The following is a 43,985-nucleotide window of genomic DNA, read 5'->3' on the forward strand; positions in this document are numbered from 1 at the left end:
GCCTGGGTCTGTTCCTGGCTCTGGTCGCAGGGCTCATCGGATCCGCTCCCGCTACGGCGGTCGCAGCAGCGGGAACCACACGGAGCGAGAGTCCGGACCACATTCCGCCGACGGATCGCGGCCGGGTGCTGGAGTTGTGGAAGGCCGGCGGGCCCGGCGTCAAGGCGGCCGCCGAGGTCGCCCTGCTGGGGTCCGACGCGGACGTCCGCGACTTCCTCGACAAAGAGCACGCCATCGCCCAGCTCAGCGACGACCGGGTGGCCACGGTCCAGGTCTTCTCGGCGGGCGGGCCCGCGGTGCGCGCAGCCGCGGAGCGGGCCCTGGCGGGGACGCCCGACCAGCTCGACGCCTTCTTGAAGGACGGTTGGAAGGAACCGCTCGAGCAGGACCAGCGGGTGTGGGCCACGCAGATCATCTCCGCCGGTGGGCCGGGGGTGAAATCCGCCGGCACGAAGGCCATGAACGGCACCATCGAGGACGTACGTGCGTTCATCGCCGAGGGACAGTACGCCGCCCGCGAGTCCGACGACCGGGTACTGACCGTTCAGATCCTGAGCACCGGCGGACCCGCCGTGCGCGAGGCCGCCAGGGTCGCGATGAACGGCTCCATCCACGACGTCCGCGAATTCCTGGAGGTGGGCCAGCACATCGCACGCGCCCGCGATCAGGAGCTGGCCACGGTGGCCGAACTCGCCACACTCGCCGAGGAGGCCGGGCGTCAGGCCAAGGTCGAGACCGACGCCGCCAAGGAGGCGTCGGCGCGCGCGATCGCCGCCACCAAGCTCGCCAAGCAGGCCGCCGAGAAGGCCGCGGCCGAGACCGAGGCGGCCAAGGACGACGCGAAGAGGGCGTCCAACGCCGCCGGCCGCGCGGCCGACGCCGCCAGTGGTGCGGCCAAGGCGGCACAGCAGGCGATCAGCTCCGCCCGCGCCGCCAACACCTCGGCCCGCATTGCCGCCAACGCCGCCTCCCAGGCCGCGTCCGCAGCCGCGGCGGCCGCCCAGGCAGCATCGCGGGCCCGCAACGCCGCCGCCGACGCGGCGACCGACGCCACCAAGGCGTCCGCCGCCCGCAAGGCCGCCGAGGACGCGAACAGGGCTGCCGAGGGGGCCAAGAAGGCTGCCCGGGCGGCCGAGTTCGCGGGCACGGCGGCCACCGAGGCCGGCAATGCCGCCAAGGCCGCCGCAAGCGCCGGCGCCAACGCGAACGCCGCCGCCTCCGCCGCGGAAGCGGCCAGCGGCCACGCGAACGTCTCCAGCGCCCAGGCCCAGCGGGCCAGGGCGGCAGCCGCCGACGCACGTCGGCACGCCGCCGCCGCGACGTCCGCCGCCGACCGGGCGCAGGCCCTGGCCGCCAAGTCCGCCAAGGCCGCGTTCGAGGCCCGGGACGCCGCCAACGCGGCCGCGGACCACGCCAAGAAGGCAGCCGACGCGGCGGAGGCCGCCGCGGAGCACGCCGGGAACGCGGCCACCGCCGCCGCGGAATCCAGGAAGCACGCCGAGGCGGCCAAGACCGCGGCCGACGCCGCGACGGACGCGGTCACCAAGGCCCGCGCCACCTTCGACCTGGCGCGTGAGGTCGAGGCCGCGGAGCTGGCGGACCGGACCACCACCGCGCTCGAGGAGGCCAAGGCAGCGAAGATCGCCGTCGACGAGCGCAAGGCCGCCGCGCAGCAGGCCGCCGAGCAGGCGAAGCAGCTCGACGCGGAGGCCGAGCGCCTCGCGGCCGAGGTCGCGCAGCCGGACATCGACGTCACAGCGGTGGCGCCCAAGGCCCGCAAGGTCGCGCTGCACATCGCCAGGACCCGGGGGCCGTGGAGCACCACGGCGGCCGAGGTCGCCCTGTCCGGCTCCGACGGCCAGGTCGTGGAGTACGTCCGTACCGGCCTCGAACTGGCCCGCGGCCAGGACGAGACCGACCGTGTCGCACGTCTGGCCTGGGACTCGGAGTACCCGGCCGTACGGTCGGCCGCTGAGACCGCGCTCGGCGGCGACGCCGCCACGATCAGCGCGTTCCTGAAGACGGGACAGCACCAGGCAGCCGCCAACGACTACCGCGTCAGGGTCGTCCAGCTGATGAACGGCGCCGGCCCCGGCGTCAGGAAGGACGGCCAGGCGGCCCTCGAGGCCGGTACGACCGAGGCCCTGCGCGACTTCGTCGCCGCCGGTTACTACACGGCCCGCACCAGCGACGAGCGGGTCCGTGCGGTGCAGCTGATGAGCCAGGGCACGCCCGAGGTGAAGGCCGCGGCCCGGGTCGCCCTGGAGGGGCCGCCGGAGATGCTGCACGACTTCATCGAGGTCGGTCAGTACGCAGCGCAGCGCAAGGACCTGCTGACCGCCACGCACGTGTCCCGGGTCCAGCGGCTGATCGCCGGAGCGGCGAGCGTGGCCGCGACCGCCCAGCAGAACGCGGCCCTGGCCGCCAAGGTCGCGGCCGAGGCCCGCAAGGCGGCGGCCGAGGCCGCGCAGTACGCCAAGCAGGCCGAGGCGTCCGCCGAGCAGGCCGGCAAGTACGCCGATCAGGCCCGCCAGTCGGCCAAGGACGCCGAGGCGTCCGCCGCCGACGCGGCGAACTCCGCCAGGACCGCCCGCGCGGCCGAGGCCGACGCCCACAACGCCGCCCGGCGCGCGACCAACTCCGCGGCACAGGCGGAGGCCTCCGCCGCATCCGCGCAGGCGTCCGCGAGTGACGCCTGGGCCTCGGCCAACGCCGCCCGCGCCTCCGCCGAGGCGGCGGGCAAGGACTCCGCAGCCGCCGAGAAGGCGGCCAAGGAAGCCCTGGTCACCGCCGTGGAGAAGAAGCAGGCCGAGGAACTGGCCAAGCTCAGGAGCGAGGAGGCCAAGCAGTTCAGGGAGGAGATCAAGGAGTTCAACAACTGGCTGCGGGAGAGCGAGGACATCGACTGGGGCGCGGTGCTCTCCGAGGGCGGCCACTTCGCGCTCGACGTCCTCGGCCTGGTCCCCGGCTTCGGTGAGGTCGCCGACGGCGCCAACTGCGCCTGGTACGGCGGTGAGACGGCGTCCGGGAAGTCGGACGCCATGGGTGACGCGGCCCTTTCCTGCGCTGCCGCCGTGCCCGGTCTCGGTTACGGGGCCAGCGCCGTCAAGTTCGGCAAGTGGGGCGACAAGGCGACCGGCTTCTTCAAGTCGCTGTTCAGCAAGGGCAGCAAGGTCTTCCGGAAGTGCAACAGCTTCACACCGCAGACCCCCGTCCTGCTGGCCGACGGCCGGACCAAGCCCATCAAGGACGTCCGGGTCGGCGACAGGGTCCTCGCCACCGATCCGGTGACGGACGAGACGGCACCGCGCCCGGTCGACCAGCTGTTCAGCAGTACGGGGCAGAAGCACCTGGTGAGCATCACGGTCGACGAGGACGGCGCGGCCGGCGACGCCACGGGCACCTTCACCGCCACCGCCGCCCACCCCGTCTGGCTGGCCGACCGCGAGGCCTGGGTGACCGCGGAGAACGTCGTTCCCGGTGACCGGGTCCGCACCCCGGAGGGCACCACGGCCGCGGTGGTGGCGACGCAGGACCGGAACCGCGTCCAGCAGGTGTTCAACCTGTCGGTGCGGAACACCCACACCTACTACGTGCTCGCGGGCCGGACCCCGGTCCTCGTGCACAACGCGACCTGCCCGGTCACCTTCGCCGACATGGGCGGCGACCACTTCGTGTCGCCGGGAGGTCTCGTCTACGGACCGGACAGGAGGCACGGTCACAAGATCGACCACCTGCTCGCCCACACGGTCCCGAACCCGAACAGGGCCACGCACACCGTCTTCGTCGAGAAGGACCCGAACAAGCTCTTCGACCTGGTCGACGAGGCGTGGGCCAAGCAGTCGGAAGCGATCAGGGTCCCCGGGGACGACGCGGTGTACATCTTCCCCATGGGGAGGGCGATCGGAACCAACGGCGAGGACCACATGCGCGTCGCCGTCGATCCCAACACCGGCCTGTTCCTGAGCGCCTATCCGGTGCCGAGACCCTAATGACGCCGTAGCTAGACTTGGCCGGCACCGCCCGGTGCCGGCCAAGCCGTCGGTGCCGCGCCAGTCGAAACGAGGTTCGTGCGTGATGAGCGAGGACAGCGCCCCGACGGCCCCGGGCCGTGCCACGGCCGCGAGCCTCTCCACCGCCGACGCCGCGGACCTGGCGCTCATCGGAGCGGCGGTCGACGAGCAGGTCTCCGCCGGCCGGTTCACCTGGGTCGGCGGACTCGGGGAGGAGATCGCCGCCGGGGCCGCCGCCGGGAAGGGCGTCCCGCGACAGCACGAGGTGATCCTGGACCGCATCCTGCGCGCGCTGTCGGCCCGCGCGGGGCGGGACAGCCTGCGGACGCTGCTGCGCCTGCCGGCCTCCCTGCCGGCCGCGGGCTCCGATCCGCTGCGGGCCGAACGGCGGCTGGCGGCCCTCGTCGCCCACGGCCACCGGATCGAGGACATCGAAGAGGTGGTGTTCGATGAGGCGTCCGACTCGGTCCATTCCCCCGAACTCAGGGCGTGTCTCCTTCACGAGCTCGTCCTCACGTCGGCCCCGGTCGAGGAGTACCCGGCACTGCGCTCCTTCAGGGACCGGCTCGTCGCCGAGGGCCACCCCCTCGCGGCGCTGCCGCTGAGCCTGCTGCCGGCGGAGCGCGGCCTGCGCCGGCCCCCGCGGGCGGACGACACCTGGACGTGGGTGGTACCGGTGACCCCCTCCGTCACCTTCGAGGGGCCCCAACTCCACGCCTCACCGTCGACGCGGCGGCGCACGGCGGGCATCGACATGACGGAGATCTCCGGCGACGCCAAGGCCGAGGTCATGGCCGCCGCGGTACAGCACTGGTGCTCCGACTCCAACGGGACGGTCGCCGCACAGGAGTTCTGGTCGCCGGACGCGGTGGCACCCGACGACTTCGCGGCCGTCTTCGAACGTCTGCCGCTGGCCCCCTGGCCGGAGGGGGCGTCCACGGCCCGGCTGTACGCGTCGGCCCCGGACGCGGTGCTACGGGTCCTGCTCTCCGCGGCGGTGCGTGCCCCGGCCTACGGGTCCGGCCTGTACGGCGCGTACGGAAGGCTCGCCGCGTGGCGCTCTCTCGGCGGTCTGACCGACGCCCCGGCGGACGCGCCCCTCACCCGCGTGGCGGAGCTGGTCGAGCAGACTCAGTGGTTCCGCATCGCCACCACGTCCGACTGGTTCCACCAGGTGGCGTGGGACCTCGCTGTCGCGGCCCTGCGCCCCGGCGGCCAGGAGATCGCGGTACTGGCGGCCACCGACACCGACTGACACCGGGCCGGTCGGCCCGGCCCGGGCCCGTCAGCCCGTCCGGCCTGCCCCTGCCGTCCACCTCGCCGGCCCCGTCTCGGTGTTTCGCGCTTCGCCGGCCGCCGGACACGTCCCCACGCTCACGCTCGTGCGCCCACGAACCGCGGAAACCGGGCCCGAGGCGTACCGGCGGGTGATCGGCGTGCCGTTGGACACCGGCGGAGGACAGCACCCCGGGACGGGGAGGGGACCTCCCCCGGCCGTCCCTCCGCCCCCGGAGCGGCCGCCCGGCGCCCCGCAGCGAAGACCCGGCGCGCCGACCGTGCGACACGCCCTGCCCCACGCACCAGAAAGCCCCCGGCCAGCGAGTACCTGACCTGGGGCTTGGTGGAGCCGCCTTCGGGATTCGAACCCGAGACCTACGCATTACGAGTGCGTTGCTCTGGCCATCTGAGCTAAGGCGGCGCGTGCCCGCACCCATGGTGCGATCGGCAACGTCGGTAAGTCTACACAGTTTCCGAGGGTGCTTCGCACCTGCCCCGGAGGCGGACCCTCCGTCCCGCCTCCGGGGTGGGGGCACCGGCTAGGAGCAGCGCTTTCCGTCCGCGGGCGGGGTGCCGCGGAGCAGGTAGGCGTTGATCGCGGAGTCGACGCAGTCACTGCCCCGGCCGTAGGCGGTGTGGCCGTCGCCCTCGTGGGTGAGGAGGCGGGCCGAGGACAGCTGGCCGGCCAGGGCCTCGGCCCAGCGGTACGGGGTCGCCGGGTCGCGGGTGGTGCCGACGACGACGATCGGGGCCGCGCCCTTCGCCTCGATGCGCTGCGGTTCGCCCGTGGCCCGCACCGGCCAGTACGCGCAGTTCAGCGCCATCCAGGCGAAGCCCTCGCCGAAGACCGGGGAGGCCTTCTCGAAGTCGGGGAGCGCCGCCCGCACCTCGTCCGGGGTGCCGAAGGCCGCGGGGAGGTCCAGGCAGTTCACGGCTGCGTTGGCGAACATCAGGTTGGCGTACTCGCCGTCGGCGTCGCGTTCGTAGTAGCTGTCGGCGAGGGCGAGGAGTCCGGCGCCGTCGTTCTCCTCCGTCGCCGCCGTCAGCGCCTCGCGCAGCCGCTCCCAGGCGTTCTCGTCGTACATCGCCGCGATCACGCCGATGGTCGCCAGGGACTCGGTGAGCCTGCGGCCGTCGGCGTCACCGGTGGGGATCGGCCGGGCGTCGAGGTCGTCGAAGATCTTCTTGAGGTTCTTCCCGGCCTGCCCGGGGCCGGTGCCCGGGCCGCCGAGCGGGCAGTCGCCGCGCCGGACGCAGTCCTGCGCGAAGGCGGTGAACGCCGTGTCGAAGCCCGCCGTCTGCTCCAGGTTCACCTGCCGCGCGGGCAGCGAGGGGTCCATCGCGCCGTCCAGGACCAGCCGGCCCGTCCGGGACGGGAAGAGCCCGGCGTACGTGGCCCCGAGGAAGGTGCCGTAGGAGGCGCCGACGTAGTTCAGCCGCTCGTCGCCCAGCACGGCCCGCACGATGTCCATGTCCCGGGCCGCCTCGACGGTCGACACGTGGCGCAGCAGCTTCGGCGCGTTCGCCCCGCAGCCCTCGGCGAACTTCCGGTACGCCGCGACCAGCGCGTCCGCCTCCCGCGCGTCGTCCGGCGTCACGTCGGTCCGCGTGTACGCGTCCATCCCGGGCCCGTCCAGGCACTCGACGGGTTCGCTGCGGGCCACGCCCCTCGGGTCGAAGGCCACCATGTCGTAGCGGGCGCGCACCTCGGCCGGGTAGCCGGTCCCGGCGTGCGCCCGGAGGTAGCCGACCGCCGAGCCGCCGGGGCCGCCGGGGTTCACCAGCAGCGAGCCCAGCCGCTCCCCCGGGCCGGTGGCCTTCTTGCGGGCCAGGGCGAGGCGGACGTCGCCGGCGGACGGGTCGGCGTAGTCGATCGGGGCCTTCACGGTGGCGCACTGGAAGCCGGGGGCTCCGCAGTCGCGCCAGGACGGCCGCTGCTCGTAGTACGGCGTGAGCGCCGCCGGCGTGGAGGGGGGCAGCGCGGTCAGGGACGGCGCCTTCTCCTTCGCCGCCGTGCTGGCGGCGTTCGGCGTGCTCCCGGAGGAGCAGCCGGACGCCAGCAGTACGGCGGCGAGCAGGCAGGCTGCGGTGCGGATCCTACGGGTGGTGCGCCTTGTGTGCATGCTGCGAGCGTAACTCCGGGCGACGGGATGGGCGCTCTGCGTACACGCCGTGCCGCGGACGAGTTCCCGGCGGGGCGCCGGGACGGAGTACCGGGGCGCGGCGACGGGTCCGCCGGGCGGGTGGTCGCCCGGGCCGGTCAGCCCGCTCTGAGCGCCATCGTCATCGCCTCCACCGCGAGGAGCGGGGCCACGTTGCGGTCGAGGGCCCGGCGGCAGGCGGCGATCGCCTCGATGCGGCGGAGCGTGGACTCCGGCGAGCTGCCGCGGGCCAGGCGTTCGAGCGCGTCCTCGGCGTCCGTGTTGGCGAGGGCGACGCGGGAGCCGAGCTGGAGGGCGAGGACGTCGCGGTAGAAGCCGGTCAGGTCGGTCAGGGCGACGTCGAGGCTGTCGCGCTGGGTCCGGGTCCTGCGGCGCTTCTGCATGTCCTCCAGGTCCTTGACCACGCCGGCCGTGCCGCGCGGCAGCCGGCCGCCCTGGGCCGCGCCGAGCGCCGCCTTCAGCTCCTCGGTCTCCTTGGTGTCCGTCTCCTCGGCGAGCTGCCTGGCGTCCTCGGCCGCGGCGTCGACGAGTTCCTGGGCGGCCCTGAGCGCCCCGCCGATGTCCTCGACCCGCAGGGGCAGCTTCAGCACGGCGGCGCGGCGCTCCCGGGCCGCCGGGTCGGTGGCCAGGCGGCGCGCGCGGTCGACGTGGCCCTGGGTGGCGCGGGCCACCGCCGCGGCGACGTCCGGCTCGATGCCCTCGCGCCGCACGAGCATGTCGGCGACGGCGTCCACCGAGGGCGTGCTCAGGTTGAGGTGGCGGCAGCGGGAGCGGATCGTCGGCAGCACGTCCTCGAGGGAGGGGGCGCACAGCAGCCAGACGGTGCGGGGGGCGGGCTCCTCGACGGCCTTGAGGACGGCGTTGGCGGACTTCTCGTTCAGCCGCTCGGCGTCCTCGACGAGGATGACCTGCCAGCGGCCGTTCGCCGGGGCGGTGAACGACTTGCGCACGGTGTCGCGCATGTCCTTGACGAGGATCTCCGAGCCGACGGCGGCGACCGTGGTGACGTCGGCGTGGGTGCCGACCAGCGCGGTGTGGCAGCCGTCGCAGAACCCGCAGCCGGGGGCCCCGCCGAGCGCGCGGTCGGGGCTGACGCACTGCAGCGCGGCGGCGAAGGCCCGCGCCGCCCGGTCGCGCCCCGCGCCGGGCGGGCCCGTGAACAGCCAGGCGTGCGTCATCCGGGACGCCTCGGGCGGCGGCGCGTCGGCCGCCGCGGCGGTGACGAACGCGTCGGCGTCCCGGGCGGCCGCGGTGAGCTGCTCGCTCACCCGTTCCTGTCCGACGAGGTCGTCCCACACGGTCACGGGTCACGCCGCCCTTCCGTCACGTTCGGCTTGCGGGATCCATTGTGGGGGTGGGCACCGACAGCGCCGGACCGGGTCAGCGCCGGCGGCCCCGGCCCCGGCCGCCGCCCTCGTCCCCGTACCGGTCGTCCTCGTGCGGGCCGAGCAGTTCGTCCGCCAGCGTCGGCAGGTCGTCCAGCGGGGTCTCCTCGGCCCAGTCGGGGCGCTGCCGGCGCCGGTCGGGCGCGTCCTCGGAGCCGATCCGGGGCAGCTCGCGCGTGCGGTCCTCCGGCTCCTCCCCCCGCACCGGGGGCAGCACCGCCGTCTCGTCCGCGGCGCCCGGCGGCACGGGCGGCGGCACCGCGGTGCCGCCGGCCGCGTCCGGCACCACCGGCAGCTCCGTCGTCGCCTCGGCGTCGGGTCCCCGGGACCCCCCGGAGTCACGGCCGGCGTCCTCGCCCCCCACCCGGGGCAGCACCGCCGTCTCGTCCACCGGCCCGCCCGACGCGTTCGTCGGCGTCACCACCGGCGTCGGCACGGTCACCGTGTCCTCGGCCCCCGGCCGGGGGGACCGGGACGCGGGGGCGTCCGCGGCCGGCGGGACGCCCGTCGTCCTCGGTCCCGCCTCCGCGGCGGCCGCCGCCCGTTCCGCGAGCCGCCGGGCCTCCTCCGCCCGCAGCAGGGCCTCCTCGGCCTTGCGCTGTTTCTCCAGGCGCAGCGCCTCAGCCTCGGCGCGCAGCCGCGCCTCCTCCTCGGCCTGCTTGCGGCGGCGCTCCTCCTCGGCCTTGCGGCGGGCCTCCTCCTCGGCGCGCGCCTTCTCCTCCGCGAGGAGCCGGCGGCGCTCCTCCTCGGCCCGACGGCGGGCCTCCTCGGCGCGCTGCCGGGCCTCCTCCGCCTGCCGTTCCGCCTCGCGCCGCTGCGCCTCCTCCAGCTCGCGCCGCTTGCGCTCCTCCTCCTCGGCGCGCAGCCGCGCCAGCTGCTCCTGGCGCTCGCGCTCCAGGCGCTCCTCCTCCGCCTTGCGGGCCGCTTCCTCCTCGGCCTTGCGGCGGGCCTCCTCCTCGGCCTTGCGGCGCGCCTCCTCACGGGCCCGGATCTCGGCCTCGGACAGCGGCAGCACCTGGTCCAGCCGGTGCCGGATCACCGTGGTGACGGCCTCCGGCTCCTGGCCGGCGTCGACCACCAGGTACCGGCCCGGGTCGGCCGCGGCCAGGGTGAGGAAGCCGGCCCGCACCCGCGCGTGGAACTCCGCGGGCTCCGACTCCAGCCGGTCCGGCGCCTCGGTGAACCGTTCCCGCGCGGTCTCCGGCGCCACGTCCAGCAGCACCGTCAGGTGCGGGACCAGTCCGTCGGTCGCCCAGCGGTTGATGCGGGCGATCTCGGTCGGCGACAGGTCGCGCCCGGCGCCCTGGTAGGCCACGGAGGAGTCGATGTACCGGTCGGAGATGACGACCGCGCCGCGCTCCAGGGCGGGCCGCACGACGGTGTCGATGTGCTCGGCCCGGTCCGCGGCGTACAGCAGCGCCTCCGCGCGGTGCGACAGGCCGGCGCTGGAGACGTCCAGCAGGATGGAGCGCAGCCGCTTGCCGACCGGCGTCGCCCCGGGTTCGTGGGTGAGCACGACCTCGTGGCCCTTGCCCCGGATCCACTCGGCGAGCGCCTCGGCCTGGGTGGACTTACCGGCCCCGTCGCCGCCCTCCAGGGCGATGAAGAAGCCGGAGGCGGCGGGCGTCTGCTCGGGATCGCCGCCGAGCAGCGCGTCGCGCAGGTCCTGCCGCAGCGGCACCCCGGACCGGTCGTCGACCTTGGCCAGCACCAGCGCGGCCACCGGCAGCAGCAGCGCGCCCACCAGCATCAGCGTGAAGGCGGCGCCGCCGTGCGCGAACACGAACCGGCCGCTCTCCAGCCGGTGCGGTCCGATGCCCGCGGCCACCAGCGGGGCGATCAGCGCGCCGAGCGCCACGAAGACCCGGACGACCGCGTGCAGGTGCTCGGTGGTGCGGACCCGGCGCTGGTCCTCGGTCTCCTGGTCGAGCAGCGCGTGCCCGGTGTGGGCGGCGATGCCCGCGCCGACGCCGGCCAGCACCATGATCAGCAGCACGCTGGTGACGTCCGGCACCAGTCCCGCGGCCAGCAGCGCGACGCCGGTCAGGGCGAGCGCCATCGCGAGCAGCCGGCGCCGGGACAGCGACGGCAGCAGGGAGGGCGCCGTGCGGATGCCGACGACGACCCCGCCGGTCAGCACGCCCGCCATCAGGCCGTAGAGCACGGGGCCGCCGCCGAGGTCCTTGGCGTGCAGCACCGACACGGCGACCGCGGACGCCACCGCGGCGGCGACGGACGCGGACGCGAACACCAGCAGCGGCAGCGCGCCGGTGCGGCCCTTGTCGGCGCCGGCGGCGCTCCTCGGGCGGCGCAGCCCCTCCAGCGGCGACCGCGCGCGGGGGGTGCGCGTGCCGGGCAGTTCCAGGAAGGCCAGCACGGACAGCGACGCGGCGAACAGGCCGGCCGCGACGTACGACGCGAGGGCCGCCTGGTGCGCGGCGAACCAGTCGATCGCCGTGCCCAGCAGGTTGTTGAACAGGCTCGCGACGACGAGCGTGAGGGCCGCGAGCGGTATCGCCACGAAGCCGGTGCGCAGCGACAGGCGGCGCAGCGCGTCCATGGGGGCGGGCAGCGGCCGCACCGTCGCGCCCTCCGGGGGCGGCGCGGGCAGCAGCGCGGGTGCCGCGCTCTCCCGGCACACGGTCCAGAAGCGTTCGGCGACCGAGGCCACGAAGGCGGTGACGAGGAGGGCCGCCAGGGCGTTGCCGGGCGTCCAGTCGATCCACAGCGGCGCCACGATGAGCAGCGCGGCCCGCAGCCCGTCCGCGCCGACCATGGTCCAGCGGCGGTCCAGCGGGCCGTCCGGCGAGGTGAGCGCGGTGAGCGGGCCGAGGAGGACGGCGCCGAACAGCACGGTCGCCAGGACGCGCACCCCGAAAACGGTCGCCACTGCGAACGCCGCGCCCCGGTGGCCGCCGCCGAAGGAACCGGCGGCGATCGCCGCCTGGAGGGCGAGGAGGACCAGCACGAGGAGGGCGAGGACGTCACCGACCCCGCCCACGAGCTGCGCGCTCCACAGTCGTTTCAGCTGCGGTCGGCGCAGCAGGGCGCGGACGGCGCGCTCACGGGAGTCCGCGATCAGGGCGTCGTCTGGGTCCGGCCGGGGGGCCGTAGGCTGCTCGGCTCGCGTCATGCGTTCAGCCTATCGGCCCATACCGGCGGCACGGGGACGACGCGCCTGACATGCACACGCCCCGGCAGCGATGTGCTGCCGGGGCGTTCGCATTGCGAACCCCGGGCGAAGAACCCCGCCGGGTGGCGGACGGATCCCGGGGGCTCAGTCCTCCGCGCCGTTCGAGGCGGTCGCCTTCCCGGCGGCCGTCTTCTTCGCCGCGGTCGCCTTCGCCGCGGTCGTCTTCTTCACGGCCGTCGTCTTCTTCGCCGCGGTCTTCTTGGCGGTCGCCGTCTTCTTCGCCGGGGCCTTCTTGGCCGCCGTCTTCTTGGCGGGGGCCTTCTTCGCGGCCTTCTTGGCGGGGCCCTTGGCGCGCTTCTCGGCGAGCAGCTCGAACCCGCGCTCCGGCGTGATCGTCTCGACGCTGTCGCCGGAGCGCAGGGTCGCGTTGGTCTCGCCGTCGGTGACGTACGGGCCGAAGCGGCCGTCCTTCACCACGACCGGCTTCCCGCTGACCGGGTCGGTGCCCAGCTCCTTCAGCGGCGGCTTGGCGGCCGCCCGGCCCCGCTGCTTGGGCTGGGCGTAGATCGCCAGCGCCTCCTCCAGCGTGATCGTGAAGAGCTGCTCCTCGGACTGCAGCGACCGCGAGTCGGTGCCCTTCTTCAGGTACGGCCCGTAGCGGCCGTTCTGAGCGGTGATCTCCTGGCCCTCGGCGTCGGTGCCGACCACGCGCGGCAGCGACATCAGCCTCAGCGCGTCGTCGAGGGTCACCGTGTCCAGGGACATCGACTTGAAGAGGGAGGCCGTGCGGGGCTTGACCGCGTTCTTGCCGGTCTTCGGGGTGCCCTCGGGGAGGATCTCCGTGACGTACGGGCCGTAGCGGCCCTTCTTGGCGACGATGTCGTGACCGGTGTCCGGGTCGGTGCCCAGGACGCGGTCGCCGCTCGGCTCGGCGAGCAGCTTCTCGGCCAGGTCGAGGGTCAGCTCGTCGGGCGCCAGGTCGGCCGGGATGTCGGCGCGCTGGTGCTGCTCGGTGTCCTTCTCGCCGCGCTCGATGTACGGGCCGTAGCGCCCGACCCGCAGCACGATGCCGTTGCCCACCGGGAACGACGACACCTCGCGCGCGTCGATCGCGCCCAGGTCGGTCACCAGCTCCTTGAGGCCGCCGAGGTGGTCCCCGTCGCCGTTGCCCGCCTCGGCCGCGCCGCCGTTGTGCGAGCCCTCGCCGAAGTAGAACCGCCTCAGCCACGGCACGGCCTGCGCCTCGCCGCGCGCGATGCGGTCGAGGTCGTCCTCCATCTTGGCGGTGAAGTCGTAGTCGACGAGCCGGCCGAAGTGCTTCTCCAGCAGGTTGACCACGGCGAAGGAGAGGAAGGACGGCACCAGGGCCGTGCCCTTCTTGAACACGTAGCCGCGGTCGAGGATCGTGCCGATGATCGACGCGTACGTCGACGGGCGGCCGATCTCGCGCTCCTCCAGCTCCTTGACCAGCGACGCCTCGGTGTAGCGGGCCGGGGGCTTGGTCGCGTGACCGTCGGCCGTGATCTCCTCTGCGGTGAGCGGGTCGCCCTCCGCGACCTGCGGCAGCCGGCGCTCACGGTCGTCGAGCTCGGCGTTCGGGTCGTCGGCGCCCTCGACGTAGGCCTTCAGGAAGCCGTGGAAGGTGATCGTCTTGCCGGACGCGCTGAACTCGACGTCCCGTCCGTCGGCCGCCGTGCCGCCGATCCTCACGGTGACGGAGTTGCCGGTCGCGTCCTTCATCTGCGAGGCGACGGTCCGCTTCCAGATCAGCTCGTACAGCCTGAACTGGTCGCCGGTCAGACCGGTCTCGGCGGGCGTGCGGAAACGGTCGCCCGAGGGGCGGATCGCCTCGTGCGCCTCCTGCGCGTTCTTCACCTTGCCCGCGTAGGTGCGCGGCTGCGGGGGCAGGTAGTCGGCCCCGTACAGCTGCGCGACCTGGGTGCGCGCGGCGGAGATCGCCGTCCCGCTCAGCGTCGTCGAGTCCGTGCGCATGTAGGTGATGTAGCCGTTCTCGTACAGCTTCTGCGCGATCTGCATGGTGGCCTTCGCGCCGAAGCCGAGCTTGCGGCTCGCCTCCTGCTGCAGCGTCGTCGTACGGAACGGGGCGTACGGCGAGCGGCGGTACGGCTTGGACTCGACGGAACGCACGGCGAACCGCGTGTCCTCCAGGGCGGCGGCCAGCGCGCGGGCGTTCGCCTCGTCGAGGTGGAGGGTGTTCGCGCTCTTCAGCCGTCCCAGGGAGTCGAAGTCGCGGCCCTGCGCGACCCGGCGCCCGTCGACGGTCTGGAGGCGGGCGACCAGGGAGGACGGGTCGGACGCGTCCCCGGCGCGGCCGGACGGGGGTCCCCCCGCCGCAGCGAAGCCGGAGGTGGGGGAGAAGGTGCCCGTCAGGTCCCAGTACTCGGCGGAGCGGAACGCGATGCGCTCGCGCTCCCGCTCGACCACGAGCCGCGTGGCGACGGACTGGACCCGGCCGGCGGACAGCCGGGGCATGACCTTCTTCCACAGGACCGGCGAGACCTCGTAGCCGTAGAGGCGGTCGAGGATGCGGCGGGTCTCCTGGGCGTCGACCAGCTTCTGGTTGAGCTGGCGCGGGTTGGCCACGGCCTCGCGGATCGCGTCCTTGGTGATCTCGTGGAACACCATCCGCTTGACCGGGATCTTGGGCTTGAGCACTTCCTGGAGGTGCCAGGCGATGGCCTCGCCCTCGCGGTCCTCATCGGTGGCGAGGAAGAGCTCGTCGGACTCCTTCAGCAGGTCCTTGAGCTTCTTGACCTGGGCCCGCTTGTCCGCGTTGACCACGTAGATCGGCTGGAAGTCGTGGTCGACGTCCACACCGAGGCGGCGCACCTCACCGGTGTACTTCTCCGGCACCTCCGCGGCACCGTTGGGAAGATCGCGAATGTGCCCGACGCTCGCCTCGACGGTGTAGCCAGGGCCGAGATAGCCCTTGATCGTCTTCGCCTTGGCAGGCGACTCGACGATGACGAGTCGGCGGCCGCCCTTCGCGGTCTCGCTGGTCGGGGACAACTTCGCTCTTCTCTCCGGTCGACACTGGGGCCTCCCCAGGCGTTCCTCCCGGGGGTCGGGTCATGGTGACGCTGCGGAGTGTGACGGTACATCCCGCCCCCGTGTCAAACGGGAAAAGCCCGCAACGGCCACTCGAACGGTAACCCGACTCCCCCCGTTCCTGCCGCCCGGAGTGTCCAGTCCTGCCCGTGCTTATGCGGAGCGCTATCTACCGGTTACCCGGGGTCGAAGGGGTCATCCGCTCCTCACAGCCGGGTGAAGCACCATGCGCCGGCGATCAGGAAGGCCACCGCGGCGAGCCCGGCGACGGCGGCCGATGCGACCGGACTCACACCGTGGGCGACGGGGCGCTGCTGCCGCACCCGGGCCGCGGTCCAGGCCAGCAGCCCGCCCCCGAACAGGCAGAACACCAATCCCGCGAAGATCGCCGGTCCGCTCTCCATGGTCCCGCGAGCCCCTCTTCCCCGTCCGCTGGTACCGGTCCGGGGTGACGCTGCCACGCCCGGACGGCGCGCGGGCGAACCGGAGGTGAACGCGGGGGCGGCGGGCCGGTGGCGGGCCGGGGCCGGCCCGGGCCGCCGGTCTCGCCGGCGGAATTCCGGGCCTCCGTGGACCGGCGCGAAACGGACGGCAGCGGAGCGGGGCCGGCCGCCTCGCGCCCCCCGGCCGGCCGTCCCGCGCCCCTCAGCCGGCCGGCTCCAGGAATCCCTGCTCCACCAGCGTCCGGATCTGTGCGGGCGTGCGGTCCCGGAGCAGCACGGGGTCCTCGCCGAGGAGCTGGGCGATGGCGTCCAGGATGCGGCCCGCGCTCATCGTGCCGTCGCACACCCCCGCGAAGCCCGCGCCGACCGTGTCCACCTCGGTGGCCCGGCGCATCCCGCGGTTCTGACGCAGCACGATGTGCTCCGGGTCCTCGGCTCCGGGCAGCCCGACCTGTTCCTGGACGACCTCCGCGGCCAGCCTGAAGCGCGTCTCGAGCAACGCCGCGTCGTCGTGGGACCGCAGGTGGCCGATCCGGTCGAAGTGCGCCCGGACCGTCTCGCCGAGCGGCTGCTCCACCGGGTGCGGCCATTCCTCGACCGTGACCGACGGCACCGCGGCGCCGGACCTGCGCAGGGTGATCCAGCCGAAGCCGACCGCCCTCACCTTGCGCGCCTCGAACTCCTCCAGCCACGCGTCGTACCGCGCCCGGTACTCGGCCGCGTCCCCGCGGTGGTCGCCCGCGTCCCGCAGCCACAGCTCGGCGTACTGGGTGACGTCCTGCACCTCGCGCTGCACGATCCAGGCGTCGCACCCGCGGGGCACCCACGCCCTGACCCTGTCCTGCCAGTCCTCCCCCTCGACGTGCTGCCAGTTGGCGAGGAACTGCGCGAATCCGCCCTCGTTGAGCCGTTCCCCCGCCTCCTGGACGAGCGTGCGGCACAGGTCGTCCCCGCCCATCCCGCCGTCGCGGTAGGTGAGCCGCGCGCCCGGCGAGATCACGAAGGGCGGGTTGGACACGATCAGGTCGTACGTCTCGTCGTCCCGCAGCGGCGCGAACAGCGAACCCTCGCGCAGATCCGCGGCCGGGACCCCGGAGAGGGCCAGGGTGAGCGCGGCGATGCGCAGCGCGCGCGGGTTGACGTCGGTGGCCGTCACGCGCGTGGCGTGCCGGGTGGCGTGCAGCGCCTGGATGCCGGAGCCGGTGCCGAGGTCGAGCGCGGAGGACACGGGCGTGCGGACGGTGATGCCGGCCAGGGTCGTGGACGCCCCGCCGACGCCGAGGACGACCCCCTCGGCGCGGCCGCCGATGCCGCCGGCGCCGCCCACCGCGCACCCCGGGTCGGAGACGACGAACCAGTCCTCACCGGCCGGCCCGCCGTACGGCCGCACGTCCACGGTCGCGGCGAGCCCGTCCGCGCCGGCCGGCGTCAGCCACCCGTGCTCCAGGCAGGCGTCCACGGGCAGCACGCCGGCCACCCGTGCGCGCGGCACGGACCGCTGCAGCAGGAACAGCCGTACGAGCGCCTCCAGCGGCGTGTCCCCGCGGGTGGCCCGGAGGGCGGGCACGGTCTCGCCGCGGGCCAGCGCCGCGTACGCGGGGGCACCGAGCAGGTCGAGCAGCCCGTCGGCGGTGAAGGAGGCTCCGAGCAGCGCGTCCCGCAACCGGGCGGCGGTGTCGGGACGGTCGGACGAGGGCAGGGGAGGCAGGCCGGCGTTACTCACGCCCCCATTGTGGCCGCCGTCCCCGGTCCGCGCGTGCCGCGGTCGCGCCGGCCGCCGCGGGGGTCAGCTCTCCGCGGCCGGCGCCGAAGCGGTGACCGTCCTGCAGCTGGCCTGCCGCGACATCGCCGCGCCGACCTCGCCCTCCTCCAGTTCGTTGAGGGCGTCGTTGCCGCTCTTGCTCAGCTTGTCCAGCTCGGTGGCGATGTCCTTCAGACCGTCGGCGAACTTCGCCTGGTCCTCGGTGTCGAGGCCGTCGACCTGCTTCTTCAGGGAGGCGTACGACGCGGAGATGCCGTTGAGCTCCTTCACCGCGTTCGTCAGTTTCTGCTCGCCGTTCTCGACGTCCGGCGCCCCGGCCCCGTTCACGGCCGTGCCGATCGCCTTGTAGGCGTCGGACATGTCCTGGAACGCCTTCGAGTCGGCCTTCTGGACCTGCTCCGGCGTGCTGTTGTCCGAGGTCTCCTTCTGGATCGCGGCGTTGGCCGCCTCGATCTTCCTGGCCTGCGGCTGCACCGCGTCGCAGACCTCCTTCGCCCAGGCGTCCAGCTTCTCGTCGCCGTCGCCGCCGCCGCATCCCGTCAGCGCCAGTACCAGTACCGCACCGCCGGACAGTGCGGCCGCGAGCTTCTTGTTCACCGGTTTGGTCCCTTCCGTGGCTCTCGGCCCCGGAACATACACGCCGGAGGAACTCCGGACGGACGTCACCCACCCGCCGTAAGCCCGTCAAGCCCCTTTTGAATCCATTTGCACCAAGCGAGAGAAGACTCACGCACGAGGTGCCGCGAAGGGCGGGCGGACACCGCGCCAAGACGCGGCGCCCGCCCGGGCGTTGACCCGTCCTTCACCGGCGGTTCCTAGGAGACCACCGCCGCGTCGGGCGACTTGGGCTCCGGTTCGGAGTCGTCCTCGTCCCCCACGGCGATACCGCGCCGCTTGGACACGTACACCGCGCCGACGATCACCACCAGCGCGAGGACCGCGATCAGCACCCGCATCCCGACGCTCCGGTCGGCGCCGTAGGAGAACTTGATGACCGCGGGCGCGATGAGCAGCGCCACCAGGTTCATCACCTTCAGCAGGGGGTTGATCGCGGGGCCGGCGGTGTCCTTGAAGGGGTCGCCGACGGTGTCGCCGATCACGGTGGCCGCATGGGCCTCGCTGCCCTTGCCGCCGTGGTGCCCGTCCTCGACGAGTTTCTTCGCATTGTCCCAGGCGCCACCGGAGTTGGCGAGGAACACCGCCATCAGCGTGCCCGCGCCGATCGCGCCCGCGAGGAACGCGCCCAGGGCCCCGACGCCGAGCGTGAACCCGACGAAGATCGGCGCCATCACGGCGAGCAGACCCGGTGTGGCGAGTTCGCGCAGGGCGTCCCTGGTGCAGATGTCGACGACCTTGCCGTACTCCGGCTTCTCGCTGTAGTCCATGATCCCGGGCTTCTCGCGGAACTGCCGCCGCACCTCGAAGACCACCGAACCGGCCGACCGCGACACCGCGTTGATCGCCAGGCCGGAGAACAGGAAGACGACCGCCGCGCCCGCGATCAGCCCGACGAGGTTGTTGGGCTGCGAGATGTCCATCATCAGACTCAGCGGTGCGCCCTCGCCGCTGAGCCGCTCGCCCACCTCCCTCGCGCCACTGGTGATGGCGTCCCGGTAGGAGCCGAACAGCGCCGCCGCGGCCAGCACCGCCGTGGCGATGGCGATGCCCTTGGTGATGGCCTTGGTGGTGTTGCCGACCGCGTCCAGGTCGGTGAGCACCTGGGCGCCCGCGCCCTCGACGTCGCCGGACATCTCGGCGATGCCCTGCGCGTTGTCGGAGACCGGCCCGAAGGTGTCCATCGCGACGATCACACCGACCGTGGTGAGCAGGCCGGTGCCGGCCAGTGCCACCGCGAACAGCGCCAGCATGATCGACGTACCGCCGAGCAGGAACGCCCCGTAGACGCCGAGACCGATCAGCAGGGCGGTGTAGACGGCGGACTCGAGACCGATGGAGATACCGGCGAGGACGACGGTGGCCGGACCGGTGAGGGAGGTCCTGCCGATGTCCTTCACCGGGCGCCGGGTCGTCTCGGTGAAGTAGCCGGTGAGCTGCTGGATGAGGGCGGCGAGCACGATGCCGATGGCCACCGCGACGAGCGCGAGGATCCGCGGATCGCCCTCCTTGCCCCGGATCGCCGCGTCGGTGACGCCGTCGAGGGCCGCGTAGGACGACGGCAGGTAGGTGAACACCGCGAGCGCGACCAGCGCCAGCGAGACCACCGCGGAGATGAAGAACCCGCGGTTGATCGCGCTCATGCCGCTGCGGTCGGCGCGCCTCGGCGCCACCGCGAAGATGCCGATCATCGCGGTGAGGACGCCGATCGCCGGCACCAGCAGCGGGAAGGCGAGCCCCGCGTCGCCGAACGCCGCCGAACCCAGGATCAGCGCGGCCACCAGGGTCACGGCGTACGACTCGAAGAGGTCGGCCGCCATGCCCGCGCAGTCGCCGACGTTGTCGCCCACGTTGTCGGCGATGGTCGCGGCATTGCGCGGATCGTCCTCCGGGATGCCCTGTTCGACCTTGCCGACCAGGTCGGCGCCGACGTCGGCGGCCTTGGTGAAGATGCCGCCGCCGACCCTCATGAACATCGCGATCAGCGCGGCCCCGAGCCCGAACCCCTCGAGCACCTTCGGCGCGTCGGCCGCGTACACCAGCACCACGCAGGAGGCGCCCAGCAGACCGAGGCCGACGGTGAACATGCCGACGACGCCGCCCGTGCGAAAAGCGATCTTCATCGCTCTGTGCGATACCGCGGTGAGATCCTTTTCCGGCTCGCCCGCGGCCGGAGTGGCCTCGCGCGCCGCCGCGGCGACCCGCACATTACTGCGCACCGCGAGCCACATGCCGATATAGCCGGTGGCCGCCGAGAACGCCGCTCCGATCAAGAAGAACACCGACCGTCCGGCACGCTGACCCCAGTCGTCCGCGGGCAGCAGCATGAGCAGGAAGAACACGACGACGGCGAAGACGCCGAGCGTGCGCAATTGACGGGCCAGATAGGCGTTCGCGCCCTCCTGGACCGCCGCCGCGATCTTCTTCATGCCGTCGGTGCCCTCGCCGGCCGCGAGCACCTGGCGCACCAGGACCCCCGCGACCACCAGGGCCGCCAGTGCCACGACGCCGATGACCACCACGAGCAGGCGGTTGTCGTCGGTCAGCACGGCGGCTGCGAGGGATGTGGGTTGACCCGACTCATAGGAGATGGAAAGCCCCGCCATTCGTCCTCCTTGACGCTTGGGCTGAGCTCAAGATGTGGACGGGATTGTAGGTACCGGAACCTGATCAAAACAGAGCGCGTGAAATGTAAATGTCTTGCACTCACCTTTCACCCGGAGATCTCCGGGCGTCCGGGAGTCCGAATCGGTAATGCCTCTGACGCATTCACGTGATCGCACTTCCGCGGCGCGGTTGATCGTGAATGAATTCACTGGATCATGCGCACGAGACCACTGTAAGCGCGGGCCCCGGCGGCCGCACACGACGAAGGGCCCCACGGGTGGGGCCCTTCGTGAGGAAAAGCGCTGTTCGGGTGAGCCGGATCAGCCCGAGAGAGCGGCCGGCGGCGTGAGGGGCCACTTCATGCGGATCGATCCGCCGCCCTCCCCGGCACTCACCTCCACGTCGTCGACGAGGCCGCTGATGACCGCGAGGCCCATCTCGTCCTCCTCGATCTCGACGTCCGCGTCGCCGGGTCCGTCACCGGGCCCGCCGGGGACCGCGTGGGGCGCCTCGTCGCCGACCTCGATGGAGAACTGCTTCTCCTCCTCGGTCAGCAGCACCCTCACGGGCGCCGAGATCCCGACGTTGCGGTGCAGTCCCACGGCCCGTGTGCACGCCTCACCGACGGCGAGCCTGACCTCGTCGAGGACGGCCTCGTCCACTCCGGCCCTGCGCGCCACCGCCGCCGCCACGAGCCGGGCGGTCCTGACGTGTTCGGGCAGCGCGCTGAAGCGGAGCTCGACGGTGGCCATGCATCCCCCTCGCAGGTACGGGCGTGCTGTGGAGGGGCCGGGCCGCCGAAGAGCCCGGCCCCCCTGGTGCTTCACTTCTGCCGCCCGGGCGCGCCGGCCCGGGACCGGTGATCAGTCGGTGGCCGCCACCGCTTCCTCGACCGAGGTGTGGATCGGGAACACCTTGGTGAGGCCGGTGATACGGAAGATCTTGAGAATGCGCTCCTGGTTGCAGACCAGGCGCAGCGAGCCCTCATGGGCACGGACGCGCTTCAGGCCGCCGACCAGCACGCCGAGACCGGTGGAGTCGAGGAAGTCCACACCCTCCATGTCGACGACAAGGTGGAAACTGCCGTCGTTCACCAGCTCGACCAGCTGCTCGCGCAGCTTGGGCGCGGTATATACGTCGATTTCGCCACCGACCCTGACGATCGTGCGATCGCCCATGGTCTCGGTCGACAGGGACAGGTCCACGGATCCTCCAGCACCTAGCTATCGAGCGGTCGCCCTTGGGGCATTTCGGCTCAGCCCCCGGGACGGTTCGCCAGCCGCGATGGCATTCAATCACTTACCGGCAGGCGTGCACGACGCCTTGGCCCCATTGTCCGTCACGCCGGTGACACACTCGGTGCCGATGGCCAAGAATCACCGATCCGATCGATCCCCGGCGGACACCGTGTCCGGCCCCGCGCCGGGCGCTGTCCTGGACCGGCTCGCGTCCGGACCGAGCCGGGCTTCGCGCATCACTCATACGGAGCACTTGCCCCCGCGTGCGGGTCGCCATGCCGTCTGGCCGGACCGGATCCGCGCGGAGGTCGTCGCCGCCGTGCGGGCCGCGGGGATCGGCCGCCCCTGGGCCCACCAGGCACGCGCCGCCGAGCACGCCCTGGACGGCGAGTCGGTCGTGGTCGCCACCGGCACGGCCTCCGGCAAGTCCCTGGCGTACCTCGCACCGGTCCTGTCGACGCTCCTGGACGGCGCCGAGGCCCCGAACGGGCGGGGCACGACCGCCCTCTACCTCGCCCCCACCAAGGCGCTCGCGGCGGACCAGTGCCGGTCCGTGAAGGAACTTTCACATCCGCTGGGCCATTCGGTGCGTGCGGCGGTCTACGACGGCGACACTCCGTTCGAGGAACGCGAGTGGATCCGCCAGTACGCCAACTACGTGCTGACCAACCCGGACATGCTGCACCGGGGCGTCCTGCCGTCCCACCCCCGCTGGTCCTCCTTCCTCAAGTCGCTGCGGTACGTCGTCGTCGACGAGTGCCACACCTACCGGGGCGTCTTCGGCTCGCACGTCGCCCAGGTGCTGCGCCGGCTGCGCCGGCTCTGTGCCCGCTACGGGTCCTCGCCGGTGTTCCTGCTGGCCTCCGCGACCGCCGCCGAACCCGCGGTCGCCGCCCGCCGGCTCACCGGCCTGCCGGTGGTCGAGGTGGCCGACGACGCCTCACCCCGCGGTGAACTGGTGTTCGCCCTCTGGGAGCCGCCCCTGACCGAGCTGCACGGCGAACGGGGCGCGCCCGTCCGCCGCACCGCCACCGCCGAGGCCGCCGACCTGCTGACCGACCTCACCGTGCAGGGCGTCCGCTCGGTGGCCTTCGTCCGCTCCCGGCGCGGCGCCGAGCTGATCTCCGTGATCGCCCAGGAACGCCTCGCCGAGGTCGACCGCTCCCTGGTCCGGCGGGTCGCGGCGTACCGCGGCGGCTACCTCCCCGAGGAGCGCCGCGCCCTGGAACGGGCCCTGCACTCCGGCGAGCTCCTCGGCCTGGCCGCGACCAACGCGCTGGAGCTCGGCGTGGACGTCTCCGGCCTGGACGCCGTGGTGATCGCCGGGTACCCGGGCACCCGGGCCTCCCTGTGGCAGCAGGCGGGCCGCGCGGGGCGGTCCGGACAGGGCGCCCTCGCCGTCCTGGTCGCCCGCGACGATCCACTGGACACCTTCCTCGTCCACCACCCCGAGGCCCTGTTCGACCAGCCCGTGGAGTCCACCGTCCTCGACCCCGACAACCCCTACGTGCTCGCCCCCCACCTGTGCGCGGCGGCCGAGGAGCTGCCGCTGACGGACGAGGACCTCGACCTGTTCGGTCCGGCCGCCGGGGAACTCCTCCCGCAGCTGGAGGCCGCGAAGCTGCTCCGCCGCCGGACCAGGGCCTGGCACTGGACCCGCCGGGAGCGGGCCGCCGACCTCACCGACATCCGCGGCCAGGGCGGCCGGCCGGTCCAGGTCGTCGAGGCCGGCACCGGCCGGCTGCTCGGCACGGTCGACGCGGGCGCCGCCCACACGAGCGTCCACGAGGGCGCGGTCCACCTGCACCAGGGCCGCACCTACCTCGTCCGGTCCCTCGACCTGGAGGACTCCGTCGCCCTGGTCGAGCGGGCGAGCCCGACGTACACGACGGTCGCCCGCGACACGACGTCGATCTCCGTGCTGGAGACGGACACCGAGGTCCCGTGGGGCGACGGCCGCCTGTGCTACGGCTCCGTCGAGGTCACCAACCAGGTGGTCTCCTTCCTGCGCCGGCGTGCCGTCACCGGTGAGGTCCTGGGCGAGACGAAGCTCGACCTCCCTCCCCGTACGCTGCGCACCCGCGCGGTGTGGTGGACGGTCACCGAGGACCAGCTGGACCGGGCCCGGATCGGCCCGGAGATCCTCGGTGGTGCCCTGCACGCCGCCGAGCACGCGTCGATCGGCATGCTGCCGCTCTTCGCGACCTGCGACCGCTGGGACATCGGCGGCGTCTCGGTCCCCCTCCACCCCGACACGCTGCTGCCCACCGTCTTCGTCTACGACGGTCACCCGGGGGGCGCGGGCTTCGCGGAGCGCGCCTTCCGCACCGCCCGCGCCTGGCTCACCGCCACCCGCCAGGCCATCGCCTCCTGCGAGTGCGAGGCCGGCTGCCCGTCCTGCATCCAGTCCCCCAAGTGCGGCAACGGCAACGACCCCCTGCACAAACGGGGCGCGGTGCGGCTGCTCACGGTGCTGCTGGAGGGGGCGCCGGCCGGGGCGGGGCCCGCGGCGGCGCCGGAACCGGGACCGACGGGGCGACCGGAACCGGGGCGAACTCCGGGCCCCGGACCGGAGCCGGTCCCGGATCCGGAGCCGGGACCGGACGCGGAGGTTCCGCCGGCCCCGGAGGGCCCGCCCGCGCCCTGACCTCCGCCGTGAACGGGCCCCGGCCCGACGCCACCGACACGTCCGAGACCTCGCCGGCGACCGCGCACCGCACGAGCCGCGTGCCCTGTGCCCGGGCCACCCGGTCCGCCCGGGCACAGGCGGCCGTGCCGCCCCGCATCCAGTGCTCCGCCGCCGCGAGCGCCGCGAGGTCCGCGCCCCCGGCCGCGCGGTGCCGGACCACCACCGCGTGCCCGAGGGCCAGGACGACGCCGAAGACGACACCCAGCACGGCGATCGCCCCGACGCTCCAGACGGTCGCGGACCCCCGGTCTGCGGAGTCCCGCCCGGACCGGTGACCGGGGCCCGCGCCGGGCCGCCGCGCGGTCCGGCCGCACCGGGTGCCCCGGCCGGGGCACCGGCCGTCCCCGGGCCGCCGCACCCGGTGCGCGGGGCTCATGTCCCCGCCCCCGCCGTCTCCTCCACCGCCGCCACGGCCTCCTCCCGCACGTCGAAGGGCAGCCCGCCCAGCAGCGGGGGCCTGGCCACGACGACCACCCGGACGTGCCCGGCGCCCCTGCTCACCGTGACCTCCGCGCCGGACGGCGCCGCCTCGCGGGCCAGCCGGGCGACCGCGTCGGGCGGGTCCTGCCGGGCCGCCGCGCGAGCGCCCGTGCGGGCCGCGTCCACGCACCAACACGGACTTCCAACCTTCCGAGTCAGACAGGAAGGCAGACAGACCGTGGAACTCACCTGGCACAAGAACGCGGCCGGTAGCTACTTCGCCACCAACGCCAACGGGCAGCGCATCGCCACGGCGCGCAAGGATGGCAGCGCGTGGACCGGGACCGTCGTCGGTCTCGGCTTCACCTTCGGCGGCCGTCGCCTGGCCGACGTGAAGGAGCTGGCCGCCCGGCACGTCGAGCGGATCTACGGCACCGGAGAGTGGACCCTCTTCCGCGCCGAAGAGCTCACGCCGGGCATGGTCGTGACGACCGACACCATGCGCGAAGAGCGGGAGATCGTCTCCGTGTCCGTCGACACGGACTCGCAGACGGTTGACGTCGAGCTCACGTCGGAGAGTGCGCAGCGACTCGGCTTCACCCTTGACGGCACGTACGCCGTGGGCGAGTACGTTCGCGTAAGGGCCGTGGCGACGGAGAGCGTCCGGACTGATGAGCTGGCCGAGGGAGACGTTCTCCACTTCGCCGACGGTCAGGCCACCGTGACGCGCTTGGAGCGGGTGGCGTCCAGCCTTCCGCAGTACCGGGTGTGCTACGCCTTCCGAGCCCTGAACGGCTCGGCTGCACAGTGCGCCGTGACGGTCTACCCCGGCACTCGCTTCGAGCGCACGGCCAAGCCTGCCGTGGAGGTTCCCGAGCCGAAGGCTTCCCCTGCCGTGTCCGGCGCAGACGCCTTCGAAGCCACGTTTACCGAGCCGATCCGTGCCGAGAACGTGTCGGCCGGTGACCTGCTGATGTCGAAGAACGGCGTGGTCGAGGAGGTGACCGAGGGTGCCGTGATCCTGCGGGACGGCTGGCAGGCGGGGGGCGTGCGCTACGGCTTCCGCACCCTGTCCGAGTCTCCGTGCAGGGGTGGCCGGGTGACCCTGCCTGTCGGCACGGTTCTGCACCGGATCGTGGAGCAGCCCGAGCCGCTGGCCGAGGGCGAGACTCGGGCGAAGGACGTGCGCCCCGGTGACGTACTGGTGGTCGACGCTGGCACGCTCACGGTTGCCGACGTGCAGCCGCTCGACGCGAAGAGCGTCCGTATCCGCTTCACCAACGGCCACAGCATGGGTCGCGGACGTACCGAGGGTGTGCGCATCCTGCCTGCCGAGCAGGCCGAGACCGTGCCGGTCGAAGCGTTCTACGTGTCGGCCGGTGACCGGCTGGCCGTCGCGGACGGCGCGACCCTGACGGTTGCCGCCGTGGGCAGGGGTGACCGTGCGGGCCGTCTGCGGCTCGACCTGACCAACGGCACGTCTCGCCACTTCTGGAGTGACGAAGAGGTGCGGGTGATCCCGGCCGAGCAGGACGGCACCCCGGCCGACACGGACGCCGAGCCCTCTCCCCTGGTCGGCTTCCAGCGGATCAACGTGCAGCCGTTCCGGGCGTACGTCGACAGGAACACCGGTACCGGCCTGCTGCTCTCCCCTTCGCCTGCCGATGACCTGACCCTGACCGAGGGCGGGGCGACCCTTCACGAGTCCCTGTTCCCCGGTGCAGTCGACCGCCTGTCCGCCCTCGGGGTGGAGCTGATGGAGGAGGACGACGGCACACCCCTCGAAGAGGGGGCGACGGTCGACGGCCGGAAGGTCTTCAACCTGTTCATCCCTACGCCGGTCCACTCCGACCCTGCCTCGGAGGAAGTCGCCGCCTCCCTGTCCATCCTTCGGGCCGCCGCTGGCCTGTGACGTTCGGCGTCACACCGGGGCGGCCTCCCATGGCCGCCCCTCCCTCGGTCACCATCGATACGCAAGACAGGAGAAACGGGCACATGGCAAGGGTTCTGGTCGTCACGCGACTGAGCAGGGACAGCGAAGCGTCAACGGCCATCGAGCGGCAGACGGATCACGTCACGGACTGGGCAACCCGTGAGGGTCACGATGTAGTGGCCATCGTGGAGGACTCCGAGGTCTCCGGCATGACGGCCCCGTGGGACCGCCCCGAGCTGGGCAAGTGGCTCCCCGACCTGCACGAGCAGGGAAACAAGCGCTACGCCAAGCCGCACCGCGCCGACGACTTCGACATCATCGCCGGGTACCGGCTCGACCGGATCTCGCGCCGCGTGACCCACACGGCAACCCTGGTCGAGTGGGCGAAGGAGGCTGGCAAGGTCATCGCCTCCACGTCCGAGGGCATCACGTCGGACAACACCGCCGGTCAGCTCATGTTCTCGATCATCGCCACGATGGCTCAGGCCGAGTGGGAGGCGATCGCCGAGCGAATCCGCGGAAGCCGCGCCCACCTTGCGCGCGTCGGCCGCTGGCCGGGCGGCATCCCGCCCTTCGGGTACATGCCGGCCGACGCCCCGGACGGCAAGGGGCGCATCCTCGTTCCGGACGAAGAGGGAGAGCAGGCGACGGCTCCCGCCGTGCGTGAGATGTGCCGCCGCATCCTTGCCGGTGAGTCGGCAACGACGGTCGCGCGCTGGCTGCACGAGCAGGGCATCCCTACGCCTCGGGACGCTCACCGGCTGCGGGAAGGCAAGCCGACGAAGGGCGGCAAGTGGAGTAACAAGCGAGTCATCGAGTTGCTGCGCTCGGAAGTGATCCTTGGCCACTCGTACGCGCTGGAGGAGTGGACGACTCCCGAGGGAGAGAAGTGCAGCCGGTACAAGGTCGTCCGCGATCAGGACGGCATGCCGATCCAGCGGGCCGAGCCCTTGATCACTCAGGAGCTGTTCGGGCGCGTTCAGGAACAGCTCGACGCGAACGGCTTCCAGCGGGAGCGCGTTCGGCATGACCGGGCACTCCTGCTGCACGTCGCCTACTGCCACTGCGGAGCGAAGCTGTACCGGAACCCCGTCCGGAAGAAGGTCAAGGCGTACTACCGGTGCTCGACCCTGCCTGCCGCCGGTCACTCCTGCGGCTCCAAGCCGATCTCCGGGGAAGTCCTGGAGAGTGTCGTCAGTGACTGGCTGCTGACCACGATCGGGCGCGTCGAGATCGTTCGGCGGGAGTTCGTCCCCGGCTTCAACAACGATGCCGAGATCGCTTCCATCGATCGGGCGATGGCCGACCTGATGGACGACCGAGAGGCGGGCATGTTCTCGACCGAGCGAGGCAAGGCCGACTTCCGGGAGCGCTACGCGCGGCTCGAAGCGAAGCGGGAACAGCTCGCCAGCATGCCGAGCGTCCCGGACTCCTGGCGGGAAGTGCCGACCGGCGAGACCTACGCCGAGATGTGGTCGCGACTGGAAACGTCGGCCGAGAAGAACCGAGAGCTTGTCGCCGCTGGCATACGGGTCATCGTCCACCCCGAAGACCTTCCGCCCCGCCTACCGCTTGTGGAGTTCGGGCAGACCGATGGCGACGTGACGAAGCACGTCGGCAGGGTGGCGCTGACTCGGCCGATCCTGCTCGGCGAGTGGGCGAAGGGCCGAGCCGCGTAGCGGAGAGTCGCAGCCGGCATATCTGACAGTGATCAACGACAGGGCACCCCTTCGGGGGTGCCTTAGTCGTTTCCGTCCTCCGCCTGCCCGAGCACGAAGGTGCCCTTCGCAGGGAGCGTGCCGACAAGGCCCCGGTCCCGTAGCTCTCGCACGACACGCCGAGCCGTGCCGAGGGCGATCCCGTGTGTCTCGGCCAGCTCCCGCTCACCGGGCAGGCGCGCGCCGACCGGTAGGCGTCCAGAGCGGATCTCCGCTTCCACGGCATCCGCGACTTCGACGTACCGGTACTTCGGCATGCCCTGGGCTTCGCTCATGTCGCCGACGCTAGATCGGCATGCATAGGTTTGCCGCCCCAGAGAACGGCGTAACCCTGCATGCAGCGGTATAGAGCAGTTAGAGTGCCGAACGACAGACCCCCGCGACACGGGCAAGGTGTCCGGGGGCGTGGCCAACGCTTACAAGGAGCGTCGACATGCGCAGACTACTCGCCCGCCTGTTCTCCAGCCGAGGCAGGCACAGGAAGGCGACAGAGCCGGTAGAGGCGGCTGTGAGCCGCCCGGCGACCAGGAAGGCCGCGCCTCCCCTTCCGCCCCTCCAGAGAGCCGCACAGGACCGCTACGCCTTCGATCCCGGCGAATCCTTCGAAGACATGTACGTCCGCCGGTACGTCCTGCACTGGGAGGCCGAGCGGAAGGCGCAGATGCAGAGGGCGCGTCGTCGAGCGGCTGTGCTGGCAGGTGCCCCGTTCCATCAGGACTACGTTTCGGCAGGAGTGAGCGCATGAGCGAGCAGGTGCAAAACCTTCGACGCCTCCCCTGGCTCGACCCCCTGTCGGGTAAGCCTGCCTACTGCCAGGAAGGCGGCTCGCTCGCCGAGCTGGGCGAGGAAACCGAAGCCGCGATGATCGCGGCGGCATCGGATACCCGTATCCGTGCGGCGAACGTGGCCATGGACTGGGAGTCGACGCGAGGGGATCTCCGCACGGTGATCCGTGCTCTCTGCCTGGCCGTGCTCGACCTGACGACGGTTGCCGAGTGCCGAGCAGAACGGCTCGGGATGTCCGATCAGCCGTTCGTCATGACGCGAACATCAGGCGAGGCGGAAGGCGGCTAGGAGCAGCCTTAGCGGCCCGCCTCGCAACCCGTAGGCCCTGACCGGGGATAGCTTGCCCGGCCGGGGCCTACGCCGTTCCTAGAGGGTGCACAGCGATTCGCCGACATGGTGAGCAGGGTCACGCCCTATCGTCTTTCCCAAACGGCCTACCCGCCGCGTACTACATAGTGAACGGCTCGACTGAAAGAGTGACCGAGGTCACGGCCCGTCGAGCGCACAATTCTTCATGATCGACCGGTAATAACAGGTAGAGGGTCTAGCCGATACCGCCCCTTCGGGGCGTGATAGAGGTCACCTAGAGACTCTTCGGTATTTCGGCCTGCTCGCCGCGTACTACATAGTGAACGGCTCGACTGAAAGAGTGACCGAGGTCACGGCCCGTCGAGCGCACAATTCTTCATGATCGCCGGGTACTACATAGTGAAGGGTTAACCGATTCCGGGGCCGAAGGCCCCGATAGCGGCCCACCCTCAGACAGTCCACTCCCAACAGGTTGACTCCGGCCTACCTCCTACCGTCGAGTCCCTGCGCCTGCCTCTCCACTCCTAGGCAGGCTGACCCTGCATCGCTCTCCGGTCCCTCACTGCCGGTGTGTGGTGCAGGGTCGCAAGCTTCCGGCGATTCACTACCGCCGGGAGGCGTCAAGTCCAGTCGACGCCCCTACCGCTGGTCACGGTCGAGGGAAGAACCCTCAGCGCTTGCCTTGTCCCATCCGGGCGCGCTGAGGGTTCTTCTTTCGGTCCTCTCCAGTGACAACAACATCCCTCTACCGAAAGGAATCCGCCCGAGTGATCCAGTACAACGGCCGAACCGTGCTCTCCCTCCGGGAGACAGCAAAGGCTCTCGGTCTCGCACCCAACACGGTTCGCAACCGTCGCGCCGAAGGGCGCTTCCCTGATATCCCGAGCGTCACCATCGGCTCGGCCCTCTTCTTCTACGAAGAGGACGTGAAGCGCATGGTTGCCGAGCAGGAGGCGAGCAAGTGACCCGCTCTCCCGAATTCCTCTCCGATGACCAGTGGGTGAGCGTGAACCGTTTCGCCTCTGCCTACTGCGACATGCACCCGAACGACTTCCGAAAGTGGATGGCCGAGGCGGACGTTAGTCACGTCTTCGAGCCCTACCAGCGACGCGAGCACGGAAGCCGCGGACGCTTCGTCTGGAACGCCGATGCGCTCATGCGTGACTGGGACCGTCTCTTCCCCGAACAAGTCGAGTAAGCCGAACCGAAGGCCATGCCGGCCGAAGGCTCGAAACGGCCCTGAGAGAGCCTGCAACAGCGTTCCACAGGAAACCCAAAGCAAGACCATGCAAGTCCGCCAGGAAAGCCCTGGACGGGCTTTCTTCATACCCGAAGGAGAAACCCCCAGTGACCGTGACCGACAAGAAGACCGCCGACATCCTGAAGAAGTCCGAGACCGAGCACGCGAAGAAGGTCGAGGAGTACGCGGCCAACCTTCCGAAGCTGACCACGGCCGCCGAGGATGCGGCCACCGACCGAGAGCAGGCCGAGAGCAAGGCCAACAGCCTTCGAGCCGCGTTCGGTCGCGGAGAGGCCGAGGCGACCGCCGAGGAGTTCTCCGCCGCCCTGGCCAACGTCGAGCGCACGCGGCTGATCGCCGATGGCGTCGAGCGCAAGCTGACCATGGCGAAGAAGAACCCGGTGCAGAGTGACACCGGACTCGCCGACCTGCTCTCGCCGGTCATCGAGGAACTGTTCCCGTACGCCGATGTGTACGCGACCGCTGCGAACGTTCGGCTCGACTTCGAGCCGACCAAGCCGCTCATCATCGTGCGGCAGCTTTCCGGCGGGCCGAGCGGCAAGGGTGGCCACGTCGGCAGCGTCGAGCTGCGACAGCTCAAGGCGGCGCACTTCAAGAACCTGGACACCGAGCAGATCAAGGCGGCCATCCGCGGACGCGGCTGGAACTTCTACGAGTCCGGCGTGACCGTCACCGGCACGTCCCGAGAGGACGTGGTGACCATCCAGAACCTGGCCGCTCACGACCCGGTCCCGACCCTTGCCGGCGAGCCCTCGGACCACCACATCGGACAGGGCATCGGACACTTCACCATGACCATCGGGGACTCGGTCACCTTCAAGAACGGCATGCGGACGGCTGGCGGGATCGCCGAGCCTGGCGGCGCGTTCTCCTCCGGTGCCTACTACATCAAGCCGACCAAGACCGAGCACCGATCGAGCACGGACGGCACCGGCCTCCGCACGACGGTCGTAGAGGCGACCTACGCGCTCACCCCGCGCGGGACGCTCACGCAGGCCGATCTCTCCCGCGCGTTCGCCGACGCCATCGAGAGCATGCCGGGCAAGTTCCTGCCCTGCCTCGGCGTGGTCAACAAGGCCGCGGACGTGACCCGAGGAGACGTGTTCACCGCCGTGCCGAGCGGCACCCACGGAGTCTCGCTCGGCCGGACGGTCCGGCTGGAAGTCCTCTCCCGCGACCCCGAGCACAAGGCCACCAAGACGGCCCCGAAGGGGCGCGTGCGGAACACCGGCCCCGTGCTCCCGTCGAACATGCTCCCCACGGCGTGACGGTCTCCTGACGCTCAACGTCCCTGCCGGGCACTCGCCCTGTCCGGCAAGGGCGTTGGACACCAGGAAGGCTGTCCAACCCGATGACTGGAGTGACCGTGACCCCGTTCGACCTGACCTGCCTCACCTTCGCGCTTGCCGCCTACATCCCGGCCCTGCGAGTGCTCACGGTCGGTATCGCCGACCTGTTGGACGCCTCCGGCCAGTCCGGCACGCACCAGGGCTGACCGTCCCGGCCGCGTACGTCGAACACGTCCCGATGACGTGTTGTACGTCAACCACTTCACGTACAACGCGAGCGCTTCGGGGCTCCCTCTGTCGTTCACCCAGGAGAACCGAAACCGGTTGAAAGGGCGGCGCAGCCTGACGGCTACCGAGCGAGCAGCCGACCGTCAGGCTGAGCGTGGCTGATCACCAGGGAACGTGAGCCCAAGTCACCCTGATGGCGTACGCATCCCGCTGCATCATCTGGTAGAAGTCGTAACCCTGGTCGACATCGTTGAAGGACCTCACGTGGTCCTCGCCGGTGTCGATGTTCGTCCACGTCACTCTGTACGTGATCGGTACGCCGTCGATCTCCCACTTGCCGGTCGCGGCGTTCCACTCCTTCTCGGCCATGAGCCCCCCTTAGTCGGTCGACAGAGCAGGCGACAGGGCCGCCTTTCGCCCAACACTAGGGCCGGAACGCCGTCGCCCCCATCAGATCGACGGGGGCGACGGGTAGATCACTGTCGCCGCGACCTGATCGCATCCCTTACTTCCTGGAACGACCGGATCGCAGTGACAGTCTTCTTGGCGATGCGGGGGACTCGCTCGATGATCCGCTCGTAGCCCACCAGCGCAGCCGCGAGGACTGCACTGATTACCGCCAAGTGTTGGAGGATTACCATTACTTAAATCCTTACTAGTAAGGTAATCTTCTCCTTTCCGATCCCGACGATACGGCACTTGCCCGCTGCTCGCCGGAAGTTTCACTGATTACCCAAGTGACGGGGCAGTTCCCGTCATGTAGGACTTCCATCCCGCTCCACTGAGGAGCGGTAACCGTAGCTCCCGCCGGTAACGGCGGTAGAGCTGGCTATCGGAACCCCTACCCCTTCGGGGAGGGCAGCTAGCCAAGGGTCGCACTGCTCGCCACCCACCCGGACGCAAAGTGTCCGGCAGTCCCTCAGCGCAAGGGGCGATCTCCCGTAACCCTGCCGGGCCTCCGTGCCCGGCCACCGTAAGGAGGTCGCATCCGTGCGAAGCATCCCCGAAGAGTCCCGCCCGTGGATCGCCTACAAGTCCCCGTGTCTCACCATCCCGGCAAGCCTGCCGTTCCGGCTCACTCCCGAGAGGCTGGCCGAGGAGTGCGACCTTCCGGCCGAGGAGTTCGAAGACGGGCTTCGGCAGCTCCAAGAGGAAGGCTTCCTCTCCCGCCTCGGGTATGACGCCTGGCAGCTCACCCGGCCGATCCGTGATCAGCGGCTCGGGTGACGCGATGCTCGAAGACCTGTTCCCCAACATCGAAGAGAGCCGGGCGAAGCTGCGGAAGCGCGGCTTCCCGATGGCCGCCGAGCACAACCCCCCGACCGGCCAGGCGGCGCACTGGTTCGCCGAGGTGAGCAAGAGCGTGCCCCGGCGAAGCGGGGCCGCCGTGGCGCGGCAGCTCGCCCGGCTGTGCGGCGAAGACTCACAGGTGACCGTCCCTTGGCGGTCGCTCGCCGACGCCGTAGGCGTGCGCGACAGGGCGGGACGGGCGCGTGCTTTCACGGAGCGCGGCGTCGAGCTGCTGGCCGATGCCGGCTGGCTGGAGGTCGAGACGACAGGCAGCAAGCGCGGAGCGAAGACGACCTTCCGTCTGCTGCCTGGCGATGCCTCCGCCGAGTGGTGCGGATGGGTCGACCGCGACGACTGGCTAGACGATCCCGGCTGACCGGAACTTATGGCCAGAGTAGGAGCCACCGGCCAGCCGCGAACTTATGGCCAGAAGAACAGGACTCCGTGACCCCCGCTCCGCGGGACCCGTCACGTCGTACCTGACGTAGACCGAGACACGGAGACCGGCCTTCCGATGTCGGCCCCGTATGGGGCCGCTATGGCTTCCCGCTCACTGGCCTACCGGTCTACCGATGCACAGTGCGTCGGCTCGGAGCGAAGCTCCCACGCCGAGCGCCACCGGCGCTCACTCGCAACGGCGAAGGGTTCTCGCCGAGTCGTCTACCGGCCTTCCGCTGGTGCGTCGCTTACGCGCCGCCATGCTTCGGCTTCCTTCTGCCGTTGCCTGCCACTGGCCTACCGGCTCTCTTCTGTCGCCGCCGGAAGGCGGCGCTACCGGCCAGCCGGCATACCTGTTCACCTGCCGTTGGCCTTCCCCTGACACGCCGCTCACGCGGCGCAAGTCGCGGCTTCCCCCCGCGTTCCGCAACCCCCCGACCGTCTGTTCCCGGCGCGCGAAGCGCCCGGTCCTCAGACCGTCGGTTACTCACTCGAAGGAGTCCCCTCGTTGATCCACTCACGCATGCATCACGCTGCCTTCCGCCTCGCTCGGACCGTCGCGGAACACCTGCCGTCCGCCCGTGTCTACGAAGCCGACGTGATCGGCCATGACGGCCACCTGGCCGTGTACTTCCGCATGGAGGTGACCGACTCCCCCTCGGACTTCCGTAGGCAGCTCGACCGTCTCTCTCTGCCGTCCGTCGAGACCGAAGGTCTCGGGACCGTCGACGGCATCGAAGTCCTGTCCGCCAACGGTCGACCAACCTACGCGACGGCAACCGTCCGCCTCACTCTGACCGGCGCATCCCTGCCGACCACAGCCGAACCGTGGATCTCTCGCGGGTGGGCTTTCGCCTACGGCGCTCTCGCCGCCTGATCGAAGGAGACAGACCAGTGACCTATGAAGCGATCATCACGAAGGACGGCCGGAAGATGTGCGGCGTCCCAGCATGCAGCAGGCCACATCGCGGCAAGGGCCTGTGTCACACGCACTACCTTCGCTACCGCCGCACCGGCGACGTGAAGGCCGACAAGCCGATCTCCGAGCCGAACAACATACCGACCTGGAAGGGCACCACTCACCCCCGCTGGACGGGCAACGCCGCTACGTACACCGCCGTTCACCACAGACTCAAAGCCGAGCATGGGGCCGCCAAGGAGTGGCCGTGCGCGTGCGGCTGCGGCAGGCAAGCCGAGGAGTGGGCGTACCTGGGCATCGGCCCTGCCGAGAAGGTGTCGACCGCGAAGGGCTCCGAAGGCTTCCGCTACTCGCCAGACCTGGAGGCGTACGCCCCACTGGCGAAGCCCTGTCACGTCCGGCTCGACCGCTGGCAGGGGCAACGCCGTACCGGCGTGCCTCTCGCGGATGTGCTGACGGGTAACGACGTCCCGCCCCTTCCGGGACCGGGTAAGGAGGCCGCGTGACCAGCCTGGGCCGGAAAGGAGCGGCCAAGTCCCGCAAAATCGCTATGGGTTGGTTTGCCGTTGCCTCCACACTGGGGGCATGGACGAACTCTATGTAGTCCGGCATGAGCCGACTTGGCGCGAGAAGCCGGAGCCCGAGCCGGACGACGAGTACGACAACGGGACCGACGAGAAGACCACGTACGCACTCTTCGGTCTGGCCATCTACAAGGCCAACGTCCTGGAACACGGGCTGGTGAACGCCCTAGCCATGGCCAAGCTGATCACGGCGGACGAGCAGGGGGAACGGCTCATCCGTGACCCCTGGGACCAAGGGTTCAAGGACATGATGGGCAAGCTCATCAAGCGTGCCGAGCCCTACGTCAACGCCTACCCCGAACTCCTCGAAGAGCTGACCAAGAGCCTGAAGCGGCGTAACTACCTGGTCCACCACTTCTGGCGTGAGCGTGCACACGAGATGATCACCGAGGCAGGTCGGGCCTCGATGTGCGCGGACCTGAAGGCGGACTGCCGACTGTTCACCCAGACGGACGAGCATCTGTCTGAACAGGTCATGCACCCCATGATGGAGAAGCGGGGGATAACTCCCGAAGCGATTCAGGCCGAGTACGAGGCGATGCGCCGGGAGACCATGAAGCGCTACGAGCCGGAGTCGTTCACGGCCGAAGAGGCGACAAGCTGAACCGCTTGCTCACGCCCACAGCCAGGTGAAACTCCGATGAAGTTCCTATGAGATGACGGCGATGATGTAACTTCCGGCCATGGACACTCTGGCGGGGGACTGGTGGGAATCCGGCTCGTGGTGGCAGTTCGTCATCACGATCGCTGTAAGCATCGCGGTGGGCGTCCTCGCAGCTTGGGCGGCGTTCAGGTCCAGCAACCCAAAGCGGCGGCTCAACTGGTGGGTTCGCTCCAACACCCCTCTCATGAGCGTGCCAGGCACGTCGGAGGACTCTGCGCTCGCCGTCACCTTCCACGGTGCGCCGCTCGCATCTCCGCGCATCGTCGAGCTCGTCATCACCAACTCGGGTCGGCGGGACATCACCGCTGCCATGTTCCACGACAACCAACCACTACGGTTCGACTTTGGCACCCCGGTCTGCACCATCCTGGAAGTGACGACTTCCCCCGCCGGGAGCATCCGCCCCATGTTCGACACCGCTGGCTGGACGACCGTGGGCCTTCGCTCTCACGGAGAGACTTGGGTTGACGTACTCCCCTCACTTCTCAGCAAGGGGCAGGAAGTCGTGATGACGGTTCTCGTTGACGGCGATGAGAATCCGGTGACCTTGGCCAGGTTCCCGCTGGTCGAAGTCACCCAGGTGTCTGCATCACCTGGGGAACGGTCGCGAGCCCTGGTCGAGGCGATCGGGCGTATGCCGATTTACGTCGGACCCTTCCGTATCAGGTAGCTCTGATCGACCCTGAAACCGTGGCGGAAACTCGGCTGCTATGACGTGCCGATCCGGAAGGCCGTGCGCAAGGGGTCATACCCCCACCCCGGTGCGGCCGGTCGGTCAAGCGGCAGGGCAGGCAGGGCAGGCAGGGCGTGACGCCAGACGGCCGCGTGACGGCCGAACGGGAGGACGACTGAGCCACGCACCACGCATGCGCCAGTGAGCCGCAGGAGCGGCGTGCAGTGGCTTCGGTTCCGGCTGGCCGGTCGAGCAAGCAGACCGACTCATCAAGTTTGGTAACGATCCGATAACGGACTCTTGACAGGTTGCTCGGGCCTAAGAGAGAAACGAACTCCACTCGGTTGGAAGTTCGCCCGGTAGGCGTCCACACACCGGATCTGCGCCGCCACCACCAGCAGTCCGTAGACCAGCGCCGTCGCGACCATCACCAGTACGGGCAGCACCATGGCCGACTCCGCCGTCACGAATCCCCGGTCCCGATTCCGCTCACATCCGGCCATCGAGTGCCTGCTGCACGATGCCGCGCAGTGCCGCGCCGACCGGCCCGCTCGTCACCACCTTGTGGAGCACCACGGCGAACGCCACCGCCGCCACGATCCCCATCGCGTACTCGGAGGTCACCATCCCCGCGTCCCTCCGTACCGCACGCACCTCGCACACCAGGGCACGCAGCCGTGCCCGCACCGCCTGATACATCGCAACTCCCTTGAGGAAAGGTCCTGTCGGAAACACCGTGGGAAACCCACCCGTCCGCGCGGCCCGCTCACCGGCCGCCCGGTCACCCCCCGTCAGGCACCACCGCCTCCCAGCACCCCGCCCGCGAGCCCGATCACCACGGGCAGCACGCCGACCGCGACGAACGCGGGGAGGAAGCACAGCCCCACCGGGGCGCTGATCATGACGGCCGCCCGCCGCGCCCGTACCGTCGCCGCGCGCACCCACTCCGCGCGGGCCTCGGCGGCGAGCCGGGCCACGGGGGCGGACAGGGGGAGCCCGGACACGTCGGCCCGTTCCAGCAGGCGGGCCAGGGCCACGGCACCCGGTACCGAGGCCAGCCGCTGCCACGCCGCACCCGGTTCACCGCCGAGCCGCACCTCCGCCGCGCCCCGCGCCAGCGCCCGGCCGACCGGTCCGCCCAAGGCCTCTCCGACGGCCTGCGCGGCCGCCACCGGGCCGGCGCCCGCCGCGATGCAGGCGGAGAGCAGGTCGGCGGCGAGCGGCAGTTGGCGCGCCGCCCCGGCCGCGAGGCGCGCCCGCTCGCCCGCCGGCGGACCGTCCGCCGCCCGCCGCCGTCGCCACCACCACAGTCCGGCCGCGGCGGCCACCCCCGCGGCGGCCCCGGCGAGGCCGCCCACCAGCACCCAGCCGGCACACGCCACACAGGCGTGCGGCAGCCGGGCCCGCACGGTGTCCGGCACCCTGAGGCGTGGGGCTGCCGCCGCCGGCTCCAGGGCCAGCACCCCGGCCAGTCGCCGCCGCACCTTCCGCTCGTGCCGCCTCCGGTGCCACCACCGTGCCGGCCACGCCAGCGCCGCCACCGCCCCCACCACCGCTCCCAGCCCGTGGACGACGTCCCCGTTCACCGCGCCACCTCCTCGGCACCCCGCACGATCCGCAGCGCCCACCACGTCCCCAGTCCCTCCAGCACCCCGCCGGCCGCCAGACAGCCCAGCCCCGACGGCGTGTGCAGCAGGATGTGCAAGGGGTCGGCGCCGAGGGCGGTACCGAGCGCCAGACCCACCGCCGGGAGCGCGGCGAGCATCACCGCCGTGGCGCGGGCGCCGGCCAGCTGGGCGCGCAGGTCGGCGCGCCGGTCGCGTTCGGCCCGCAGCGCCGCTTCCAGCCGGTCGAGTCCGTCCGCGAGTCCGGCGCCCTGGTCCACCGCCACCCGCCAGCACGCGGCGAGGCCGCGCAGCCCCTCGGCCCCCGGCTGTCCCGCCGCCGCCGCGAGCGCCTCCGGCACGTCCCCGCCGAAGCGCGCCGCCGCCAGCACGGCCGCCTGGGCGTCACCGAGCCCGCCGGAGTCCCGCACGGCGGTCAGCAGCGCCGCACCCGGCTGCCGCCCCGCACGCACCTCCCCGGCGAGCGCACCGCACAACGCGATCACCGCGTCCTCCCGGTTCTCGCGCACCCGTCGCTCCCGGGCGGCCAGCCGCACCCGCCGCAGCAGGGGCACCCCGGCCGCCCCCGCGACGACGGGCAGCACCGACGCGCCCAGCACCGCCAGCACCACTCCGGCCGCCGACGACCACCACTCCGCGTGCAACCGCTCGCGGGCCCGCCGCCACCGGTGGGCCGCGCGGGTCCACCCCGGCGGTCCGTTCCCGGCCGCCCCGCCGGCCAGCAGCAAGCGCGCCCGCCGGGCCCCGGCCCGCCCGCCGCCCCACAGCCAGGCCGCCATCCCCAGGCACACCGCGGCCGCGCCCGCCGGCGCCCCGGTCGTCATCCCGAACGTCCCGTTCACCCCCCGGCCCCCTCTCGCGGTCCGCTGCCGGGGGCCGTGATCCGGAGCAGTCCCCGCAGCCGCTCCCACCCCCGCTCGCGGACGAAGGCCTCCGGCCCCCACCGCAGCGCCGGCACCGTCCGGACCAGTCCCGACGGGTCCCGTTCCAGCACGTGCACCTCCGCGATCCGCCGCCGTCCGGCCCGGTCGCGGACGAGGTGCAGCACCACCGAGAGGGCGGCGGCCAGTTGGCTGTGCAGCGCGAACCGGTCGAGCCCGGCGGCCGTGCCGAGCGCCTCCAGCCGGGCCGGTACGTCGGCGGCGGCGTTGGCGTGGACGGTTCCGGAGCCGCCCTCGTGGCCCGTGTTGAGAGCGGCCAGCAGATGGACCACCTCCGCGCCGCGCACCTCGCCCACGACCAGCCGGTCCGGCCGCATCCGCAGCGCCTGCCGCACCAGGTCCTCGAGGGTGACGAGCCCCGCGCCCTCCTGGTTGGCGGGCCTGGTCTCCAGGCGCACGACGTGCGGGTGGTCGGGCCGCAGCTCCGCCGAGTCCTCCGCCAGCACGATCCGCTCGTCCGGCCCGACCAGCCCCAGCAGGGCGCTCAGCAGGGTCGTCTTCCCGAACTGGCGACAGAAACACCACTACTGAGGCACACTCACGCCATGAAGAGCACTCCAGCGGGGGGCGCCCAGACGCGCGCCGTCATCTACTGCCGCATCAGCCAGGACCGTACCGGCGCCGGCCTCGGTATTGAGCGACAGCGCCAGGACTGCGAAGCCCTCGCCGAACGAAACGGCTGGGAAGTCGTCGAGGTCTATGTCGACAACGACGTGAGCGCCTACAAGAAGAGCAGTCGGCGGCAGGGTTACCAGCGCATGCTCGCCGACCTCGACCAGGGCATTGCCACCATCGTCATCGCCTGGCACACCGATCGGCTTCACAGGTCAACGCGCGAGCTGGACGACTACATCGACCTGTGCGAAAGGCGCGGCGTCTCGACCCACACTGTGCAGGCGGGCGCGATCGACCTCTCCACCCCGTCGGGCCGCATGACCGCGCGCATTCTCGGCGCCGTCGCCAAGCAGGAGTCCGAGCACAAGGGCGAGCGCGTGGCCCGGGCCCGGCGGCAGAAGGCCCTCGCCGGGGAGTGGATGGGCGGGATCCGCCCGTTCGGGTGGGGCCTGCCCACCGGGGAGATGCGCACGGTCGTCGACCGGAAGACCGGCGAGGAGACCGAGATCCCCGCGCTGGACATGCTGAAGGCCGTGCCCGAAGAGGCGGAGGCGCTGCGGTACTGGACGGACGAGATCCTGGCCGGCGGGTCCATCCGGTCCCTGGTGAAGTGGTGCGCCGACAAGGGCATCACCACGACCCGCGGGAACCCGGTCACACACACCGACATGCGGGACATGCTGCTGCGCCCCAGGAACGCCGGAATCGCCGTCTACAGGGGCGAGGAGGTCGGCCGCGGGCAGTGGGAGCCCATCGTCGACGAAGCGAAGTACAGGGCCGTCGTGGCGATCCTGAAGGACCCCGCCCGCACGACGACCCCGGGCGCCCAGCCGAAGTGGCTCGGGTCGCTGCTGTACGAGTGCGGCCGCGCGGGGTGCGGCAAGGGCATGACCGTCACCCAGTCCGGCGGCCGGAACCACCCCAGCTACAAGTGCCCGACCGGGCACGGCGGCGGCCGGCGCGCCGAGCTCGTCGACCAGTACGTCGAGGACCAGGTCATCGACGTACTGTCACGGCCGGACGCGCACGAGCTGCTGGAGCCTGCCCCGGAGGGCGTGGACGTGGCCGGCCTGCAGGCGGAGGGCGAGCGGATCCGGCAGCGGATGCGGGACCTGGGCGGCCTGTTCGGCGCCGGGCAGTTGGAGCTGGACGCGTTCACCGAAGGCATGGAGACCGCGCGGGCACAGTTGGAGGGCGTGACCCGGCAGCTGGCGCGCGCGGCGACGCGGGATCCTCTGGCCGGCCTGGTGGGTGCGCCGGATGTGCGGGCAGCGTGGAAGGCCCTCGACCTCGAGCGGAAGCGGAACGCGCTGCGGGCCCTGGTCACCGTGACACTGAAAACCCCCCGACCCGGGCGAATGCCGGACGGGGGGTACTTCGACTATGACGCTGTGGTGTTCCAGTGGAAACGCGATGCTAACCCCCTGCACTGATCTGGGTATCGACTGCTTCGACAATAATGTCCACCAATAGAGATGTCGCCGTATCCGCCCACCCGGACCCCTCACGCAGGACGCTAAGGACCGACTCCGAGACATCCTGCCCGTCAAGAAAGTCACTTACCCCCTTCATAAGGTTGGGGACTTCACCCTCTTGCCCTTTAATAATCGCCAGGTAGTCATATCGGCCCATCTCCTGCCTAGCCGATTCCCTCAGGGAAACTTGGTCTACCTCGCGCAACTGCTTCTCTGTGACCTCGATGGCTTCATAGACCTCGGTCACGGTCAGACACAGGTAGCCATAGCGCTTGATCAGCATGCGGAAGTCACCGAGAAGCGGTCCAGAGTCGCCCATGTTTCGATACCTGATGATGCTTGCAGCCACGCCAGACATGCATTCGTAGAACCTCCTATCGCTCTTAAGGGACGCAAGCATTTCTGCGGTTTCCGAGAGCGAATGAGTGATGCTTTCTAGCTCCTTTTTGGCGTCATCCAGCAATACGTCTAGGTCACTTCCCGCGTACATGAAGTACTCGAAATCGCGCTTATAGATCTGCGATAGAGCCGCGACTTCAGCGAACGTCACAGGCCTGTCTGCAGCCTCGCTCTTCGCCACAGTTGTCTGTCGCCACGAAAAACCGCGATCACCCATCGCCGCAGCAACAGCACCTTGCGACAGCCCTGCCGCCCTGCGCGCAGAACGTAGGCGCGTCGCTAGCACCTTCGGCAACCGCTCCGCCATCGGCTCGCGCCCTGTGGCGTTGAACTGCGTTGACTCGCGCTTATCCCTCATGGGGATGAAGAGTACCGACATGCTGAGCCCTGGCAAGGTTGACAGCCGCCGAACAGGCGTGCATCCTCCATAGGCATCACGGATCACTCGTGACGCATCCCTGAGAAGGTTGGCCATGGAGCACTACCTCACCACCGATGAGGTGGCCGCCCGATACCGCACCGCGCCCAGCACGGTCCGGTACTGGCGACACATCGGTTACGGCCCCAAGGGCACCAAGGTCGGCCGCCGGTTCCTGTACCCGGCGCCCGCAATCCAGAAGTTCGACGAAGAGCTGCTCGCCGCGACGGCGAGCCACGGCACCGCCCCGGAGGTCCAGTCCGGGGCGTCTGCCACCGGAAACGACGAAGCGGCCGGGGTCCAGCCGGCCGCCTCTGTCGAGCAATCCGCACCTACCAGCAAGTAAGAAACGAGACGCTCATGCAGCACATCGTACCGACAACGGCGTCGGCGACCCTGCCTGTCCAGTCCATCTCCGCCAACCTCACTGCCGAGGTCATGGCGGACCCCGACACCGGCCAGCCCACGCTGGTCGCCAGCACCCTGGGCAACCTGACCGACCTGCAGGAGGTCGTTCCGGCCCGGCTGCTCCGCATGGTGGCCGAGGCCCGAGCGAAGCTGGACGCCATCGAGCGCCTCGCTCAGGTCTACGAGGCCGAGGACACCCTGCGCGCCATCGTCGCCGAGCACCAGCTGCACCTCGAAGAGTGGGACGTCGCCAACCTCGCCCTCGAGTACCGCGACAAGTTCATAGCCTTCGCCGCTCTCACCGACGACGGTCAGCGGGCCGTCGTCGTCCCCAAGGGACAGGACCCCATCGAGCGCGTCAGCGCCGTCGCCCGCTTGGTCAACAGCTTCACCGACGAGGACCAGGCGTGAGCGCCCCGCAGAACACGCCGGCGTCTGGGGGCGTAGCTGCGCCCCCGGCCCGGCCGGTCCGCTTCGACGACCCGGCCCGGAACCGCGCGTACTGGGAGCGCATCGAGCGCAACACCGCCGAGGCCCCGCCCCTCACGATCGAGCAGAAGGCGACCCTCCGGGCGATCTTCGCTCCCGTCGTCGCCGCCATGGCCAAGGAGGCGAAGTGACCGAGGAGATGCGGCCCGAGTGCCGCCACTGGATCGGCGCCGAACGACGGCACTGCAAGGAGGTCGACGGCGTCCGCCGCTTCGTCCCCGGCCTGCGCTGCCCCGCCCACACCCCGCGCGCCCTGCAGGGCCTGCCCGAGATCCCGCCCGGCCCCGGCTGGCCGGCCCATCGCAAGGAGGCGACGTCGTGAACGACCGCATCCCCGGCCGCTGGCCCGTCAACAAACCCGTCGACCTCGACGCCGTCGCACCGGACGAAGGCGAGCTGTACGTGCAGCGGCAGCAGGAACGCGCCCTCCACGAGATGGTCCTCGACTCCATCCGGCACGACCTCGAGGCCCAGCCCAGCCCGCTGACCGTCATCACGGCCGCCCGGAACTGGTGCACCCGCATCACCGCGGCCGCCGACGAGATCGCCCAGGCCAAGCGCAGAGCCGCCTGACCGCTGGTGGGGGGGGCCCCCCCGGGGGGGCCAACACCCCCCGCTGCTGCGAAAAACTTGACCCCCTCTTTTCTCCGCACAACCCGCTATTTTTCTTTTCTTCCCCCTCCTTCTGGGGGTCCCTCTTTTCCCTCCC

Annotated in this window: 40 protein-coding genes, 1 tRNA gene and 4 pseudogenes; 23 read left to right on the forward strand and 22 right to left on the reverse strand. The window is 71.4% G+C overall.

Annotation, left to right across the window (positions count from 1 at the left end; genetic code table 11):
* The first annotated feature begins 125 nt into the window (after nucleotides 1-125).
* Together ACZ56B_RS06530 and ACZ56B_RS06535 are read left to right on the forward strand one after the other, a co-directional pair.
* A complete protein-coding gene (locus ACZ56B_RS06530; RefSeq protein ID WP_468786914.1) occupies nucleotides 126-3,992 on the forward strand; it encodes a polymorphic toxin-type HINT domain-containing protein in 3,867 nt (1,288 codons plus the stop codon).
* 85 nt (nucleotides 3,993-4,077) lie between these two features.
* Nucleotides 4,078-5,268, forward strand: coding sequence for a DUF6183 family protein (locus ACZ56B_RS06535; RefSeq protein WP_468786916.1), 1,191 nt, complete (start codon nucleotides 4,078-4,080; stop codon nucleotides 5,266-5,268).
* 367 nt (nucleotides 5,269-5,635) lie between these two features.
* Here the strand turns inward: ACZ56B_RS06535 and ACZ56B_RS06540 are convergent.
* From ACZ56B_RS06540 to bldG, 11 genes are all read right to left on the reverse strand, one after another.
* Nucleotides 5,636-5,712, reverse strand: a tRNA-Thr gene (locus ACZ56B_RS06540).
* A 118-nt stretch (nucleotides 5,713-5,830) separates the two neighbouring features.
* The gene (locus ACZ56B_RS06545) at nucleotides 5,831-7,414 is read right to left on the reverse strand and encodes an alpha/beta hydrolase (protein ID WP_468786918.1); all 1,584 of its coding nucleotides are present in this window, start codon (nucleotides 7,412-7,414) and stop codon (nucleotides 5,831-5,833) included.
* A 137-nt stretch (nucleotides 7,415-7,551) separates the two neighbouring features.
* Nucleotides 7,552-8,757 carry a DNA polymerase III subunit delta' gene (locus tag ACZ56B_RS06550; protein WP_468786920.1) on the reverse strand — a complete coding sequence of 402 codons (1,206 nt, stop codon included), beginning with the start codon at nucleotides 8,755-8,757 and terminating at the stop codon, nucleotides 7,552-7,554.
* Between the two features lie 76 nt (nucleotides 8,758-8,833).
* Nucleotides 8,834-11,971, reverse strand: a complete 3,138-nt coding sequence (gene tmk / locus ACZ56B_RS06555) for a dTMP kinase (protein WP_468786922.1) — start codon at nucleotides 11,969-11,971, stop codon at nucleotides 8,834-8,836.
* A 144-nt stretch (nucleotides 11,972-12,115) separates the two neighbouring features.
* The gene (topA, locus tag ACZ56B_RS06560) at nucleotides 12,116-15,001 is read right to left on the reverse strand and encodes a type I DNA topoisomerase (protein WP_468786924.1); all 2,886 of its coding nucleotides are present in this window, start codon (nucleotides 14,999-15,001) and stop codon (nucleotides 12,116-12,118) included.
* 245 nt (nucleotides 15,002-15,246) lie between these two features.
* Nucleotides 15,247-15,444, reverse strand: coding sequence for a hypothetical protein (locus ACZ56B_RS06565; protein WP_468786926.1), 198 nt, complete (start codon nucleotides 15,442-15,444; stop codon nucleotides 15,247-15,249).
* Between the two features lie 241 nt (nucleotides 15,445-15,685).
* Nucleotides 15,686-17,206, reverse strand: coding sequence for a DUF7059 domain-containing protein (locus tag ACZ56B_RS06570; RefSeq protein WP_468786928.1), 1,521 nt, complete (start codon nucleotides 17,204-17,206; stop codon nucleotides 15,686-15,688).
* 63 nt (nucleotides 17,207-17,269) lie between these two features.
* Complete coding sequence (locus ACZ56B_RS06575) at nucleotides 17,270-17,842, reverse strand: small secreted protein (RefSeq protein WP_468786930.1); 573 nt, start codon at nucleotides 17,840-17,842, stop codon at nucleotides 17,270-17,272.
* Nucleotides 17,843-18,060: 218 nt separating this feature from the next.
* On the reverse strand, nucleotides 18,061-20,466 hold the full coding sequence (locus ACZ56B_RS06580) for a sodium-translocating pyrophosphatase (RefSeq protein WP_468786932.1): 2,406 nt from the start codon (nucleotides 20,464-20,466) through the stop codon (nucleotides 18,061-18,063).
* 321 nt (nucleotides 20,467-20,787) lie between these two features.
* Nucleotides 20,788-21,219: an ATP-binding protein gene (locus ACZ56B_RS06585; protein WP_468786934.1), complete on the reverse strand. Its 432-nt coding sequence runs from the start codon at nucleotides 21,217-21,219 to the stop codon at nucleotides 20,788-20,790.
* Nucleotides 21,220-21,330: 111 nt separating this feature from the next.
* Nucleotides 21,331-21,672, reverse strand: coding sequence for an anti-sigma factor antagonist BldG (gene bldG, locus ACZ56B_RS06590; RefSeq protein WP_003991900.1), 342 nt, complete (start codon nucleotides 21,670-21,672; stop codon nucleotides 21,331-21,333).
* Between the two features lie 79 nt (nucleotides 21,673-21,751).
* Between bldG and ACZ56B_RS06595 the strand changes: the two genes are divergently transcribed.
* Complete coding sequence (locus tag ACZ56B_RS06595; protein WP_468786937.1) at nucleotides 21,752-24,352, forward strand: DEAD/DEAH box helicase; 2,601 nt, start codon at nucleotides 21,752-21,754, stop codon at nucleotides 24,350-24,352.
* Here the strand turns inward: ACZ56B_RS06595 and ACZ56B_RS06600 are convergent.
* Nucleotides 24,294-24,650 (reverse strand): annotated as a pseudogene (locus ACZ56B_RS06600) (Rv3654c family TadE-like protein); the annotation flags it as partial. The gene ACZ56B_RS06595 and the pseudogene ACZ56B_RS06600 overlap by 59 nt on opposite strands.
* 116 nt (nucleotides 24,651-24,766) lie before the next feature.
* Nucleotides 24,767-25,006 (reverse strand): annotated as a pseudogene (locus ACZ56B_RS06605) (TadE family type IV pilus minor pilin); the annotation flags it as partial.
* A 46-nt stretch (nucleotides 25,007-25,052) separates the two neighbouring features.
* Between ACZ56B_RS06605 and ACZ56B_RS06610 the strand changes: the two are divergent.
* Both ACZ56B_RS06610 and ACZ56B_RS06615 read left to right on the forward strand, forming a co-directional pair.
* On the forward strand, nucleotides 25,053-26,726 hold the full coding sequence (locus ACZ56B_RS06610) for a hypothetical protein (protein WP_468786939.1): 1,674 nt from the start codon (nucleotides 25,053-25,055) through the stop codon (nucleotides 26,724-26,726).
* A gap of 83 nt (nucleotides 26,727-26,809) precedes the next feature.
* The gene (locus ACZ56B_RS06615; RefSeq protein WP_468786941.1) at nucleotides 26,810-28,426 is read left to right on the forward strand and encodes a recombinase family protein; all 1,617 of its coding nucleotides are present in this window, start codon (nucleotides 26,810-26,812) and stop codon (nucleotides 28,424-28,426) included.
* A gap of 62 nt (nucleotides 28,427-28,488) precedes the next feature.
* On the opposite strand, the gene ACZ56B_RS06620 is transcribed toward ACZ56B_RS06615, so the two are convergent.
* Nucleotides 28,489-28,740, reverse strand: a complete 252-nt coding sequence (locus ACZ56B_RS06620; protein ID WP_468786943.1) for a GntR family transcriptional regulator — start codon at nucleotides 28,738-28,740, stop codon at nucleotides 28,489-28,491.
* A 158-nt stretch (nucleotides 28,741-28,898) separates the two neighbouring features.
* Here ACZ56B_RS06620 and ACZ56B_RS06625 point away from each other — a divergent pair, with 158 nt between their 5' ends.
* The 6 genes from ACZ56B_RS06625 (at nucleotide 28,899) to ACZ56B_RS06650 (ending at nucleotide 32,316) form a co-directional block, all read left to right on the forward strand.
* On the forward strand, nucleotides 28,899-29,210 hold the full coding sequence (locus ACZ56B_RS06625) for a hypothetical protein (protein ID WP_468786945.1): 312 nt from the start codon (nucleotides 28,899-28,901) through the stop codon (nucleotides 29,208-29,210).
* The gene (locus ACZ56B_RS06630; protein WP_468786947.1) at nucleotides 29,207-29,539 is read left to right on the forward strand and encodes a hypothetical protein; all 333 of its coding nucleotides are present in this window, start codon (nucleotides 29,207-29,209) and stop codon (nucleotides 29,537-29,539) included. Before ACZ56B_RS06625 ends, ACZ56B_RS06630 begins: the two co-directional genes overlap by 4 nt.
* A 788-nt stretch (nucleotides 29,540-30,327) precedes the next feature.
* Nucleotides 30,328-30,525, forward strand: a complete 198-nt coding sequence (locus ACZ56B_RS06635; protein ID WP_468786949.1) for a helix-turn-helix transcriptional regulator — start codon at nucleotides 30,328-30,330, stop codon at nucleotides 30,523-30,525.
* Nucleotides 30,522-30,758, forward strand: coding sequence for a hypothetical protein (locus ACZ56B_RS06640; protein WP_468786951.1), 237 nt, complete (start codon nucleotides 30,522-30,524; stop codon nucleotides 30,756-30,758). Before ACZ56B_RS06635 ends, ACZ56B_RS06640 begins: the two co-directional genes overlap by 4 nt.
* Before the next feature lie 149 nt (nucleotides 30,759-30,907).
* The gene (locus ACZ56B_RS06645) at nucleotides 30,908-32,089 is read left to right on the forward strand and encodes a hypothetical protein (protein ID WP_468786953.1); all 1,182 of its coding nucleotides are present in this window, start codon (nucleotides 30,908-30,910) and stop codon (nucleotides 32,087-32,089) included.
* Between the two features lie 83 nt (nucleotides 32,090-32,172).
* Nucleotides 32,173-32,316 carry a hypothetical protein gene (locus ACZ56B_RS06650; protein ID WP_468786955.1) on the forward strand — a complete coding sequence of 48 codons (144 nt, stop codon included), beginning with the start codon at nucleotides 32,173-32,175 and terminating at the stop codon, nucleotides 32,314-32,316.
* Nucleotides 32,317-32,500: 184 nt separating this feature from the next.
* On the opposite strand, the gene ACZ56B_RS06655 is transcribed toward ACZ56B_RS06650, so the two are convergent.
* Together ACZ56B_RS06655 and ACZ56B_RS06660 are read right to left on the reverse strand one after the other, a co-directional pair.
* The gene (locus tag ACZ56B_RS06655) at nucleotides 32,501-32,707 is read right to left on the reverse strand and encodes a hypothetical protein (protein WP_468786957.1); all 207 of its coding nucleotides are present in this window, start codon (nucleotides 32,705-32,707) and stop codon (nucleotides 32,501-32,503) included.
* Nucleotides 32,708-32,814: 107 nt separating this feature from the next.
* Entirely contained in the window at nucleotides 32,815-32,979 is a 165-nt protein-coding gene (locus tag ACZ56B_RS06660; protein ID WP_468786959.1) for a hypothetical protein, read from the reverse strand.
* A gap of 349 nt (nucleotides 32,980-33,328) precedes the next feature.
* Between ACZ56B_RS06660 and ACZ56B_RS06665 the strand changes: the two genes are divergently transcribed.
* The 6 genes from ACZ56B_RS06665 (at nucleotide 33,329) to ACZ56B_RS06690 (ending at nucleotide 36,903) form a co-directional block, all read left to right on the forward strand.
* On the forward strand, nucleotides 33,329-33,565 hold the full coding sequence (locus tag ACZ56B_RS06665; protein WP_468786961.1) for a hypothetical protein: 237 nt from the start codon (nucleotides 33,329-33,331) through the stop codon (nucleotides 33,563-33,565).
* A gap of 4 nt (nucleotides 33,566-33,569) precedes the next feature.
* Nucleotides 33,570-34,004: a hypothetical protein gene (locus ACZ56B_RS06670; protein WP_468786963.1), complete on the forward strand. Its 435-nt coding sequence runs from the start codon at nucleotides 33,570-33,572 to the stop codon at nucleotides 34,002-34,004.
* A 570-nt stretch (nucleotides 34,005-34,574) separates the two neighbouring features.
* Nucleotides 34,575-34,943: a hypothetical protein gene (locus tag ACZ56B_RS06675; RefSeq protein ID WP_468786965.1), complete on the forward strand. Its 369-nt coding sequence runs from the start codon at nucleotides 34,575-34,577 to the stop codon at nucleotides 34,941-34,943.
* A 17-nt stretch (nucleotides 34,944-34,960) separates the two neighbouring features.
* Entirely contained in the window at nucleotides 34,961-35,491 is a 531-nt protein-coding gene (locus tag ACZ56B_RS06680) for a hypothetical protein (RefSeq protein ID WP_468786967.1), read from the forward strand.
* A gap of 79 nt (nucleotides 35,492-35,570) precedes the next feature.
* Nucleotides 35,571-36,173 carry a hypothetical protein gene (locus ACZ56B_RS06685; protein WP_468786969.1) on the forward strand — a complete coding sequence of 201 codons (603 nt, stop codon included), beginning with the start codon at nucleotides 35,571-35,573 and terminating at the stop codon, nucleotides 36,171-36,173.
* A 79-nt stretch (nucleotides 36,174-36,252) separates the two neighbouring features.
* Nucleotides 36,253-36,903 carry a hypothetical protein gene (locus ACZ56B_RS06690; protein WP_468786971.1) on the forward strand — a complete coding sequence of 217 codons (651 nt, stop codon included), beginning with the start codon at nucleotides 36,253-36,255 and terminating at the stop codon, nucleotides 36,901-36,903.
* 314 nt (nucleotides 36,904-37,217) lie between these two features.
* On the opposite strand, the pseudogene ACZ56B_RS06695 reads toward ACZ56B_RS06690, so the two are convergent.
* From ACZ56B_RS06695 to ACZ56B_RS06715, 5 genes and pseudogenes are all read right to left on the reverse strand, one after another.
* Nucleotides 37,218-37,409, reverse strand: a pseudogene (locus ACZ56B_RS06695) (hypothetical protein); the annotation flags it as partial.
* Nucleotides 37,396-37,605 (reverse strand): DUF4244 domain-containing protein, encoded by a 210-nt coding sequence (locus ACZ56B_RS06700; protein ID WP_468786973.1) that lies wholly within the window; start codon nucleotides 37,603-37,605, stop codon nucleotides 37,396-37,398. The gene ACZ56B_RS06700 and the pseudogene ACZ56B_RS06695, both read right to left, overlap by 14 nt.
* A 92-nt stretch (nucleotides 37,606-37,697) precedes the next feature.
* Complete coding sequence (locus tag ACZ56B_RS06705; RefSeq protein ID WP_468786975.1) at nucleotides 37,698-38,492, reverse strand: type II secretion system F family protein; 795 nt, start codon at nucleotides 38,490-38,492, stop codon at nucleotides 37,698-37,700.
* Entirely contained in the window at nucleotides 38,489-39,355 is an 867-nt protein-coding gene (locus ACZ56B_RS06710) for a type II secretion system F family protein (protein WP_468786977.1), read from the reverse strand. Before ACZ56B_RS06710 ends, ACZ56B_RS06705 begins: the two co-directional genes overlap by 4 nt.
* A gap of 14 nt (nucleotides 39,356-39,369) precedes the next feature.
* A pseudogene (locus tag ACZ56B_RS06715) lies at nucleotides 39,370-39,975 on the reverse strand (ATPase, T2SS/T4P/T4SS family); the annotation flags it as partial.
* Nucleotides 39,976-40,017: 42 nt separating this feature from the next.
* Between ACZ56B_RS06715 and ACZ56B_RS06720 the strand changes: the two are divergent.
* On the forward strand, nucleotides 40,018-41,520 hold the full coding sequence (locus tag ACZ56B_RS06720) for a recombinase family protein (protein ID WP_468786979.1): 1,503 nt from the start codon (nucleotides 40,018-40,020) through the stop codon (nucleotides 41,518-41,520).
* Here the strand turns inward: ACZ56B_RS06720 and ACZ56B_RS06725 are convergent.
* Nucleotides 41,504-42,436, reverse strand: a complete 933-nt coding sequence (locus ACZ56B_RS06725) for a helix-turn-helix domain-containing protein (RefSeq protein WP_468786981.1) — start codon at nucleotides 42,434-42,436, stop codon at nucleotides 41,504-41,506. The two genes, ACZ56B_RS06720 and ACZ56B_RS06725, sit on opposite strands and share 17 nt — an antisense overlap.
* Between ACZ56B_RS06725 and ACZ56B_RS06730 the strand changes: the two genes are divergently transcribed.
* Genes ACZ56B_RS06730 through ACZ56B_RS06750 form a run of 5 tightly spaced genes read left to right on the forward strand, consistent with a single transcriptional unit; the run spans nucleotide 42,435 to nucleotide 43,849 of the window.
* Nucleotides 42,435-42,725, forward strand: coding sequence for a helix-turn-helix transcriptional regulator (locus ACZ56B_RS06730; RefSeq protein WP_468786983.1), 291 nt, complete (start codon nucleotides 42,435-42,437; stop codon nucleotides 42,723-42,725). The two genes, ACZ56B_RS06725 and ACZ56B_RS06730, sit on opposite strands and share 2 nt — an antisense overlap.
* A 14-nt stretch (nucleotides 42,726-42,739) precedes the next feature.
* On the forward strand, nucleotides 42,740-43,198 hold the full coding sequence (locus tag ACZ56B_RS06735) for a hypothetical protein (RefSeq protein WP_468786985.1): 459 nt from the start codon (nucleotides 42,740-42,742) through the stop codon (nucleotides 43,196-43,198).
* A complete protein-coding gene (locus tag ACZ56B_RS06740; RefSeq protein WP_468786987.1) occupies nucleotides 43,195-43,407 on the forward strand; it encodes a hypothetical protein in 213 nt (70 codons plus the stop codon). The genes ACZ56B_RS06735 and ACZ56B_RS06740 overlap by 4 nt, the downstream gene beginning before the upstream one ends.
* Nucleotides 43,404-43,598: a hypothetical protein gene (locus ACZ56B_RS06745; RefSeq protein ID WP_468786989.1), complete on the forward strand. Its 195-nt coding sequence runs from the start codon at nucleotides 43,404-43,406 to the stop codon at nucleotides 43,596-43,598. The genes ACZ56B_RS06740 and ACZ56B_RS06745 overlap by 4 nt, the downstream gene beginning before the upstream one ends.
* Nucleotides 43,595-43,849, forward strand: coding sequence for a hypothetical protein (locus ACZ56B_RS06750; protein ID WP_468786991.1), 255 nt, complete (start codon nucleotides 43,595-43,597; stop codon nucleotides 43,847-43,849). Before ACZ56B_RS06745 ends, ACZ56B_RS06750 begins: the two co-directional genes overlap by 4 nt.
* Nucleotides 43,850-43,985: the final 136 nt, after the last annotated feature.

The organism is Streptomyces sp. NPDC034670 (assembly GCF_055574875.1).

Excerpts from the sequence above, each read along its gene's own strand:
- ACZ56B_RS06535 (WP_468786916.1), top strand. The coding sequence starts at position 4,078 with ATGAGCGAGGACAGCGCCCCGACGGCCCCGGGCCGTGCCACGGCCGCG.
- ACZ56B_RS06545 (WP_468786918.1), bottom strand. The coding sequence starts at position 7,414 with ATGCACACAAGGCGCACCACCCGTAGGATCCGCACCGCAGCCTGCCTG.
- tmk (WP_468786922.1), bottom strand. The coding sequence starts at position 11,971 with ATGACGCGAGCCGAGCAGCCTACGGCCCCCCGGCCGGACCCAGACGAC.
- ACZ56B_RS06565 (WP_468786926.1), bottom strand. The coding sequence starts at position 15,444 with ATGGAGAGCGGACCGGCGATCTTCGCGGGATTGGTGTTCTGCCTGTTC.
- ACZ56B_RS06580 (WP_468786932.1), bottom strand. The coding sequence starts at position 20,466 with ATGGCGGGGCTTTCCATCTCCTATGAGTCGGGTCAACCCACATCCCTC.
- ACZ56B_RS06585 (WP_468786934.1), bottom strand. The coding sequence starts at position 21,219 with ATGGCCACCGTCGAGCTCCGCTTCAGCGCGCTGCCCGAACACGTCAGG.
- ACZ56B_RS06595 (WP_468786937.1), top strand. The coding sequence starts at position 21,752 with ATGGCATTCAATCACTTACCGGCAGGCGTGCACGACGCCTTGGCCCCA.
- ACZ56B_RS06615 (WP_468786941.1), top strand. The coding sequence starts at position 26,810 with ATGGCAAGGGTTCTGGTCGTCACGCGACTGAGCAGGGACAGCGAAGCG.
- ACZ56B_RS06620 (WP_468786943.1), bottom strand. The coding sequence starts at position 28,740 with ATGAGCGAAGCCCAGGGCATGCCGAAGTACCGGTACGTCGAAGTCGCG.
- ACZ56B_RS06625 (WP_468786945.1), top strand. The coding sequence starts at position 28,899 with ATGCGCAGACTACTCGCCCGCCTGTTCTCCAGCCGAGGCAGGCACAGG.
- ACZ56B_RS06630 (WP_468786947.1), top strand. The coding sequence starts at position 29,207 with ATGAGCGAGCAGGTGCAAAACCTTCGACGCCTCCCCTGGCTCGACCCC.
- ACZ56B_RS06650 (WP_468786955.1), top strand. The coding sequence starts at position 32,173 with ATGACTGGAGTGACCGTGACCCCGTTCGACCTGACCTGCCTCACCTTC.
- ACZ56B_RS06655 (WP_468786957.1), bottom strand. The coding sequence starts at position 32,707 with ATGGCCGAGAAGGAGTGGAACGCCGCGACCGGCAAGTGGGAGATCGAC.
- ACZ56B_RS06660 (WP_468786959.1), bottom strand. The coding sequence starts at position 32,979 with ATGGTAATCCTCCAACACTTGGCGGTAATCAGTGCAGTCCTCGCGGCT.
- ACZ56B_RS06670 (WP_468786963.1), top strand. The coding sequence starts at position 33,570 with ATGCTCGAAGACCTGTTCCCCAACATCGAAGAGAGCCGGGCGAAGCTG.
- ACZ56B_RS06685 (WP_468786969.1), top strand. The coding sequence starts at position 35,571 with ATGGACGAACTCTATGTAGTCCGGCATGAGCCGACTTGGCGCGAGAAG.
- ACZ56B_RS06690 (WP_468786971.1), top strand. The coding sequence starts at position 36,253 with ATGGACACTCTGGCGGGGGACTGGTGGGAATCCGGCTCGTGGTGGCAG.
- ACZ56B_RS06700 (WP_468786973.1), bottom strand. The coding sequence starts at position 37,605 with ATGTATCAGGCGGTGCGGGCACGGCTGCGTGCCCTGGTGTGCGAGGTG.
- ACZ56B_RS06710 (WP_468786977.1), bottom strand. The coding sequence starts at position 39,355 with ATGACGACCGGGGCGCCGGCGGGCGCGGCCGCGGTGTGCCTGGGGATG.
- ACZ56B_RS06720 (WP_468786979.1), top strand. The coding sequence starts at position 40,018 with ATGAAGAGCACTCCAGCGGGGGGCGCCCAGACGCGCGCCGTCATCTAC.
- ACZ56B_RS06730 (WP_468786983.1), top strand. The coding sequence starts at position 42,435 with ATGGAGCACTACCTCACCACCGATGAGGTGGCCGCCCGATACCGCACC.
- ACZ56B_RS06725 (WP_468786981.1), bottom strand. The coding sequence starts at position 42,436 with ATGGCCAACCTTCTCAGGGATGCGTCACGAGTGATCCGTGATGCCTAT.
- ACZ56B_RS06735 (WP_468786985.1), top strand. The coding sequence starts at position 42,740 with ATGCAGCACATCGTACCGACAACGGCGTCGGCGACCCTGCCTGTCCAG.